A 54,986-nucleotide genomic window follows, 5' to 3' on the forward strand; every position below is an offset into this window, starting at 1 on the left:
AGCCCGTGATGGCGCCGTTCTGGGCATAGATACTTTCCTGCAGCGTCACGAACAGCGGATTTCCCGAGAAGGAGGTCAACGCCATGACCTGCGACAGAAATGTTTCCGAAAGCCCGGTCGGCGCGAAGGAATCGAAGGCCTCATCCATCGCCCACATGACATTCTCGAAGCCCGGCGCCATGCCGAAATCCAACCCAAGCAACTGAAAACGCCGTACAGATAGCCGGTCGCCGTCGGGCAGCTGCGGTTCATGCGTGGCAATCAAGTCTGCAATCCGCCCTGCCCGCTCGACGGCGTCAGGATAGCGGCGGCTGAACCGCTCGTTCTTGGCCAGGACACGCGGATAGGTTCGGCGATAGACATCGTCCGCCGTGGCCTCGATCCCGGCAAGTCCTCCGGTGACGAAGCACTCCGTCAGCGCGTCCGGCGCGACAGACAGGTAATGCAGGGTCAGGAATCCACCGTAACTCTGTCCAAGCGTCGACCATCGCCGACCACCGTAGATGTCTTTCCGGATCTGCTCACAGTCGCGTACGATCGAGTCGGTCGAGAAGCTGGCGAGGTAGTCCGCTCCCTCAGGGCCTGACATGGCGCCCATTCGAGCACCCGTCACAGGACTGGAGCGCCCGGTGCCCCGCTGATCGAGAAGCAGCACGCGATAGTGTTTCATCGCCTCGTATAACCAGGGCGGGTCGCCAATACCGGGCCGCGGAGCCTTGCCCCCTGGCCCCCCCTGCAGAAACAGCAGCAGCGGCAGATCTTCGGAGACCCGCTCCGGATCGCAGGCTTCGCGCAAGAATACCTGAATCGTTTCGCCCTCGGGGTCCGACCAGTCGCGCGGCAGATCAATCTCGACTTCGGTCAGCGCGACGCCCGGGCCACGGCGGGTGGGACCACGACGGATGCTCATGCTGCTTTTCCTCTCCAGATTGAGCCGGCCCTCATCCCAGCGCTCGAGTGCTCTTGGCGTCGAAAAGCATGGCGCGGTTCATATCCAGATGAAGTGTCGCCTCGCTACCGCTGGCAGGAAACTGGTCGGCTCCGAGCCGCGCACAGAGCAGTGTCTCGCCCAAGCTACCATACGCGAGGGTCTCGATGCCGAGCGGCTCGACCTCGTCGAGCACGACCGAGAGCGGCACTGAGTGATCGCCGTTCGGAGAAAGCGAGATGGCTTCGGGCCGAATGCCCAGCACCACCTCGGCCGTCGGCGCAGCGGCAAGCCCCGCCTTAACCGCACCAGAAAGGGGCAGCGTCTGCCCCGTCTCCAGTTCAATTCCGACCCGGTCGCCTGAGCCACTGAGCCGCCCCGGCAACAGGTTCATCGGTGGCGAACCGATGAAGCCCGCGACAAACGTCGTTTGCGGGCGCTCGTAGAGATCGAGAGGCCGTCCCACCTGTTCGATATGCCCCCCATTCATCACGACGACACGGTCAGCCATGGTCATCGCCTCGGTCTGATCGTGAGTCACATATACTGTCGTCGTGGGCAGGATCCGCTGGAGGCGTTTGATTTCCGAGCGCATCTGGACGCGCAGCTTGGCATCGAGGTTCGACAGCGGCTCATCGAAAAGGAACACCTTGGGCTCGCGCACGATGGCACGGCCCATGGCCACCCGCTGTCGCTGTCCCCCCGACAGCTGGCTGGGGCGGCGGTCTAGCAAGTTGGTGATGCGCAGGGTTTCAGCTGCTTGAGAGACTTTCTCAGAGACCTCGCCCTTCGGGGTCCCACGCTGCTGCAAACAGAATGCAAGATTTTCTCCCACGGACATATGCGGGTAAAGCGCGTAGTTCTGGAACACCATGGCGATGTCGCGGCGGCCCGGAGCGACCCGATTGACCACCTTGTCGTCAATCCGGATGCGGCCGCCGGAGATATGCTCAAGCCCCGCCACCATCCGCAGCGTCGTGGACTTGCCACAGCCCGATGGCCCAACGAAAACAACGAACTCCTTGTCCTCGATCTCCAGGTTGATGCCATGCACGACCCGAGTCGAGCCGTACATCTTGATCAGGTTCTCCAACTGAAGTGTCGCCATGGCTTCAGCGCTCCATCATCCAGACCAGCATGCCGCCGGCCTCGCGGTTGGCCCACAAGTGGTAGGGCACCGCCGTGAAAGTCGCAGGCACCTCACGTGGGGGCGTGCGGGAATAGAGCTGGCCGTCCCAGCCTCCGCTGTCGATTGACCGGGCCGGTCCATGTAGCACCGTGGCGCCGCCCAGAAGATCAGACCGGAAGTCGGCTTCGATTGCGTCTTCGGAGGAAAGCACGAGCCGCTGAGGGGCGATGCCGTTGTCGACCTCTTCCACGCAGTAGACGACGGGACCTCGCTTCAGCGCGACCCGGCCGGCATTCTCCGTCGCATCGGGATGGGCGTAGAGACGTTCGACCGGCATCGGAAGTTGCAGTTTAACGGTGTCGCCCGGCGACCAGGTGCGGGCGATGCGCGCGTAGCCGTTCGTCGTCACAGGGCCGAGCGCGACCTCTTCCCCGTTGACCGTCACGCTCGGGGTGCGGCACCAGCCGGGAATGCGCAGACAAAGGCCAAACTCGACAGGCTCTTCGGGATCGACTTGAAGCGTGATCTCCGCGTCCCACGGATAGTTGGTCGTCTGGCGCAACTGCACGTCGCGCGCGCCGACAGTAACCGTTGCCGCATTCTCCGAATACAGATGCACCGCGATTTCGGTCTCGGTCGTGCTGTAGTGGTAGGAGCCGATCGAGGCGATGAAGCGCGCGATGTTCGTGGGGCAGCACGGGCAATAGTGCCATTTCCAGCGGCGGTGCTGGCCGTGGCTCTCCAACGGGTTCTCGTAGAAGTAATGTTCGCCGTCGCGGGCGATACCCGACAGCGCGCCATTGTAGGCAACCAACTCGAGGATGTCGGTATAGCGCGCATCCAGCCGCGTCTGGGCCATGCGATAGGTCCAGAAACCCAGCGCGACAGAGGCACAGGTCTCTGCATAGGCCGTCTCGTTCGGGAGATCGAATTCCCGGGTGAAGCCCTCGTTGTCCTTCGAAGAACCGATGCCACCTGTCACATACAGCAACTTGGACGTCAGGTGATCGAAGAGCTTTTCGAGTGCGTCGCGGAGGCTGTCGTCGGCAGTCTCGTGCGCAAGGTCGGTCATCGCGGCAAAGAGATAGGTGGCACGAACGGCGTGGCCTTCGACCTCTTCCTGTTCTCGTACCGGCTTGTGGGCCTGGCTGTAGGCGTAAGTCTCAAAGATATAGTCGTCTGGTTCCTCGCCCCGCGCCCGCGCCTCTGCGTCGTAATATGAGGGTGTTTGCCCGCGCTCATCGACGAAGTAGGAGGCCTGCTTGAGGTACTTCTCTTCCCCCGTCAGCCGATAGAGCTTGATCAGGGCGATCTCGATCTCTTCGTGGGCGTCATAGCCGCGCAGCTTGCCTTCCTCGGTGCCGAAGGTGTCGATGATATGCTCGACGCAGCGGATCATCACCTCCAGGAAACGGCGCTTGCCAGTGGCCTCGAAGTAGGCGATCGCGCCTTCCAGCAAGTGCCCCATCGAGTACATCTCGTGCAGGTCGCGCAGGTTCGTCCAACGGTTCTCGGGCTCGCGCCGGATGAACCACGAATTCAGATAGCCGTCGGGCAGTTGCCCCTCTTCGAGACGAGCGACGATACCGTCGATCTTTTCTTCGATGTCCGGGTCGCGGCGGTACTTCAGCATGTAGGACGCCGCTTCGATCCACTTGCCGAAATCGCTGTCGAAGAAGTGCTGCATCGACAGGCCGGACGGCTGGATCGGCCGGGCCAGCGGACCGGGCGGCGACTTGAAGTCCAGCACTTCGAGGAATTTCTCTTCGTCCAGCCGCTTGTACTGCGTGGGCACGGTCACGTCGCGTACCGTGTCGTGCCAGCTCTTCCAGAAGCCACTCTCAAAGCTGACCTTGGCGTGGTCGACCGGCACGTGACGGGAGTCGGCCCGCTGGGGCCTGACATGATTATTCATCTGGTTCACCTATTTGACGGCGCCGGCGACAAGGCCGCGCACATAGTAGCGTTGAAGGGCGAGGAAGAGCAGGATGCAGGGCACCATGGTCAGCGTGATGCCGGCCTGCAGTGCGCCCCAATCGATCAGACCTCGGATGCCCGTTGTGACGTTTACCAGCATGACTGGCAGTGAGAATTTCTCTTCCTGGCTAAGGAAGATCAGCGCTGCGAGAAACTCGTTCCAAGAATTGAGGAACGCGAACATCGCAACGGTTGCCACGCCCGGCAGCGCCAGCGGCAGTGTGATCCGCCGCATCAGCGACCACTGGCTGGCACCGTCGATTCTGGCGCTTTCGATCAGGGCCTTCGGCACCGCGTCGAAGGCGTTGCGCATCATGAAGATCGAGAAGGGCAACTGAAAAGTTACGTAGACCAGCACCAGACCGTTGAGCGTGTTGGCCAGCCTCAGCTTCACGAGGATCAGGAAGAGCGGCGTCAGGATCGACTGGAACGGGATCATCATCGTCGCCAGGATCGCGATGAAGAGGACATTCTGCCCCGGGAAGCGGAACTTGGAGAAGCCATAGCCCGCCGGCACCGAAATCAGCAGCGTCACGACCACCGTCCCGACCGCAAGGTAGAGCGAGTTGCCAACGAAGCTGAGCACCCCGTCCCCCACCGTATCGAGGTTCCGGTAGTTCTGGAGGGAGAAGTTCTCCGGGATCAGCCGGGCGGGGTTGGACAGCGTCTCGGCCGGAAGCTTGAAGGAGTTCGAGATCGACCAGACGATCGGCATCAGGAAGATGGCCGCGATGAAGAAGCCGGCTATGATGTAGATAGCCCGCCACAGGTAGTCCGTCGCCGGCACCGGGTTCAACTCGCCTGCATCGTCGTTGAGGGTTGCGTCAGTCATGGCGTCATTCCTGCGTGTTGCGGAAGTTGAGGATCGCCATCTGCGTCGCGCTGATCGCCACCAGGATTATCAGCAACACCATCGACATCGCAGACCCGTAGCCGAGCCTGTAGGACGAGAAGCTCTCCAGATAGATCGAGAATACCGCCGTCACCGTCGAGTTGCGCGGCCCACCCTGAGTGATCACGAAGAACTGGTCGAAGGCCAGCATCGACCAGGTCACATTCAACACCAGGGCAAGGATGATTGCGTTGCGCATCAGCGGCAGTGTCACCCGGAAAAACCGGGAGATCGGCCCTGCCCCGTCGATCTTCGCCGCCTCGATCACGTCGTCGGAAACGGATTGCAGGCCGGTCAGCAGTATCACCATGGTGAACCCCGCCTGCTTCCAGACGACCATCAGGATCACGACCAGCAGCGCCGGCCAGAAGCTCTCGGTCGGCCGAGGTGCGGAGTCCACGATGCCCGCGCGAAGCAGCAACTCGGCGAAGACGCCGTTGTCGGGGTTGAGTAGCCACGTCCAGAGCGTTGCCGCTGCGCCGAAGCCAATGACGACGGGCATGAAGTAGATCGTCCGGAATAGCCCGGCGATGCGGAGTGGCTTGTCGACCAGAAGGGCCAGCGGGAAGGCGACGAGAAACAGCGCCGAAGTCACCAGTACAGTATAGAGCACGGTGAAGCGGATCGAGCGCCAGAAACGGCCGTCACCGAACAGCTCGACAAAGTTCTCGCCCCCGATGAAGCGGGGCGTTCCAAGCAGCGGCCAGCTGTGAAGGCTCATCCAGACGGTCATGCCAAGCGGCAGCAGGAACAGCAGGCTAATGAAGAGCAGGCTGGGCGTAATGAGCGTCAGACCGAGCCACTGGTATGGCTCGCGGCTGATCGGCTCATCCTCGGCGGAGGGCCGGTGCTCTGGCAGGTCCGTCATGTCTCGTTTCCTCGGGTACCGTTCGCACTCGGCACTCTGACAGTGGGCAGTCGCTGGAGAGACGCAGGCAACCGGGGCCGCCTGCGTCGGTCGTCATCAGCGTCGGGTCAGGGGTTGGTCCGCTCGAGGATCTGCTCGAACCGGCCTTCAGCCATCTCGATCGCGCCGTCGACGTCACCATCAAAGATCGCGGTCTCGAGCAGTTCGAGCCACGGCCCGGTCAGCGAGATGAAGAGCGCATCGTTGGCGTAGGTGTAGGGCGTGAAGCCCGATTGCAGCATGTCGTAGGCAATCAGGTTGCGCTCATCGAAATCGGCGTAGGCCTCTTCTGCGAGGTCGGTCCGCGATGGCATTCCGGCCAGTTCGGTGATCGTCACCTGCTGTTCCGGCTGCATGTAATATTCGATGAAATCTTCGACCAGCGCGCGCTTCTCGTCCGAGATTCCCTCGATCATGACGACATCGTCACCACCTGCGAAGGTCGCGGTGCCCCCGGTCGGTCCGGGGATCGGCGCAATACCGAAATTCACGTCCGGATAGTTCGCCGTCATCAGGTTCACGATGTAAGAGCCCGACATCAGGATGCCGACCTGGCCCGAGGCGAACGCCTCGACAGCGGAGTTGCCGTTTCCGGACCGGGTCGTGGGGTGAATGGCACCCGCCTCCCACATGTCGTTGTAGAGCTGAAGCGTGGCGCGCATGGACGGGGTATCGACTGTCTGGCTGCGGCCGTCCTCGCTCAGGATGTCGTCGCCACCCGCCCAGATGTGAGGCAGGAAGTCGTAAGCCATCCAGGAGCCGGAATTGCCGACGAACATGAAGCCGTAGGTTTCGTCGTCCAGTTCGCTGATCGAGACCGCCGCCTCTGCGAGGCTTTCCAGCGATTCCAAGGCCGACGGATCGACGCCGGCAGCGTCCAGCAGGTCGGTGTTGTACACGATGACCGATGCGTCCGGGGTCAGCGGTACGCCGTATTTCTTGCCTTCATAGGTCGCCAGCCGCACGTGGGAGGGGGACAGCGCGTCGGAATACGGGAGGCTGTCGATGAAGTCGGTCATATCCTCCAGCATGCCCGCGGCGGCGAAGGTGGGCATGTAGATCAGGTCCATTGCAACGGCGGACGGCGCCGCGCCGCCGGCAAGGGCTGCACCAAGCTTCGGGACCATTTGCTCAGCCACGACCGGAACGATCGAGATCTGATCTTCATGGGACGCGTTGTAGCTCTCGGCCATCGCCTCGAGGATCGGCGCGGTCGAGGTCCTCACCCAGATGTCGACTTCTTCTGCGAATGCGGGCGTCGCCGCAGTAACGCCGGCAAGAACTGTTAAAGCTTTGTATTTGAACATTTTGTTTCTCTCCTGTTGGCCTCCCCTCTACTCGCGCGGGAGTCCTCGCACCGAGAACGCTAGTTTTGCGAATATTGGATGTCTACTGTCTGTCCACAAATAAAATACAAAATAGATACGGTTGCCTAAAGTTTGCCCAAGACGCTTGCTGCGCTTGCAAGATGAGTTGTAAAGCCGCTCAGATGACTTGGCCGCATGAGCGCATCCGCGGCGAAATGCCGGAAGTGACCTACAAGGGCCGGTTCGCCGACGCGGCCTCCTTCACCCCGTTCGGCATCCCTGCGATCTGCTAAGGCCGGGCGGTCCAACTTCGAAGGCGGTGCGCGCCACGATCCGCGCTCGGGCGAGACGGTCAGCACCAAGGACCCGCACGAGGTGGCGAAGGCGTTCATTCAGCTTGCGGCGGACGCGTGCAGCATGGATCGCATGTTCGCTTGTCGCGATCCCGCTGATGCTGGTTTCTTTAGGATTGATCGTTTTCTAACGCGGCCCGCGCACACGTGGGGGATGAAACCCTCATACCTCACTGTCGGACCGCTCGTCGGCTCCAATCCCAACACATTTGGGGACGAGCTGCCTTCGTGGGTCTTCTGGGGGTGATAAATGAGGCGTTTTCGCACGCGCCCGGATTCGTCGACCCGCTCGATGCACTTAGGCCCTTTCACCGAGACCGTCGCACCCCTTGGCAAACCTTACGAAAGGCGTCGTCGTGCGTGAAACCGAAGCACACGCCTGAACCAAAAATAATCTGGTAAAGATGGTGCCCGGGGGCGGAATCGAACCACCGACACGAGGATTTTCAATCCACTGCTCTACCCCTGAGCTACCCGGGCACGCCACGCCAGCGGCGCGTCGTGGCTGATTATGATAGAGCCCGAATGCCGTCAACCCGATTTGAGCATCGCCGTGTTGTGATCGTGCGCTGACGTACCGGAACAGGAACCCTGGGCCGCCCCCACCGTTGGCGGATCGAACAATGAAGGAGACATCCAATGCCCGGTATCACCGACGCAAAGATCCTGATCCTCGCCACCAACGGCTTCGAGCGCAGCGAGCTCGTCACGCCGCGTGACAGCCTCCGCGACGCGGGTGCCACCGTCCACGTCGCCTCCCCCGGCGGCGAAGCCATCAAGAGCTGGGACGAAAAAGACTGGAGCGACACGCATCCCGTCGACGCCGACCTCGAAAACGTCAAGGTCGACGACTACGACGCAGTCGTTCTGCCCGGCGGGCAGATCAACCCCGACATCCTCCGTACCAACGCGACGGCGGTCAAGCTGGTGAAAGACTTCACCACGTCAGGCAAGGTAGTGGCCGCGATCTGTCACGGTCCGTGGATGCTGGTGGAAGCCGACGTCGTGCGCGATCGCGAAGTGACGTCCTACCCGTCGATTCGGACTGATCTCAAGAACGCCGGCGCCAATGTCGTGGACAAGGAAGTTGCCTGCGACAAGGGTATCGTGACCAGCCGCAACCCCGGCGATCTGACGGCTTTCGTCAACAAGATCATAGAGGAAGTGGAAGAAGGGCTTCACCGGCGTAACGCCGCCTGAGACGTCATGTGACGTCCACAGCCTTGCTTTTGCGGAACCATCATGCCACCTGCTTGGTTGATGTCTGATGACTGCGCCCGCGCGGCGCGGTCATCGGACCGTTACAAGAACGTGGTGTCTGGTGACCATGAAAGAGCGAATTGACCCGCTGATCGCCGAGCGCGCGCCCTGGCTGTTTAGCGACAGACCCGGTGTGCGGGTCGCGCGTCAACTTCTGAACCGTGCCCTGTCCTACGACAAGACGATCTCGATCGCCCATCGCTATCGCGACATGTCGAGTGTCGAACTTATGTACGATCTCGGACAGATGCTCGCGCAGGATTTCGAGGGTCACGGCCTCACCAACATTCCTCGTCACGGACCGGCGCTGATCGTCGCGAACCATCCCACGGGCATCGCCGACGGGATCATGATGCAGCATATGCTGAAAAAAGTCCGCGACGACGCCTACTTCTATGCCAACCGCGACATCCTTCGCGTGCTCCCGCAGATGGAGAATTTCATCGCGCCCGTCGAGTGGCGGCAGGAGAAGCGCAGCCACGGCAAGACCCGTGAGACGATGGCCTTCACCCGCCAGGCGGTAAGCGAAGGCCGGCTCGGTGTGATCTTCCCGTCCGGCCGGCTGGCCAAGCGGCGCGGATTGCGCCTGCACGAGCGGCCCTGGATGGCCTCGGCGGCGATGCTGGCGCGCAAGTTCGAGCTGCCGGTGATTCCGGTCCATATCCGGGCACGCAACTCGATCCTGTTCTACATGTTCGACCTGCTGCACCCGACGCTGCGGGACATCACTCTGTTCCACGAGACGCTGAACAAGGCGCGGCAGCCCTACCGGATCACGGTGGGCGAGCCGATTTCGCCCAAGGCGCTGCCGGCGAATTCCGAAGACGGGATCGAGATGCTGCGCAAGGCGACGCTGGCGCTTGGCGGGGAAGACGCGCCGACGGTCAGCCTCGTGCGGGCGACGCGCCGGCCTCTCGTCCGGTTCTAGGCACCCGTCCGGTAGCGGACAGCCGTCCTAAAACGGACCGGCGTCCCGGTCCGGACAGACTGAACGACAAACGCCCGTTTCCGGTCATATCTCCGGAAACGGGCGTTCTTGTTTCATGGGACCCTGTCCGGCACCGGACAGATGTCCGCCTCACTCGTAGTAGGCGGGAGCGCTCATGGTCGAGAAGGTCGGAACACTGACCTGCTCGGGCCGCATCTCGGGACGCAGGCTGACCATCACGGCAGCGTTGGAGGTGCAGTAATCCTGCTCCCGCGTCCAGGCCGTCATCTCGTCGATGACCCAGCCGTGGGTCATGGGGCCCCAGTCGGCGGCAACGCCACGGCGACCGCCGGCGATCGCGTTATCGCGCTCCACGGTGTAGGCCATGATGCGCACTGCGCAGGACAGGTTGTCGACCGGGTCTTTCAGGGCCTCGCCGGTGCTGGCGTAGCAATCGTAGTGACGTGCGGTCGTCGGGTAGATCTGGAGGAGGCCGAACCACTGGCCACCACCGCCGACGACGTGGGGCACGTAGCGGCTTTCGTAGTAGGCGAGCGCGGACATCATGCCGACCCAGAAGGCACGACGCTCCTCGTCGGACTTGTTGGCGTAGCCGGGGCACCAGGCTTCGATGTCGCTCGGGATGATGTCCTCGAGCCCGTCGCCGTGGGCCTCGATCGCGGCCATCGCGGTACGGGTCCAGAGTTCGCCTTCCTCCGTCTCGTCCCACTTCGCGGCGGGCTGGTAGGTGGAGCGGACAGGCGGCAGGACCGGCGGCTCACCGAAGGTGACGGATACGCCGTTATATACGATCTGGCGCGGCTCTTCCTCGGCGCGCTCGGTCGCGGGACGCGACAGCGGGCGGACACCGGCGGGATAGGACGCGCCGATGACCTCGCTCAGCGGGTCGGCGGCCAGTGTCTCTGTGACGGACGAATCGATGTCGGCCATGGCCTGGAGCGGAAGGCTCGCGGCGATGATCCCGGCTAGCAGGGAACGCATTTCCATGTCTCTCCTTTTCGATGCCGGCGCCCCGCCCCGCCGGCAATCCTTGTCTTCATCGGGCGCTCAGGCCCGGATAATCATTGAATTTCAGAACCTTGCGACGGTGCGCAATAGGCTTGCTGGCTCACCCAGTCGCGCATCTCGGCACGCTTGCTGGACGAGTGGAACGGGCCCCAGTCCCGCATGCCGCGGCTGACGGTGCCGTAGCGGGCGACCTGGCGGGTCGCGATGCGCACCGCGCAGGACAGGTTGGCCGCGCCATCGCGCAACGCCGACCCGCTGGTCGCCTGGCAGCCGTAGCCGCGCGCCGTGGTTGGGTCGATCTGCACGAGGCCGTACCAGCGGCCGCCACCACCGACAGCGTCGGGGTTCCACGTGCTCTCATGCTCGGCGAGGGCCGACAGCAGGCCTGTCCAGAACGCCGCCCGCTCATCGCGGGAGGCCGTGGCGTATCCCGGGCACCAGCCCTCGATGTCGCCGGGCATCATGTCCGCCAGCGACGTTTCGTGACGATCCATCGCCGCGAAGGATGCGGCGGTCCACGTGGCCGCTTCGGGCCGGTGGTCCCAACGCATGGCGGGAACGTAGGGTTCGGGTTCGGGAGTTGGTTGCACGGTGGCACAGGCGGTCAGCGCGGAAAGCGCGAGAGCAAGCAGCGGCAAACGCATGAATTCGTCCATAGGCAGCACCGGGGCCCCTCGCCCGGCACAGAGCGTTTGCCCTCTCGGGCTCCATGAATCGAGTCGAACGAGTCCAGATCGGCGAATCTTTGCCGCCGTCAAGATGGGAACGCCAAGATACGGACCGATTGATGCCAGATTTTGTGTCCATGCATCACCTGAACGCAACGAAGTCGTGACACGCTCATGCGCCAGGACAAAACGACCCCGAATCCCGGCCATATCCTCAAGACGGGGACGGCCCTCCTGCGTTCGGCGGGCCGTCATTCCGCGCGGATCGCCGGGGATGCGCTCGACAAGTCGGGGCTCGTCGATCGGCTGAAGGCGACACCGATCTGGACGATGAACAGCAACCGCGTGAGACGGCGGCGGCTGGAGCGGTTGGAACTCACCTTCATCGACCTGCCCGCGACACGCCGCGAAGTGGCCGAGATCGAGACGGAGGCGGCCGCCCTCGCCCGATCCGCCGCGTGGAGCGACCTTGCCGACATGCTGCAGGACTTCGAGGATATCCGCAGCGACGCACCCGGCCTGCTGCGCCTGTACGACAGCTGCGCGACCGCTGCGCGAATGGCGCTGGCCGACGATATCGCACCGCCCGACGACCTGACGCTCGCGCCGGTCGCCGGTATCGCGGACCCGACCCTGGACGAGCTCGAGGGCGCGCATGTCCGCGACCGATCAAACCACATCCTCGCGGCGCTGGCCGCCCGCGCCCATATCGACGCCGCCTGGTATCACCGGTCCGGCTCCGCAGACGCCGAGATCCCCGACGAGCGGTGGGAGGCGATGCGCCTGCACTACGACCGTGCGGCGCAGATTTTGGCCGAATTCGACCCACACACCCACAATTCGCCGCTCCTGGCCGAGGCTTTCTATTTCCTGGCGCTCGATGCCGAAGACCCGGCGTCGGCGCTGCATCGGGCGTTCGAGACCTGGACCGACCTCGATCCGGCGAACGTCACACCGTACCTGACGCACGGCTTCCACCTGCTGCCCCGCTGGGGCGGCAGTTACGAACATCTGCACGGCGAAGCGGCCTGCAGCGCGCGAAACACGAAGGAACTGCTTGGCGGGGGCGCCTACACGGCGTTCCACGTGATCGCCCTGCTGCGCGACGACGAGGCGATTGCCGGGCTCGACGTCGACCGTTTCGTCGACGGGCTGCACGACCTGCTCGACTACGACCTGAACGATCCGGACACGGCCAACAACTTCGCCGGGATGCTCTACGCGGTGTCAAAGCCGCGGCTGCCGGGGCCGGAGACGCCAGCCGACTCGCCCGCGCCCCGGCGCCGCGAAGAGATGCGCGAGGCATTGCGAGAGTTCATCGACCTCCGACTCGGGGGCCTCCGCGCCGATGCCTGGGGGGAGCCCGGCGATGCCGAAGCCGCGCTGGCCGATCTGTTCGCAGAACAGCTCGACGCCGGGAACCGGCTGATCCTCGACAAGCACGGCCTCCGGTTCGAGCCGTTGAAGCCGCCGCCCGAACAGGCCTGACGCGCCACTCCGCTTGCCCCGCGCGCGCCCTCGGCCTAGAACGCGCGCTGAAGCTTTCGCGAACGGAGTCCGACGATGCTCGACCTCACCTATGAACCCCCGAAGCCCAAGGTGATCCAGGGCGCCACCGGCGACTGGGAGCTGGTCATCGGACTGGAGGTTCATGCGCAGGTCGCCTCGAAGGCCAAGCTGTTCTCCGGCGCCTCGACCCGGTTCGGGGCAGAGCCGAACTCCAACGTCGCCTTCGTGGATGCCGGGATGCCCGGTATGCTGCCGGTCATCAACGAGGGCTGCGTCGCCCTGGCGGTGAAGACCGGTCTCGGCCTCAAGGCGCAGATCAACCTGATGAGCGCCTTCGACCGCAAGAACTACTTCTACCCGGACCTGCCGCAGGGCTACCAGATCAGCCAGCTCTACCACCCGATCGTGGGCGAGGGCGAAGTGCTGGTGGACATGGAGCCCGGAGTCGCCCGGCTGGTGCGGATCGAGCGCATCCACCTCGAGCAGGACGCCGGCAAGTCGATCCACGACATGGACCCGAACATGTCCTTCGTGGATCTCAACCGCACCGGTGTGGCGCTGATGGAGATCGTCTCCCGCCCCGACATCCGTGGGCCCGAGGAAGCCGCTGCCTACGTCGGCAAGCTGCGCCAGATCCTGCGCTACCTCGGCACCTGCGACGGCAACATGCAGAACGGCAACCTGCGGGCGGACGTCAACGTCTCCGTCTGCCGGCCGGGCGATTACGAGAAATACCAGGAGAGCCAGGATTTCTCGCACCTCGGCACGCGCTGCGAGATCAAGAACATGAACTCCATGCGCTTCATCCAGGCCGCCATCGACTTCGAGGCGCGCCGCCAGATCGCCATCCTCGAGGACGGCGGCAAGGTGGAGCAGGAAACCCGCCTCTACGATCCCGACAAGAACGAGACGCGCTCGATGCGGTCCAAGGAAGAGGCGCACGACTATCGCTACTTCCCATGCCCCGACCTTCTGCCGCTCGAGATCGAGCAGGGATGGGTGGACGAGATCGGCGCCGACATGCCCGAGCTTCCCGACGAGAAGCGCGCGCGGTTCGTCACGCAGTACGGCATGACCGAATATGACGCCTCCGTGCTGACCGCCGAGATCGACCTCGCCAACTATTTCGAGGCAAGCGTCGGCGGCGGCGATGGCAAGAAGGCCGCGAACTGGGTCATCAACGAGGTCCTGGGCCGCGCCAACAAGGCCGAGGTCGCGCCCGCCGAGCTGGTGAAGCCGGAAGCGAACGCCGAGATCCTCGCGCTCGTCGCGTCCGACGCGATCTCCACCAAGATCGCCAAGGACGTTCTGGAAAAGCATATCGAGACCGGCAAGAGCCCGAACCAGATCGTCGAGGAAGAGGGTCTGAAACAAGTCACCGACACCGGCGCGATCGAGGCCGCGGTGGACGAGGTCATCGCCAACAACCCCGACCAGGTCGAGAAGGCGAAAGCCAATCCGAAGCTGGCCGGCTGGTTCGTCGGTCAGGTGATGAAGGCCACTGGCGGCAAGGCGAATCCGAAGGCCGTCAATGAACTAGTGAGCGCGAAACTCGGCCTCTGAAGGCCGGGTGACGGCCGGAAACAATCGGTTTCCGGCCCGCGATTCCATCCGATTTACCCAAGGAAAGCTCCGCCCAGCCCCTCTGCTGATAAATTCAGCAGATGCCGACCCCTTGTTTTCAAGGCTTTGCGCGCCGCAGGCTACTGGAATCCGGGACATTTCCCGGCTCTTTGTGAGGATTGTGGCGGGAAGGTGTCCCAATTGTGGCGTCACGCTTCCGCGACTCGCCGGCGATTGATAATATTTCGTTGCCGACTGGGGGGTTGGGGATGACACATTACGAATACAAGGTTGTGGCCGCGCCGAAGCGTGGCACTCGTGCCAAGGGGCTGAGGACAAGCGAGGCCCGCAACGCGAACGCTCTTGAACTGCTGATGAACGAATACGGGGCCGACGGCTGGGAATTCCAGCGCTCCGACACGCTGCCTTTCGATGAGCGCACCGGTCTCACGTCGCGCGAGACGCAGTTTCAGACCTTCCTCGTTTTCCGCCGCCTCGCGGTAGCCGCCGAGGTCAGGGGCACCGGCACCGACGGCTACACGATGACCGCACCCGTGCAGGTCGCAGAGTCGTCCGGCACGATCACCAGCCTGCGCGACTATTGGAACGCCTCGGCGGAGATCGAGGAGATGACCAGCGAACCGGCCATCAGTACCGCGCTGGCGACGCGCGCCGCCATGCGTCGCCCGGCCCCTGCCCGGCTGGTCGAGTCTGAGACATCACCGGCCACAGAGCCCGCGGCACCGCAACCGACGCTGATCGCCTCCGAAGCGGAGCCCACGCTCGCTCTCGCGCCCGATCCGACGCCGGAGCCGCTGCCGGTCACCGCGCCGGTGCAGGCCCGGCCGCTGCTGGACGATCCCGCGACCGCGCTGGCCGAGGGCCGGACCTTCGACCGCCCGCCCTCGCGCATGTTGTTCCGGCTGGGCAAGCCGCAGGAGATGGTCGTCCGGCGCCCTGACCCAACCGAAGCGCCCGTGGAGTCGACGCCTGTGGTGCCCGCGCGCCCGACCGGCGAGGCGCTCGCGCGTGCCTTCCGCGAAGGGGCGGCCATGGGACGTCACGCTGCCGAGTAAGGGCGCGAAACCATTGCAAACGGCGGGGTGGCGGCTAAGTATGTCCTACTCGAAACCTGACGTCTGCAAGTCCCGCCCGCATGATCCGCTACGCCCTGAAATGCTCGGATGACCACCGCTTCGAAAGCTGGTTCCAGTCTGCCAGCGCCTTCGACCGGTTGAAGGACGCGGGGCATGTCTCCTGCGCCGTCTGCGGCTCGGCCGAGGTGCAGAAGGACCTGATGGCCCCCTCCGTCAGCGAAGGCGGTGAGAAGCCGCTCTCGCGCCCCGCTTCTCTTGCTGAACAGGCAATGGCGGACCTGCGCCGCAAGGTCGAGGAAAGCTCGAGCTACGTCGGCAAGGACTTCGTGACAGAAGCCCGCGCCATGCACGACGGCGAGAAACCGCACCGGTCTATCCACGGTGAAGCGAACCTCGCCGAGGCGAAGAAGCTGCTGGAGGATGGGGTCCCCGTCATGCCGCTTCCCTTCCGGCCGAAGCGCCAGTCGAACTGATGCGCGTGCTGGTCACAGGCGCGAGCCGCGGGATCGGAGCCGCCCTCCTCTTGGCCTACCGCGAGCGAGGGGACACCGCGCTTGGCACGTCGCGCAGCGGCGACGGCCTGATCCGGCTCGATGTGACCGACCCGGCGGCCTTCGCTGGCTTGCCCGGCGAGGTCGGCGACAGTCTCGACCTGCTGGTCTGCAACGCCGGGATCTTCCCGGACCGTCACGACGAGATCGACACCGGTTACGACGCGGCCAAGTGGGCCGACGTCTTCGCCACCAACGTCACCGGTGCGTTCCTGACCGTTCAGACGCTGCTGCCGCAGCTGCGCGCCGCGAAGGGCAAGGTCGCCATCATCTCGAGCCAGATGGGCGCCTCCACCAAGGCCGGCGGTGACGCGCTGATCTACCGGGCATCCAAGGCGGCGTCGGCGAACCTCGCCCTGAACCTTTCCAAGTCCTTGAAACCCGACGGCATCGCCGTTGGCGCCTATCACCCCGGCTGGGTCAGCACCGACATGACCAGCCACAAGGGCGCGCTGCAACCGGAGGAGGCCGCGCAAGGCCTCGTCGCACGGTTCGACGCGCTCGATCTGGAAACGACCGGCTGTTTCATGACATGGGATGGCCAGCCACACCCGTTCTGAAGGAGCGACGACAATGAAAAGCCCCCTGTTCGACGTTGACAGCTCCGGTGCCCGCAACCTCGGCGATCTGCCCGAGTGGGACCTGACAGACCTCTACGAGAGCCCCGACTCCGCCGACTTCAAGCGCGACATGGACTGGCTGGAGGCCGCCTGCGCCGATTTCGCCCGCGACTACGAAGGCAAGCTCGAGACGCTCGATGCCGCCGACATGCTCGAGGCCGTCCGCCGGTACGAGAAGATCGACGTCGTCGGCGGGCGCATCATGTCCTACGCGGGCCTGCGGTACTACCAGGTCACCACCGACTCCGACCGGGGCAAGTTCCTGACGGACGCGCAGGACCGGATGACCTCCTACACCACGCCGCTGGTCTTCTGGGGGCTGGAGTTCAACCGCCTCTCCGACGACCACGTCGAGGGCCTGCTGAACGAGAGCGACGAACTCGCCCGCTACAAGCCGATCTTCGACCGGATGCGCGCGATGCGGCCCTACCAGCTGTCCGACGAGCTCGAGAAATTCCTGCACGACCAGTCCACCGTCGGTGGTACCGCGTGGAACAAGTTGTTCGATGAGACGATCGCCGGGCTGACCTTCACGGTCGACGGTGAAGAAAACGGCATCGAGGGGACGCTCAACTACCTGACCGAGCAGGACCGCGCCAAGCGCGAGGCGGCGTTCCATGCGCTTACCGACGTCTTCGGCCAGAACATTCGTACCTTCGCGCGCGTCCACAACACGCTCGCCAAGGAGAAGGAGATCGAGGACCGCTGGCGCGGGATGCCGACACCGCAGACCGGCCGGCACCTCGCCAACCATGTCGAGCCGGAAGTCGTGCAGGCCCTGCGCGACGCCGTGGTCGACGCCTACCCCCGCCTGTCGCACCGCTACTACGGGCTGAAGGCGAAGTGGCTTGGTCTCGACAGGATGCAGGTCTGGGATCGCAACGCGCCGCTGCCGATGGAAAGCGACCGCATCGTCGACTGGGACGAGGCGAAGGGCATCGTGATGGACGCCTACGGATCGTTCGATCCGCGCATGGCCGACATCGCGCAGCCGTTCTTCGAAAAGGGCTGGATCGACGCGCCGGTGAAGCCCGGCAAGTCGCCCGGCGCCTTCGCCCACCCGACGGTGACGGACGCGCACCCCTACGTGCTGCTGAACTACCTCGGCAAGCCGCGGGACGTGATGACGCTGGCGCACGAGCTCGGCCACGGCGTGCACCAGGTCCTCGCCGCCGGACAGGGGGAGCTGCTGTCCTCCACACCGCTGACCCTGGCCGAGACGGCGTCGGTGTTCGGCGAGATGCTGACCTTCCGCAAGTTGCTCGCCGGTGCCCCGGACGAGGCGGAGAAGAAGGTCCTGCTGGCCGGCAAGGTCGAGGACATGATCAACACGGTGGTCCGCCAGATCGCCTTCTACGATTTCGAGTGCAAGTTGCATGACGCCCGTCGCGGCGGAGAGCTGACGCCCGACGACATCAACGCGCTCTGGATGTCGGTGCAGGCCGAAAGCCTCGGCCCCGTCTTCGACTTCGCACCGGGTTATGAGACCTTCTGGGCCTACATCCCGCACTTCGTCCACTCGCCCTTCTACGTCTACGCCTATGCCTTCGGCGACGGCCTCGTGAACGCGCTCTACGCCGTCTACGAAGAGAGCGGCGAGAGCTTCAACGACAAGTACTTCGCGATGCTCAAGGCGGGCGGGTCGATGCACCACAAGGAGCTTCTGGCGCCGTTCGGCCTGGACGCGTCTGACCCGGCCTTCTGGAACAAGGGCCTTTCGATGATCGAAGGGTTCATCGACGAGCTCGAGGCGATGGAATCGTGAGCGGCGTGAGCCTCCGGCCGCTGCCGCGGACGGAGGTCGCCTCCGTCCATCACCTCGAACTGCCCGAGGTGCAGATGCCCTTTGCCGGACGGATGACCGACATCACGGTCGGCGATCCCGAGGACGTCGATTATCACGCGGTCGAGGCGGAGGATGCCGTCATCGGCTTCTTCAAGATCGACACGGCCTACCGCGAGCGGCTTGGCTTTGGAGGCCCCGAAGATCTCGGCTTCCGCTTTTTCCTGATCGACCACCGCTATCAGGGGCGTGGTTACGCCAAGGCGGTGATGGCCGCCCTGCCCGACTACCTGCGTCAGCATTACCCGGGCCGGTCCGTCGTGTGGCTGACGGTGAACTTGAAGAACCACCGGGCCTACCAAATCTACCTCTCCGCCGGGTGGGAGGACACGGGCGACCAGTACGAAGGCGGCCCATCGGGCCCGCAGCACGTCATGCGGCTGTCGCTCGACTGACCGGGATCGGTCGGGAGCAGTCTCAGTCGAGGTCGGTCCAGGGCCAGGGCTTCACGTCGCTGGCGGCTGTCTGGTAGCGGGCAGCCTTGGCGATCCAGATGCCGAGGTCGGTGCCGAAATCGGCAAGCCGCTCGTTCGGCTCGTCCTTGTTGAAGATCATGATGACGAACTGGATGACTGTCGCGACGCTGAGAACCGTGTTCGCGATCGAGATCATCACGGCGATCAGCACAACATGCACCAGCCGCATCAGGAGATGTTCCTTCCCGGCGGGCTCTTCCTGCTCGCCGTGGATCCGGCCCATCACCTTGTCCTCGTCGTTCATGGCCCCTCTCCTGCCTGACCTGCGCCGGTTCCTTGTCGACCATTCGGGGTGTCCGGCGCAAGGTGCAGGCGGCGGGGCTCAGGCGAGAAGCGACTTCATGACCGCCTCGTTGCTTTCGTTCACCTCGCTCTCGGAGCGGGCGATGGCCGGAGTCGCGCGCGACCACTGACCGGTCTCGACGCAATCGAGCATCAGCGCGGCGACATCCTCGTGCCGGGCCCGGATCAGGCCCTCGGCGATCTCGTCCTCGGTGACGACGGAATCGTCGGTGCGGGGGCCTTCCATCAGCCAGCCGGGGCGCACGGCAGTCCAGTCGAGCCGGCTTTGGGCGAGGTCCGCCTCCATCTGCTCCATCTGGTCGAGCACGTTGGTCAGCGCCGGCGCGGTGCCGAGCCGGAACAGCAGCGGCCCCCGTTCGGAATTGGCGACGAAGGTCGCCGACATGACGACGATGCGCTCGATCCCCTCCGCCTTCATCGCGTCGGCGATCCGCGCCGTCCCCTTTGTGTAGAGCGGCGGTGGATCAGCAAGCGTGCCGATGTCGTTGCCGACGCCAAGCGCCGAGATCACGGCTTTCGAGCCGCGTAGCGCCGGGGCGAGATCGCCGCCCAGCACGTCGGCCTCGATCTGCGTCGCGGCATCGGGCGCGTAAGGGTCGCCGCCCACGTCGGAGGCGACGACCTTGTAGCCACGCTCCAGCGCCTGCTGCACGAGGGCGCGACCGGTGCGGCCGGAAGCGCCGAAGATGGTGATCTGGGCGGGCGGGGTGATGGGGGATGCGGTGCTCATGTCAGCTGAACGCCGACCGGCACCCGCAGGGTCCCGATCAGTCCGCCGCCGCGATCACCATGTCGATCATCTGCTGCGTTCCGCGCGAGAATTCCAACGGACAGGGATAGTCCGCCTCGCCCCGCACTGCGCGGCCGAAGTTCTCGACCTGGATGATATACTGGTTCACGCCGGGAAAGCGTTCGGTCGTGCGGCTGCCGGTGTCCGTCTCGAGATGCAGCTCCGCCTGATCGAAACCGCCGGCGTTGAACGGACAGGACAGCGTGATGACGCCCTTTTCGCCGTGAAAGGTGATCTGCTGGCGCGGAAAGGCCCGCATCGAGACCATCCCGGAATAGCCGAACCCCGGAAAGCGCACCTGCGTCTGCACGAAAACATCGACGTCGTTCTCGCGCCGGATGGTCGAGGCCTCGACCGCCTCCGGCTCCTGGCCGGAGACGAACCGCACCGACCCGAAAGCATAGACCCCGATGTCGCCCAGAGCGCCGCCGCCCGTCTCCGGCCGGTTGCGGATGTTGTCGGTGTCCGACCGGTTGTCGAAGGTGAAGGCACAGTCGACATGTACGAGATCGCCGATCGTGCCGTCCGCAACGAGCTGCCGGGCGCGGATGAACTGCGGGTGATGGACGATCATGTAGGCTTCGGCGGCTACCAGCCCCGTCTCGTCCCGCTTCGCGATCACCGGGGCGAAGTCGTCCGCCGCCATGGCAAGCGGCTTCTCGACAAGCACGTGCTTGCCTGCGTCGAGCGCCTTCAGCGCCCATTCGACGTGCAGGTGGTTCGGCAGCGGGATGTAGACGACATCGACGTCCGGGTCGGCGAGCAGCGCCTCGTAGCTGTCATGCACCTTCAGCGTCGGCGCGAAGGCCTTGAACCCCTCGGCCTTCTCCGGGCTCGACGTGGCGAGCGCATAGAGCTCCGCCCCCTCGGCCGCATGAATGGCGCGGGCCATCTGGCCCTTGGCGAAGTTCGACGCACCCAGAACGCCCCAACGGATATGCTTGGTCATCACCACCTCCTCTGATCGCGCGCAGCAAACGACAGCGGGACCCGGATTGAAAGCCCCCATCCGGAGTTGACCCTGCCGACGCGCCCCCTAGGGTTCGCAGGCAAGTGGAGGATCAACTTATGGCACAACTCGACGGACAAATCGCCGTGGTCACGGGCGCGAGCGGCGGCATCGGCGCTGCCATCGCGAAGGCTCTCGCCGACGCAGGCGCGACGGTCTGGGGCGTGGCCCGCGACGAGGGCAAACTGAAAGAGGCGATCGGCGACACCTGCAAGGTGCGCAGCGTCGACCTGACCGATCAGGCGTCGGTCGAGAAGACCTTCACCGCGATCCGCGAGGAAGAAGGCCGGATCGACATCCTGTTCAACAATGCGGGTCGCTTCCACTCCCTCGCCGGTGTGCACGAATGTGACGTCGACGACTGGTGGATGGACATGACGGTCAACGTGAAGGGCATCCTGATGTCCTGCCGCACCGTCCTGCCGATGATGATGGAGGCCGGCACCGGCACGATCATCAACATGAACGGCGGCCGCCCGATCGGCGGGACGGCCTATGCATCCAGCAAGGCGGCGGTCGTGCAGATGACCGAGCTGATGGCGAAGGAGCTCGAACATCTCGGCCGCTCCGACATCCGAGTCCTGCTGGCCAACCCGGGGCTCGTGATGACGGAGATGACCGAGTACCAGCGCGACACGCCCGGCGGTCAGTTCTGGATCCCCGGCGTGGGTGAGGCGCTCAAGGCGGGCAACACCCGCAAGCCGGAGGAGATCGCCGCGATGACCGTGCGCATGCTCGGCGAAGCGACGGTGTCCGACAACGGACGCATGTTCGATCCGGACGGCTGGGTCGCCTGATGCGCCGGTCGGCCTGGGCGCGGGAGATCGAAACTCTCGACCCCGAGGTCGACTTCGAGCGTATCGGCTACCTCCTCGCCACCTGCGAGTTCGCGTGGGACACGGAAAAGGCGCTGCAATTCGCGCTGTTCCGGACCTACGCGGTGCCGTCCATTTCCGGACTGCTGTCGCGCACCGGCGAATTCTCCCGCCGACCGCTGAAGCGCTACGACGACACCGAGCTTCTGCTGGCCGAGGTTGCGGAGAACGGCCTCGGCTCCGACAGGGGCCGGGCCGCCGTCGACCGGATGAACGACATGCACGGCCGCTACCGTATCGCCAACGCGGACATGGTCTACGTCCTCAGCACCTTCGTGCTGGAGCCGGTGCGCTGGCTCCAGAGATACGGCAAACGTCCCCTGACGGAGCGCGAGAAGCGCGCCGGGCTGATCTACTACCGTGACCTTGGGGCGCGCATGGGCATCCGCGATATGCCGGAGAGCCTCGACGCGTTCGACACGTTCAACCGCGCCTACGAGGCGGAACACTTCCGCTATGCCGACAGCAACGCCGAGATCGGGTGCGCGACCCGGGACCTGCTGATGTCCTTCTACCTGCCCCGACGGCTGGCCCGTATCGGACACCCGTTCATTTACGCATTGATGGACGATCCATTGCGGGAGGCGATGGGTTTTCCCCGTCCGCCCCGCTGGATCGTAGGGCTGGTGAAGGGTGGGCTGCGCCTGCGCGCGCAGGCCCTGCGCGTGCTCCCCGCGCGGCGCAAGCCGCGGCTCGTGACGCGGAAACGGCGGGTCGGCTATCCCGGTGGCTACGACATCGCGTCGCTCGGCACCTTCAAGACCCCGGCGAGCCGGTAGCCCGGACAGCGAAAGGGCCCGCCGATTGGCAGGCCCTGTCCGTTTTCCGATACGTGTCGTCTATCGGGCACGTGTCGCTCAGACGGCGGCGAGCATGCCCTTTTCCTTGGCGAGCTCCTGCATCCGTTTCTGCAGCTTCTCGAACGCGCGCACCTCGATCTGGCGGATCCGTTCGCGGCTGACGTCGTACTGGCCCGACAGCTCCTCGAGCGTCACGACCTCGTCCTGCAGACGGCGCTGCACGAGGATGTCCTTCTCGCGGTCGTTCAGAACATCCATCGCCTCGGCCAGAAGTTCACGACGGGCGGTCAGCTCATCCTGCTCTTCGTAGTCGGAGGCGGTGTTGGCACTGTCGTCTTCGAGCCAGTCCTGCCACTGCGTCGCGCTGTCGCCTTCGCTGCCGATCATGGCGTTCAGGGAGGCATCGCCACCGGACAGGCGGCGGTTCATCGAGACCACCTCGTCCTCGGTCACGCCGAGGTCGGTCGCGATGCGCTGCACGTTCTCGGGCCGCAGGTCGCCATCTTCCAGCGCGCCGATGCGGGCCTTGGCCTTGCGCAGGTTGAAGAAAAGTTTCTTCTGCGCCGACGTCGTGCCAAGCTTTACGAGCGACCATGACCGCAGGATGTATTCCTGGATCGAGGCGCGGATCCACCACATGGCATAGGTGGCGAGGCGGAAGCCCTTCTCGGGATCAAAGCGTTTCACGGCCTGCATGAGGCCGACGTTCGCTTCCGAGATGACCTCGGCCTGGGGGAGGCCGTAGCCGCGATAGCCCATCGCGATCTTCGCCGCGAGGCGCAGGTGGCTCGTCACCATCTTGTGGGCCGCCTCGGTGTCCTCATGGTCCACCCAGCGCTTGGCCAGCATGTATTCCTCTTCCGGTTCCAGCATCGGGAACTTCCGGATTTCCTGAAGGTAACGGTTCAGGCCCTGTTCCGGCGAGGGAGCCGGAAGATTTGCATATGTCGACATGTCTGTCCCCTTCCCCATGTATATGGGCTTAACATGAATGTGGTCGCGGGAACGGCCGGATTCAAGACTCAGTAGTTCAGTTTTCCTAACGAAAGATGAACGCACCTAGCGCAAGGATAAAGAGGCGTTTCAGTGCATTCACGCACAAGTGCCCCTATCTTACGGGCTTAACCTCGCAGAGTTGTGCAGAGTTCCTGCATGTCCTGCGGCATTTCGGTTCACCAGCTGTAGCCGAGCCGTTCCACGGCGTTTGGAAACGCCTCCTTGAACGCGGCGGTCAACTCATCGTCGTAGGTCTTGCGCCATACCTCTGTTCGCCCCGATGTGACGTGAGCTTTCGAGACATGCGCATCCGGATTGAAGAGCGACCGCTTATAAGCTGCGGTAAGTGCAAGCGGCATCCACGCCGGACGAACTCCTAGGTGCCTGAAGATGCGGTCGAACGGGCTTAGCGTCCGATCCGCCATCAGGTCTTCCAGTTTGACGAACAGTGTATTGGCGTGCGCCGGAGAATCCACGCACGCCAACATCTTGGAGGTGACCCGGCCACCAGAATGTTTGAACTCCCAAATAAGCCGTGTCCGATCATCCGGCAGAGAGTTGATCTTCTCTTGGTAAGTCATGCCGTCGAGATCGTCGTAGATCGACTCTTTCCGGTGCAACCAGGCCTCACTCGATTTCTTGTGGTACTTCATCGCCGAGATGATGACGTCCCGCGGATCGCGCAGGATCACGACGGTCGGATGCTTCGCCGGGTCGAGGCCGAGACTTTCGAAGTCGCTATGGTTGTGGCGACAGATGTGCCACTGCTCCGCGGGCTCACTTGCGCCATCTCGCCACATCCCGAGACCTGCCGCCGACGAAAAGTCGCTGAGTACGGTCGACATCAGGACCGTGCCGACCTTGTGAAAGGTCCCCACCAGACACTTTTCCGAAAGCGCGGCTTCGCCGGATGTTCGGCCGATCTCCGCAAGCGCTGCAAGCTCCCGCCGGTTGGCAGTCCGCCGCGAAAGGTCATTGATCCGACTGAATTTGGCACCCCGGACCTTCGTCAGAACGCGAGAGAGCCTGCTATTGAAGTCTGGTGAATCCGCCCGAGCCGACAAAGGAACTCCCAACATGAAGAGGACACTGAAAACTTTAGATCGAAATCCGGACCACCATACATCCTTTAACAGCCTAAGGAAGAGAGCTGACCACGATAGTGCAGACTTTGTCGCCGACGAGCAGGATGAACGGCGGTACGCCCAAACACTAAGCGCCGACGGGACAAAAGTTCGCTAGTCTCCCAGCGGCACGGTGGCTCGCAGAGTTGTGCAGAGTTCCTGCATGTCCTGCGGCATTTCGGCTGCGAAACGCATGTGTTCGCCCGTCACCGGGTGCTGGAAGCCCAGGGTCGCGGCGTGGAGCGCCTGTCGGGGGAAGGTGCCGACAGCCATCATCGCGGCCTCGCTCAGGGCGCCCTTGGGCAGTTTGCGTTTACCTCCGTAAACGGGATCACCGATGAGGCCGTGGCCGGCGTGGGCCATGTGGACACGGATCTGGTGGGTGCGCCCGGTCTCCAGCCAGCATTCGAGCAGGGACAGCACGGGCGGCGTGCCGAACGACTCGATCGCGCGGACGCGGGTCACGGCGTGGCGGCCGTTGTGCCAGAAGACCGCCTGCCGCTGCCGGTCGGTCTTGTGCCGCGCGAGGCGGGTCTGGATCTTCAACACGTTGCCCGGCTCGAAACTGGTGCCGCGGATGCCGCGCAGGCGCGGGTCGCCGGCATCGGGCGTGCCGAAGCAGAGCGCGTGGTAATGGCGTTCGACGTCGTGCGCCTCGAACTGGGCGGCGAGGCCGTGGTGCGCGCGGTCGGTCTTGGCCGCGACGAGCAGGCCGGAGGTGTCCTTGTCGATCCGGTGCACGATGCCCGGCCGCCGCGCGCCGCCGACGCCGGACAGGCTGTCGCCGCAATGGTGCAGCAGCGCGTTGACCAGCGTGCCGTCGGGGGAGCCCGGCGCGGGGTGGACAACCATGCCGGCGGGCTTGTTCACCACGATCAGTTCGGCATCCTCGTAGACGACGTCGAGCGCGATCGGCTCCGCCCCCATGTCGGTGTCCTCGGGAATGTCGAGCGCGATCTCGACCGCGTCGCCCTCACCAAGGCGGGCCCGGACATCCGTCACCACCACACCGTTGATCCGCACCGCACCGTCGGGCACGAGGCGGGCGAGGCGGGAGCGGGACAGCGCCGCCTCCTCTGGCACATCCCGGGCCAGCGCCTTATCAAGGCGCGGCGGCGGATCTGCGGTGATCCGGAACGTGACAACGGAGGGCGGCATGTCGGAAACTCCCGAGGACTCTGGCTGGCCGCCTGAACTGAAATGGCTCAAGCGGCTGGTTTCTGGACTGACGATCGTCATGATCTGCGGGTTTCTAGTGCTCATCGGGGCCCTTGTCATCCGTCTGAACGCCGATCCCCTGCCCTTGCCGGACCGGATCGAGCTTCCAAGCGATGTTGACCCCTACGCGTTCACTCAAGGTGTAGATTGGTTCGCCGTCGTGACCAGTGACGATCACATCCTCGTTTACGACCGCGCGACCGGCGCTTTGCGCCAGACGATCGAGATCGAGTAACATTTCCCGCTACTTGCGCCGCCAGAGCCACGCGTGACCGGCAAGGGCCCCCTGCGTCTTGGCGAGCAGGCGGTTGGCGGGACCGGGCTTCGGGATCGTCCCGGTCGCGAGCCGGTCCACCGCGACTTCCGGGGGACAGGGCCGACGGGTGACCGGGTCGACGTAGCGCGGGTAGTCGATCAGCACCGCGTGGGCGAGCGTGACGAGGTCAGGCCGCGCGGTCCGGCGCGGCACCGGGCAGCGGTCGTCGGTGAGGCCCCAGCCGCTGTAGAACGGCTGTCCGAAACAGGTCACCTGTTTCCCACGCAGCAGCGCCTCGAACCCCATGGTCGAGGTCATGGTCCAGACCGCGTCGACGGCTGCGAGAGCGGCCATTGCGTCCGTCCGGTTCAGCACGGCGTCGGCGAAGCTCTCGGCATCCTCGACCGCACCGTCGCGCAGGCCGGCTTCCACGTCGGGGTGCGGCTTGTAGAGGATCACGGCGGCGGGGTTCTCCGCCCGCGTCGCTTCCAGCAAGGCGCGGTTCGTCATGATCTCCCGCGTGCCGAGGCGGATCGAGGCGTCGTCCTCCACCTGTCCGGGAACGAGGATGCGCTTGCCGGCGGGAAGTCCCGACGGCAGCGCAGCGCCGCCTAGGTTGTATTTCGACAGACCATCGGCGGTAAGGCGGCGGATGAGCCGCTCCGCCCGGTGACGCGCGGTATCGGACAGGGCACCACTATCCTCCACCAGTCGTTCGAGCCGGCTCTCGCGTGTCGGGTCGTAGTAGATGCCGAGGTCGTCGAGCACGAGCGACAGTGGCGGGATCAGGTCGGCGCCGAGGCCGCGGGACCGGAGGAAGCCGTCCTCGACGCGAACGGCGCCGGCTTCTTCCAAGGCAGCGTCGGTGCGGCCGGCCCAGACCATCAGGCGACTGTCGTCCGACATCGCCTTCGCGATCGCTCGGGCCGGGTTGGCGACGAAGCGGATGCCGGACGTCTGTCCGAAGAAGTCCTGCAGCGGCTTGCGCTTCCAGAGCCGCATACCGGTCGCGACCCAGCCGCGATGGTCGTCGCGCCACGCCCGCGCCTCGGCGGAGAGGATCGCGATCACGTCCTCGATCTCGCACAATCGGTCGCGGAACGGATCGTACCAGCGAGGGTAGAGCATCATCGCGGCGGCGAAGAGTTGCGCGCGGGTCAGGCGGCGTTGCCGCCGGTCGAGCGGGTTTCGGTCGTCGGTGAGGCCCCAGCCGATGTAGAACGGCTGTCCGAAAACGGACGGGCGATGGCCGGCAAGGATCGCTTCGAAGCCGAGCTGGCTGGACAGGACATAGACCGCGACGGCCCCCTCCAGCAGCGGCCAGGGAGAGACCGGATCGGTCAGGAGCGTCTCACCCGGGGACAGGTCCTCCGGCCCGAGATGGCCGGGGCGATGGCCGCCGGTCGTCTCGGGGTGAGATTTCACGACGATGCGGGCGCCGGGGTTCTCCTCCCGCGCGAGGAAGAGCATCTCGAGGAAGTTGTTCCGCCCGGCATGGGAGGCCCGCACGCTGGCGTCGTCCTTCGTCTGGTCGATGACGAGGACATAGCCGGGCTCTGGCACCGGGGTGTCGGGGTCGAAGGCATTGTACTTGGACAGGTGCAGGCGCCTGAGGTCCGCCATCGCGCCCCGCGCCCGGTCGAGCAGCGCGGTGTCGTCGAGCGGCGCCTCGGCGCACAGCCGTTCGAGGTCGGAGATCGTGGAGGGGTCGAAATGCACTCCGGACCGGTCGAGGTGGAGGCCGAGGCCCGGCCCCCCGCCCGCGCGGCCGGGCAGTACGGAGCGCAGGAAGGCGTCCTCCACCCGCAGGATCGGGGCATTCCGGCGGGCGGCCACGGCCTCTCCGCGCGGGGCGGTCGGGGACAGGCCCCAGACGCCGACCATGTCGCCTTCGCCCGGTGCGCCGAGCCGGATGTCGTATCCCGAAAGCTGGAGGATGCGGCGGACCCTGCCCTGTGTCAGGAACCCGCCGTTATAGACGTAGAGCCGCGTCGGCACGCTGTCCGACGCGGCCTCCACGATTTCACTCGCCGGCGACGGTGCTCGCCGCGTTGGCGACGGTGCCGACGTTGCCGAGCGAGCCGGTCACGGCCGCGATCACCTTGTTGAACTGTACGAAGGGCGCCTCGGTCACGTAGACCGTGTCCTGATCGCGGATCGCGAAGTCGCGGGCGAAGAACAGGCCGTTGGGCCGGGTGAGGTCGAGCACGTAGACCACGCGCTGCGTGCCGGTGACGTCCTGACCGATCAGCTGCTCGGTGATTTCCTCGGGTTCGTTGCGGAACACGAAGACGCCGGTGGGGTCCGCCTGCGACGGGTTCAGGCCGCCGACCTGTGCGATGGCCTCGATCGCGCTGATCTTCTGGCTGGCGAAGGGCACGCGGCTTTGCGCGCCGGTCGCACCGAGCGCGGTGAAGGAGCGGGTGTCGGCCTCCACGATGACCCGGTCGCCGTTGCGCAGCGCGATGTCGGCGCCGGGGCTGTCGTAGAGATCCTGGAACCAGACTGAGCCGGTGTGGGCCCCGCGCGTGACGGTGACGCGGGCGATCTCGGGCTCGACGGCGACGCCGCCGGCCTGCGCGAGCATCTGGCTCAGCGTGCGGGTGGGCCGCTCGATCGGGTAGACGCCCTGCGCGCCGACGGAGCCGACTACGGACACGGTCGAGCCGTCCCCGGCAAGGCGGCGGACCTGCACCTGCGGGTCGGGGGTCTGGTCGCCGAGCCGCTCGGTGATGATCTGGCGGATGCGCTCGGGCGTGTTGCCGGCGGCGAGGATGCGGCCCGCGTAGGGGACGAAGATGTATCCCGCACCATCGACCTGCACCTCGTCGAGGATCGTTGCGTTCTGGCCGGTCGGCACGAGAAGACCGTCGGAAACGTTCTCCCACACCGTCAGGCCGAGCACGTCGCCCGGGTTGATCGTGTCGGAGCCGACGACGCCGGCGTTAAGGAAGCCCGATCCGAAGCCGAGCGCCGGAGCGACGCTGGCGATGTAGTTCACCCGGTCATCGACGACGAGGATGAAGGAGTCCCCCTCGCGCATGACGGAGCCGTCGAAGATCTCGCCCCGTGTGGGGCCGGAACGGGGGAGACCGCACGAGGCCACGAGGGCCAGTGCGGCAAGGAGGGTCGCGCCTTTCGCAAGGCGCAGGCTGTCCATGATCACTGCTCGGTCCTCCGGACCTGATTATTGTCTGCCTCGGTCTTTTTTTTTGCACCGTAGCGCCTTTGGATTCAGTTGCCTAGAGCCCGGTATCGACATCGAATCACCCCTGTTGCGCTTGCGCCGCTGACCGCGAGGTGTTGGGTCGCGCGCGGCCCGCAGCCGCTAGATGATCCGCGCGGCTTCCCGGCCGGGCCGGTCGCCGCTATGACGGGCAAGGTCCGATTGCTCCGGGAGGCCGCCCTGCCCCGCCCCAAGTCCGTCAGTGACGACAGCGTGCTCGACGCCGCAAATGCCCTTCTGGCGGACGGCGGTTTGTCGAGCTTCACGCTCGCCGATGTCGCGCGGCAGGTCGGCCTGTCCCGCGCCGCGCTGATCCAGCGCTTCGGCGACCGGGACCGGTTGGTCCTGCGCATGGCGGAGCGGGAAGTCGCAGCGACGCGCGCCTATATCGGCAGCCTGCCGGTCGAGCCGGGGCGCGACGGGCTCTGGCGGTTCCTTGAAACCATCGTGACGAGCATGGGTGACGGCGACGGCTTCTCTCTGCGGGTGGCAATCGCGGCGCTGGAGGCGCGGGACCCCGCCCTGCGCGCGCTGGCGGACGAACGCTACAGGATCGTGCAGGACGCCATTGCCGCGCGCCTGACCGGCCCGGACGCGGCGCAGACGGCGATTCTGCTTCATGCGGTGATCGCCGGCGCGACGATGCAGTGGGTCGCCAACCGCGCGGGACGGCTGGATCGCTACACGATCGATCGTTTGCGCCCGGTGTTCGATTGTCTGGTGGCCGAGGATTGACGGCTCGCCTTCCCGTTTATAACTTACCCGTAGGTTATAAATGGACGGAATGTCATGCCCGCCACTTTTCGCTGGATCGAGACCACGGGCGCCCGCCTCGCCGCAGAGAGCTTCGGCGATCCCGATGATCCGGCGGTTCTGCTGGTCATGGGCGCCACCGCGTCCCTGCTGACCTGGCCCGAGGCGCTGTGCGAGGAGCTCGCCGCGGCGGGGCATTTCGTGATCCGATACGATCACCGCGACACGGGGCTGTCGACGCTCTGCCCCGCCGGCGCGCCCGACTACCGGGTCGACGACCTCGCGACAGACATCGTCGACGTGCTGGACGGGTTCGGGGTCGCACGGGCCACTCTGGTGGGCATGTCTCTGGGCGGATACCTGTCGCAGATCGTGGCGCTCGACGCGCCGGAGCGCGTGGCGTCGCTCGTGCTGATCGCCAGCGAACCGCTTGGCTGGGAGGGGGACCCGCTTCCGTCGATGAGCGCGGCGTTCCTCGACCAGTTCGCCGGTCTGCAGACACTGGACTGGTCCGATCGCACTCAAGTGGCCACCGTCCTGCTCGGCATCGAACGGTCGAGCGCGGGGACACTCTTCGACGAGGCCGCGGCGCGTGCCCGTATCGAGGCCGTGCTCGCGCGCTCGCCCGACATCGCGGCGGCCTTCAATCATGCGGTGATGCAGCAGACCCGCGACTGGACGGGCGGCGCGGCTCGCCTGACCTGCCCGACGCTGTTGCTGCACGGCACCCTCGATCCGGTTCTGCCGGTCGCCAATGGCGAAGCGCTCTCCGAGACCATCCCCGGTTCGCGGCTCGTCCTGTTCGACGGGGTCGGCCACGAATTGCCCGACCGCATCCTGCCCCGGATCGTCGAGGAGATCGGTCGGCACGTGGAGACCGCCTGAGGCTTCTTCGGGCGCCGAATATTCCGGTGTGGTCCGGGGAGGTAGCGCCTCCCTAACGGTCAGGTCACGATGCGAAGCGGCTGGCGCGGGGCGGCCTTGCCCGACTTCAGCGCGTCATAGGGATCCTCGTCGTCGAGCATCATGTCGACGACCTGCCGCATCAGCTGTCGCCGGCCACGGGCCGAATAGAAGCCACCAGGGATCTGCGAGGTCTCCAGCAGGAAGCGGCGGTAGTCCTTGTAGGCACGGTTGTCGGGTCGCGCGGGCTGGGCGAAGAACTCGCCGAGCGGCTGGGTCGAGACGAACTCCGGCTTGTTGTAGACCGCCGCGCCGAACACCTTGAGCGGGATGCCCCGCCAGAGGACCTGCTGACCTGCGGTCGAGTTCACCGTGACGGCAGTGCGGGCGTGGTCGAGCAGCCGGGCGAGCTTGCCGCCGCGCACGTAATGGATACGGCCCTCGAGCCCGTATTCCTTGGCCATCGCCCGCAGGATTCGCCGAAGCGGCACGCGGCCGTTCTCCAGCGGGTGGGCCTTGATGACGAGGTGATGATGCCGGGGCGCGCCCTTGGCGAAGCCTTCGACCACGACGCGGACGAACTCCTCCATCCGGGTGAAGGGCGAGTGCATCTGGAAGCTCGCGTCATGCTCGAGTTGCATCAGCACGAGATGATAGGGAAAGCCGCCGTACTTGATCCGCTGCGTCGCCAGCATCCGGTCGAGCGCGATGAAGGGCATCAGCACGAGCCGGCGCGTGTAGAGGAAGCCCTCCGTCGTGACCGGCAGCTCCCGGTGGCGGCGGAAGTTGCGATAGTCGCGGTTCCGGAAGACGATGAACCAATGATAGAGCGCCCCGTAGAAGACATGGTGGCGCATGTCACCCCAGTGTGCGGGCGGCTCGGGCACGTCGAGATCGCTCATCTCCAGTGCACGCTTCATCTCGGGAATCGACACGTCCATCAGGCGGGAATGGCCGTTGGAGCCGCCGCGCTCATAGGTGACCCAGTAGGGCCGCATGTAGCCCTCTTCGAAGACGTGCACGGTGAGGCCGAGGTCGTGCGCGGCCTCCACCGCCTGCGCATGGACAGGTCGGGTGTCGCCGTAGAGCACGATATCGGTGATGTCCTTCTCCGCGACGATGGCGCGGAAGGCCTCGGGCCAGTCCTCGGGCGTGCCACGGTAGGGGATGTAGCTTTTCGGAGAGAACCAGAAGGCCCGGTCGCCGGCGTTGAACCCGACGCGCCACGTCTCTGCCCCCGCGCGGCCGAGCATCTTGCCAAGCCGGTGAAAAAAGGGCCCGTGCGGCCCTTGCAGGAACAGGAATCTGCGATGTTCGGGCATCGACATGGGTTAGCCGTTCTCCTTCGCGCTGCATAGGGCTACAGCGGCATGGCGGCAGAAATTGGGATTGAACACGGCAACTTGCGTGCCCACTTGCCGCATTCGGCGCGGCGGGCTAGCCAGAGGAAACAGGAGGCGCTCATGTTCACGGGTATCGTCACGGACGTCGGAGCAGTTCTGCAGGTCGAGCAGCGCGGCGATCTGCGCGCGCGGATCGGCACGACCTACCTTGTCGAGGATATCGACATCGGCGCTTCGATCGCCTGCGACGGGGTCTGCCTGACCGTCGTCGCGCGGGGCACCGAGCCGCGCAACTGGTTCGACGTCGATATCTCCGCCGAGACGGTCGACAAGACGAGCATCGGCCGCAACCGCTGGTCCGTCGGCAAGCGGCTGAACCTCGAACGCGCGCTGAAGGTCGGCGACGAGCTGGGCGGGCACATCGTGTCGGGCCATGTCGACGGGGTGGCCGAAGTCCTGTCGATCACCGACGAGGGCGACAGCGCACGGATCCTGTTCGAAGCGCCCGAGGCTCTGGCCCGTTTCATCGCGCCGAAGGGCTCGATCGCGCTGAACGGCACGTCGCTGACGGTAAACGAAGTCGACGGCCGCCGCTTCGGCGTGAACCTGATCCCGCACACCCGCGAGGTCACGACATGGGGCGAGGTCGTCGCGGGCGATGTGGTCAACCTCGAGATCGACACGCTGGCCCGCTACGTCGCCCGCCTGCAGGACTGGCCGTGACCGCCGGGCTCGGCCACAACAACGGCCCCTCGATGGAGCCGGGCGTCGCATGGCGCCGTCATGCCTGGAAGAAGGCGCGGGCCGACCTGCTGCCGACCCTGCCGATCGAGGTGCTGCGCCTGCGGGTCGCGCGGGCCAAGGCGCTCGGCCTGCCCTACCGGACCTACGCCTCGGTGCGGGCCTCCACCGGGCGCGATGTGATCGGGTTCCTGTTCTCGACCAATGCGCTCGGCCTGTTGAAGCAGGACCGCGAGATGCCTGCGGATCGCGCCACGCGGCTCGACCAGCTGTCGAAGGTCGACCGGACGGCACTGGTGCAGGCGGGCCTCGATGCCGATCTCGTCGCGGCGCTTCCGGGGCTCGACGCGGCCCATCCCGCGCCGCTTTTTACCGAGAGCTGGTCAGGCACCCGGGCCATCCTGCTGGACGCGCTGCGCGCCCGCGCGGTGCCGGCGGACGGTGTGCTGATCGTGGGCGAGACGGCGATCGAGCGGAGCTGGGCGGAGACCGCCCGAACCGCAGGATTCCTGACGGGAGAAAGCTACTTCGGCTGAACCGCCTCAGATGGCGTCGCCGAAATAGTGGCCCAGCGCTTCCTGAAGCTCCGTCTCCTCGTAGCCGAAGTGCGAGCGCACCACACGGCCAAGCGCCTCGAAACTCTCGCGCGCCCGCTTCAGCGCTTCGGCGGACGGATCGCGGCGCAGCGTCTCGGCGTCGGCGGCGAGCAGGTCGATCAGCTCGTGCACGACCAGATGCTCTGCCTTCAGCTTCGCGACGACGGCGCTCAGGCCCGCGTTGCCGACGGAGTCGAGGCCCGGAAACATCTGCGCCTCCTCGATGTCGTGGTGGAAAGTCAGCATCTGGCATTCGCGACCGCAGAGCGTGCCGACGGCCTGCATGTTGCGCACCATTTCCATCGCCGGGACGGCATCGGCCAGTTGATCCGCCGCGCCGGGAACGCCTGCGGCAACCTGGTCGAGGATCTGGGCGAGGCGATGCATCTCCATCAGGTGACCCCGGTGGATCGCGGCAAGGTGCAGACCGCGGCGCCGGTCGTGGTCCGTGGCGCCCGGCACGGGGGGCGCCTTCGGGCGGCCGGCCTCGTCGAGGTCGGCGAGGTCCGGAATGCGGCGGGCGGTCGTCTCGGTCACGTGGCGGGCTCCTTTCGGTCTGGTTTCCGGAGGTAACTGCCCGGGCGTCGAGCGACAAGGCGGCACTGACCGGGGACCAGGTTACCAAGTGGTGACCATTGGTGACGTGAAGAGTGTGACGTGATCGTCTTGCACTGCGGCCATGATGAATGCGGGAAGCTGTGTCCACCTTATGGCTGGTGTCGCTTGCCCCGCCTGTCGACATCGCCGGGGCCTAGCCCGACTGACGGCCCGACGATCCCGTTCGCAGCAAACACGCCTGCACTGCTGCTGACCCCGAATTTTCGCCGAGAATTCGCAAGTAGGATGGGTTTCGATGGCGTTAAATTCGGACGGTCGAAGTGCTGTCCGGACCGTGACCGCGGCAACGGGCCGCTGACGCCGCGGCGGGGTTCGACCTCACCGCGCACAGCTCCTGCGCCCGGCCCTCGGGATGGCTACCCTTCCCTTCCCGCGCGCCATGACTTATCTGCGCCCCGGAAACTGACGGCGAGCGCGCATGACTTACGATTCTTCAGGCCCCGTTGAGCGTGACTGGTCCGATGCGATCTCCTCGATCGAGGAAATCATCGAGGACGCGCGCAACGGCCGGATGTTCATCCTCGTCGACCACGAGGACCGCGAGAACGAGGGCGACCTCGTCATCCCGGCCCAGATGGCGACGCCGGACGCGATCAATTTCATGGCGACCCACGGCCGCGGGCTTATCTGCCTGTCGATGCCGGGCGAGCGGATCGACCAGCTCGGCCTCTCGCTGATGTCGACGAACAACTCCTCGCGCCACGAGACTGCCTTCACCATCTCGATCGAGGCCCGCGAGGGCGTGACCACCGGTATCTCCGCGCACGACCGCGCGCGCACCATCGCGGTCGCCATCGACCCGACCAAGGGCGCCGCCGAGATCGCGACGCCGGGCCACGTCTTCCCGCTGCGCGCCCGCGACGGCGGCGTGCTGGTCCGCGCCGGCCATACCGAGGCCGCGGTCGACATCTCGCGGCTTGCCGGGCTGAACGCCGCCGGCGTGATCTGCGAGATCATGAAGGAGGACGGGTCAATGGCCCGTCTGCCCGACCTCGTGTCCTTCGCGCAGCTGCACGGGTTGAAGATCGGCACGATCTCCGACCTGATCGCCTACCGCCGCCGCAATGACAACCTTGTCCGCCTGCGCACCGAGCGCACGGTCGAGAGCGAGTTCGGCGGCGACTGGAAGATGCGGATCTTCACCGACACCGCCCACGGCGACGAGCACATCGTTCTGAGCCAGGGCGATCTCGAAACGGATGAGCCTGTGCTCGTGCGGATGCATGCGCTCGACCCGCTGCAGGACGTGCTGGGCCTCGGGCCGGCCGGCACCTCGACCGAGTTCGGGCGCGCGATGGAAGTCGTCGCCCGCGAGGGCCGGGGCGCGGTCGTGCTGATCCGCGACACCTCGATGAAACTGCGCCTGCAGGACGATCCGTCGCCGCAGACGCTCCGCCAGTATGGTCTCGGTGCGCAGATCCTGTCGTCGCTCGGCCTGTCCAAGATCACCCTGCTGACGGATTCCCCCCTTCCCCGGGTCGTCGGGCTCGACGCCTACGGGCTCGAGATCGTCGGCACCCGCCGCATCACGGAGACCGCCTGATGGCCGGAGCCAGCCACAAGTTACTCGATCGCCCGACCTTCGATGCGCCGGTGAAGATCCTGTTCGTCGTCGCCCCCTACTATGAAGACATCGCCGACCAGCTGGTCGCGGGCGCCAAGGCCGAGATCGAGGCCGCCGGCGCGACGTGGGAGCTGATCGAGGTGCCCGGTGCACTCGAAGTGCCGACCGCCATCGGCATCGCTGGACGAATGTCCGACTTCGACGGGTACGTCGCGCTCGGCTGCGTGATCCGGGGCGAGACGACGCATTACGAGACGGTCTGCAACGACAGCTCGCGCGGGATCACGATGCTCGGCCTCGCGGGTCACTGCATCGGCAACGGCATCCTGACGGTCGAAACGTACGAGCAGGCCGCCGTCCGGGCCGAGGCCGCCGGCCAGAACAAGGGTGGCGGGGCCGCCGCCGCCGCGCTCCACCTCGTCGCGCTCGCCCGTCGCTGGGGCAAGCCCTCGCGCGGGGTCGGTTTCAGCCGGGATGGCCTGATGGCCGGCGGTGAGGACCAGGCATGAGCGATATGCCTCAGATATCCGGCAACCAGCGGCGCAAGATGCGCTCCGCAGCGCGGTTCTACGCGGTGCAGGCGTTGTTCCAGATGGAAGCCGCGCAGACCTCCGTCGACAAGGTCATGCACGAGTTCGAGGATCACCGCTTCGGCGAAGTCTTCGAAGAAGGCGAGATGCAGGAGGGCGACTCCGACACGTTCCGCAAGCTCTGCGAGGGCGCCGTCGACAACCAGGCGAAGATCGACCAGATGACCGACCGCGCGCTCGTGGCGAAATGGCCCATCGCCCGGATCGACCCGACCCTGCGCGCCCTGTTCCGCGTCGCCGGGGCCGAGCTGATCGGCCCGGACACGCCGCCGCGCGTCGTCATCGTCGAGTTCGTGGACATCGCCCGCGCCTTCTTCCCCGAAGGCAAGGAGCCGTCCTTCGTGAACGCCGTCCTCGACCACATGGCGCGGGAAGCGAAGCCGGAGGCCTTCTAGGCCCGGCACTGGACGCTCCCGCTCACCGCCCCTATCCTTTGAGGCAACACCCCGGAGAATGGGAAACCTGCCGATGATCGCCCGGTCCCGACTTTGCCGTCTCTACCTGCGCAGCGTGGCCATCGGCTTTGCCGCGGCCGCGGTCTTCGTGGCGTTGCTGCTCGGCTTCGACGTTGGCCGGCTTGGCCAGCTCGTCGCGCGCGACCCTGCGGGGATGCTGGCGGTGCTCATGCTGTGGATTTTCAACGGGATCGTCTTCAGCGGCGTGCAGTTCGGAATCGCCGTGATGGCCGTGGCCGAGCGTCCGGACGGCTCCGGCGGGCCGGGACACCGGGCGTTCAGCGCAACCCCGGTTCCCGTCACCGTAGAGGCACGGACCCGCAGCCCCCGTCCTGTCGTTGAGCGTTAAAAACGGAGTTCCAGACATGCCCGATCAGACCCCCTATTCCGACGACCTGATGGCGCATGTGCGCGAGCACAAGGGCCGGTTTCGCTGGCTCGGCATCGCGCTGATCGTTGCCGGGGCGCTCGCGGTCATCTTTCCGCTCGTCGCGTCGATCACGGCCAAGATCATGGTCGGGTGGTTCCTGCTGATCGTCGGGGCCGTCACGCTTTGGCACGCGTTCCAGTCGCGCAGCTGGCGCGAAGCGATCCTGTCGGGCCTCGTCGGCGTGCTGCAGATCGCGGCGGGCGTCTACCTCGCCTTCTTCCCGCTCACCGGGCTGATCGGGCTGACGTTGCTCCTCGGCGTGCTCTTCGCGTTTCAGGGCGGGATCGAGATCGCGATGGCCATGCGGGCGCGGCCGACGCAGGGCTGGGTCTGGATGCTGGTGTCGGGCATCGCCTCGGCGCTCCTGGCGATCTTCCTGATCGCCGGGCTTCCGGGGACGGCGCTGTGGGCGATCGGGCTGCTGCTCGGCGTCAACTTCCTGACGTCGGGGTTTGCCTTCCTCGCCCTGTCGCGGATCGCCTGAGGGTCAAAGGTGGCGGGAACCGCTGCAGCCGTGGGGGTAAGAATTCCCGAGGACCTGTATATACAGGTGGGCGCCAGATAACCGGACCAGGGCCCGGACAGAGCCAGCTCCCTCGGAGTTGCTTAAGGCCACTGGAATTATCCCGTTCACGTACAGAGCAGAAGCCCGCCGAGGCCAGAGCTAGTTCCCACCCCGGCTTCCCGCAAGGGTGACGTGGCAAAATTGTAGAACCGGAGCCGCTTGCAGGCGGACAATGCTCCGCCCCTCGCGGGTCTTTACGGATGTTTCCCTTTTGTTCATACTCTCACCATGCCTGACGATTTCGACCCCACGATCTTCAAACCCGGCCAGCTCCTCGCCCGAGGGGTGTGCCGGCACCTGCTGACGCATGATTTCGTCTCGGTGGAGGAACTGACGCCGGAGCGTGGCCTCCGGGTCGATGTGATGGCGCTCGGCCGCAAGCAGGAGGTCTGGGTGGTCGAGTGCAAATCGTCCCGCGCCGACTTCCAGTCAGATCACAAATGGCAGAACTACCTGCCCTACTGCGACCGGTTCTTCTGGGCCGTCGACGAGGATTTCCCGGTCGAGCTGCTGCCCGAGGAAACCGGCCTCATCATCGCGGATGCCTACGACGCGGAGATCGTGCGGATGTCGCCGGAAACGAAGCTCGCCGCGCCCCGGCGAAAGGTGATGGTCGCGAAGTTCGCCCGGCACGCGGCGCTACGCGCGCACGCCGCCCGGGACCCCGGGATCACTTCTTTTTCTTTGTGAGCTGGCGCGCGGACTTGGCGGCGGCCATGATCTCTTCGGCGATGTCCTCGGCCTCTTCGGGGTCGAAGTCCATCGGGATCTCGGCCCCGCCGCCTTCCACGTAGATGCGTACCATGCCCTTGTCGGTCGGACCGATCTGCAGGTTGGCCTCGATGTCGCGTTCGGTGTCGATACCCATGTTCGCCGTCCTTTGCCTATCGGGGGCATATCGCGCCGCCGAGCTTGATTGACAAGGGGTGCGGGTCAAGGATGGGCCATGTCAGAGATCATCCTGCGCCCCTATACCCCAGACGATGCCGCGTGGCTGGTGGAGCGGCACGCCGACCTCTACGCCCGTGACGAGGGGTTCGACGGCACCTTCGGCCCGCTCGTCGCCGGACTCCTCGCCGACTTCTCCGCCCATGCCGACCCGGAGCGCGAGGCCGGCTGGATCGCGATGCAGGACGGCGCGCCGATCGGCTCCATCTTCTGCGTCTCGGGCTCCCCCGGCTCGGCCAAGCTGCGGCTGTTCCTGATCGTGCCGGAGGCACGGGGACAGGGGCTCGGCCACATGCTGCTCGACCAGTGTATGTCCTTCGCCGGAGATGCGGGCTACCGGCGGATGGAGCTCTGGACTCACGAGAGCCACCGGGCCGCCTGCGCGCTCTACGCCAAGTTCGGCTGGCGGCTCGTCGACAGCCATCCTGTTACCTCCTTCGGGGTCGATCTGATCGAGCAAAGCTGGGAAATCGACCTTTGAAGGCCTTGCATTCACGGCACGTGGCCGCTAATTCCCCCGCCAGTGCCGCCTTAGCTCAGTAGGTTAGAGCGCTTGATTGTGGATCAAGAGGTCTCCCGTTCGAACCGGGAAGGCGGTACCACCTTTCCCCAGACCAGCAGACGATCCGCGCTTGCCCCCGGCGGCGGCGCGCTAGGTTGCTGCACGACATGACATGAGGGAGGACGGCATGACACATCCGGCAATCGAAGCGGGCAAGGTCGCGATCATCACCGGCGGGGCGAGTGGCATCGGGCTGGCCGCGGCAAAGCGGCTTGGCGGCGCCGGCATGAAGATCGTGCTGGTCGACCTCGCCGGCGAACGGCTGGAGCAGGCCGTGGCCGAATTGCGCAACGACGGCATAGAAGCCGTCGCGGTCGGCGGCGACGTCAGCGAACGTGCGACGCACGAGGCGGCGAAGGCCGCGGCAGACGGGCTGGGCGCGACGTCGATCCTGATGTCGAACGCAGGAATCGGCGGAGAGGGCCAGATCCTCGGCTCCGAGGCCGCGTGGCAGCGGACGCTCGGCACGAATATCTGGGGCTCGGTCCATGCGGTGCAGGTGAACCTGCCCGACATGATCGCCTCGGTCGGGCCGGCGGCGGTGATCTGCACCGGCTCCAAGCAGGGCATCACCCTGCCGCCGGGCGACACGGCCTACAACGTGAGCAAGGCGGCGCTGCGGGCCTTCACCGAATCCCTGTCGCATGACCTCGTGACGGACACGGGCGGGCGCGTGACGGCGCATCTGCTGATTCCGGGCTGGACCTTCACCGGTCTCACCGCCGCCGATCCAGGCGCGGAGAAGCCGGCCGGAGCCTGGACGGCCGACCAGGTGGCGGACTACATGATCGAGGGGATGGATCGAGGCGATTTCTACCTTCTTTGCCCCGACAACGACGTCGACCGGCCGACGGACGAAAAGCGGATGCTCTGGCACGCCGGAGACATCGTCGAGAATCGCCCTGCCCTGTCGCGCTGGCACCCAGACCATGCCGCGGCGTTCGACGCCTTCATGAAAGGCTAGAGGTCGCGGGCCATTCGGATGATCGGAAAGTCGATGCCGGGGGCGAGCTGGATGGTCGCCTCCGCCTCCTCGCCGAATCCCAACGCGCGGTAGAATGGCACCGCCGTCCGGGTCGCCTCGCAGTTCATCCGGTGGTGGCCGGCGGCGCGGGCGGTGGCGAAGATCGTGCCGAATATCGCGCGACCGATGCCCTGCCGGGCGAGCCGGTGGTCGGCGACCACGTGGCGGACGCGCGACACCTGGCCGGACCGGGCGGACCAGCCGCCAGCGCCGACGATGCTGCCCTGACGCTCTGCGATGAAATAAGTCGGACTCGACAGCAGCGAGGGCTGGGCGCGGGCCATCACGGGAATCGCTGTGACCAGCACCGACGGCGGATAATCCTCCTTCAGCAGCGCCGGATAGGTGCGCCCGAAGAGTGCGTCGAGCTCCGCAAGGTCGGCGGGGCTGGCGCGTCGGACGCGGATGTCATGGCGCGTTTCGGTCATGTCGGAAATCTACGCCTAGGACATCGACGCGGATAGTCGCGACAGCGCAGACGGCTGGCGGGCGGTTTGCACCGATGGCAGGAGCGGTCCGGCAACAAAAGAAAGGGGCCATGCCTCGCGGCACAGCCCCATTGTCCCTCGTCGGGAAGGCGATCTTACTTGATCTTGCCTTCCTTGTATTCGACGTGCTTGCGCGCAACGGGGTCGTATTTCTTGACCGCCATCTTTTCAGTCATGGTGCGCGCGTTCTTCTTGGTGACGTAGAAGTGCCCGGTCCCCGCGGTGGAGTTCAGGCGGATCTTGATGGTGGTAGGCTTCGCCATGGGTCGCTCCTGATCGCGGGCGCAAGCCGCCCACGTGAAATCCGTTGAAGCCCGCCTTCTACTCGTCCCGGCGTTCCTGTCAACCGGATTCCCGGTCTGTTGAGGTGGGAAAAGCTGGCTATTCAATTTTGAAGGGCGTTCGGACGCCGTTTCGCGCCTCAAGAAGTGCGCGGACGGCCTCATAAGATGTCTTGGGCCGTGATCGCGCGGATGGCCTGTAAGCCGGATTCTGTCCGGGACCGAAGTCCCTGGATGACCATTCCTCTGGACGCGCCGTTGCCGACACGCCTCCAGCTGCCAACCCGGACCTCTCGGGACCAGGTGTCCCTGCCGCAAGCGGCGCGAGGTCCCTATTCGGCATTGCTCCCGGTGGGGCTTGCCATGCGGGCCCGGTTACCCGGCCCCCGGTGGGCTCTTACCCCACCGTTTCACCCTTACCCTGCAAGCAGGGCGGTCTGTTCTCTGTGGCGCTGTCCCTGGGGTTGCCCCCGCCGGGCGTTACCCGGCACCGTTCCTGGTGGAGTCCGGACTTTCCTCGAGGCCGAGGCCCCGCGGTCATCCGGCCATCCGCGCGCGCCGAGCGATAGGGCCCGGCGCGGCGGCGGTCAATGGCTCAGGCAGCGGCGCTCTGCGACTCGGCCCGGCCTTCCTTCAGGACGTTCGCCCACCAGACGAGGTCGTCGAACATCGCGGCGGCGGACGGGGCAAGCACCTCGTGCACGTCCGACATCGGGCCGTCGGCGCCGAGCGGGTGGACCTTCATCAGCTCGCCGCCACCGAGGTGGACGGCCGGGCGGATCGGCGCCATCTGGAGTTCGACACCGATGCCGCGCAGGTGCTCGACCGCGCGGGCCGCGCCGACGCCACCGTAGCCCATCGCCGAGAAGGGCTTGCGAACCCACTGCGTGTAGGCCTGATCGAGCGCGTTCTTCAGCGCGCCGGTGATGGAGTGGTTGTACTCGGCCACCATGAAGACGAAGCCGTCGAAGGTGGCGATCTTTTCCTGCCACTTCAGCGCCTCGGGGCTTTCGCTCGGCATCCATAGATCGGACGCAGGCTCATCGAAGAGCGGAAGGTCGAAATCGCGCAGGTCGACAAGTTCGACCTCGATATCCGTGCGGGCCTGCGCCTGCTCGAGAAGCCAGGCGGCGGGTTTGTCCGCGAAGCGCGTGGCCCGGGTGGAGCCGATCACGATCGCGATGCGGGGTTTGCTGGTCATAGGTTTCTCCGGTAAACTGGTGTCTGTTCGATACCTGCTTCAGAGTGGAGACCGGCGCGACCGACTCCAAGAGGGCACGTTCGGCACATCAGGTAACCGGAAAGTAACCCATGGACGATAATAAGGAATTTCGCGACATCCGTGCGGTTGAGCACAGCAATTGCGCGGTCATCTCGGACCTGCTTGCCCGCACTGCGGACAAGTGGACCATCCTTGTCATCCGGGAACTGGGGGACGGGCCGATCCGCTTCAACGAACTGCGTCGGCGAGTCGCGCCGATCAGTCAGAAGATGCTGTCGAGCACGCTCAAAGGGCTGGAGCGGGACGGCTTCATCACCCGGACAGTGACCCCGTCGGTGCCGCCGGCCGTGACCTACGCGCTGACCGAGCTCGGCTGCGGCTTCCTGAGGCCGGTTCAGGCGATGGCGAACTGGACGATGGAGAATGCCGACACGATCACTGCCGCACGGGAGGCTTATGACGAGCGGCAGACATGAGGCCCCCTTGCCAAACGGGGCGATCCGGTAGATCTCTCTGCCATGGCCGGTCCGACAGACAACCCCGCTGATCCGTTCAAGAAGGCGCTCTCCGAGGCGACCAAGGTGCTTGCCGACGATTCAGAGCTGGCGGTCACCTTCTCGGTCGACCCGCCGGGCGCCACCAACGATTCCGTGCGCCTGCCGCAGATCAGCCGGCGGATGACGCAGGAAGAGGTGCTGCTCGCCCGCGGTACGGCGGATGCCTACGCGCTGCGCCACCGCTACCACGACGCCGCGATTTCCAACCGCTACATGCCCGAAGGGCAAATGGCGCGCGATCTCTATGACGCGATGGAAAGCGCGCGGGTCGAGGCGGTCGGCGCCAGGCACATGCCCGGCACCGCGGGCAACATCGACGCCAAGATCGCCAACGAGGCGCACCGCAAGGGCTACGGCCAGATCCGCGAGGCCGCCGAGGCGCCGCTCGCCGTCGCCGCCGGCTACATGGTGCGCAACCTTGCCACGGGGCGCGACCTGCCGCCCGCCGCCGCCAACGTCATGGAGCTGTGGCGTGGTTTCATCGAGGAGAATTGCGGCTCGCTCGACCGGGTCGGGGATGCGCTTGAGGATCAGCAGCAATTCGCCCGGCTGGCGCGGCAGCTGATCGCGGAGCTCGGCTATGCCGACCAGCTCGGCGACGATCCCGACCAGCCCGACGAGGACGAGGGTGACGACAGCGCCGAGGCCGACGACGATGCCGAGGAGCAGCCCGACGAATCCGGTGACGAGGACGACGGCGACGAGAACGAGGACATGGACGGCTCGCCCGAGTCGAGCCAGGAGGAACAGCAGGACGCCAGCCAGGCGCAGGTTAACCTCGACGAGCTCGCCGATGCCGAGTTCGCCGAAGAGACCGAAATGCCCGAGGGCGACGCGCCGCTCGAGCCCCCTGCCCCGCCACCGGTGTCGGAGGCCGACCCGAACTACGAGGTCTTCTCCACCAACGCCGACGAGGAGATCGGGGCCGAGGAGCTGGCAGAACCCGCCGAGCTGGAGCGCCTGCGCGCCTATCTCGACCAGCAGCTCGAGCCGCTGAAAGGCGCGGTCGGGCGACTGGCGAACAAGCTGCAGCGCCGCCTGCAGGCCCAGCAGAACCGAAGCTGGGAGTTCGACCGCGAGGAAGGCATCCTCGATGCCGGCCGGCTGGCCCGCGTGGTCGCCAACCCGACCACACCGCTGTCCTTCAAGGTCGAGAAGGACATGGAATTCCGCGACACGATCGTGACGCTGCTGCTCGACAATTCCGGCTCGATGCGGGGGCGGCCGATCTCCATCGCCGCCATCTGCGCCGACGTTCTCGCCCGCACGCTGGAGCGCTGCGACGTGAAGGTAGAAATTCTCGGCTTTACGACGCGGGCCTGGAAGGGCGGCAAGGCGCGGGAGGACTGGCTCGCCGCCGGTCGCCCGGCGAACCCGGGCCGTCTGAACGACCTGCGCCACATCATTTATAAGTCCGCCGACGCGCCCTGGCGGCGCACGCGCGAGAACCTCGGGCTGATGATGAAGGAAGGCCTGCTGAAGGAGAACATCGACGGCGAGGCGCTCGAGTGGGCGCACCGGCGAATGGCTGGCCGTCCCGAGCAGCGCCGCATCCTGATGGTGATTTCCGACGGTGCGCCGGTCGACGACAGCACGTTGAGCGTAAACCCGGCGAACTACCTCGAGAAGCACCTGCGCGACGTCATCGCGATGGTCGAACGGCGCAAGCTGGTCGAGCTGATCGCGATCGGCATCGGCCACGACGTGACCCGCTATTACCAGCGGGCGGTGACGATCACGGACGTCGAGCAGCTGGCCGGTGCGATGACCGAACAGCTCGCGTCGCTGTTCGACAAGGACCCACGCAAGCGGGCCCGTGTGCTTGGCATGAAGAACGTCGCCTGAGGCGCCCCCCGAATTTTCGCCGAAAATTCGATATCGGATATTCCTGAATATCCGATGAACGATTGACGAAAGTGGTGAATGGTCCCGGGCGACGGGGCGGCAGAGGAGTGACGGTATGTTCCAGACTTTCGAAGTGACGAGTTCTCCCGAGCAGGGCCCGCCCCGCCTTTCCGCGCTGCGCGAGGTGATGAAGACCGCCGGCGTCGACGCCTTCATCGTTCCCCGCGCCGATGCGCACCAGGGCGAGAATGTCGCCCCTTGCGATGAGCGGCTGGCGTGGCTCACCGGCTTCACCGGCTCCGCCGGGTTCGCCGCGGTCCTGTCGGACAAGGCGGGCCTGTTCGTCGATGGCCGCTACAGATTGCAGGTCCGCGCGCAGGCGGATCCGGTCTTCACGCCGGTCGACTGGCCCGAGATGTCGCTGTCGGGCTGGCTGACCGACCACCTCTCTCGTGGTGCCGTCGTCGGCTTCGACCCCTGGCTGCACACGGTGGACGAGGTGAAGACGCTGCGGAAGGCGCTCGATGCCGCGCAGATCGAGCTACGCGCCGTCGACAACCTCGTCGACCGGGTGTGGGAGGACCGCCCTGCTCCGCCGGACCAGCCCATCGTGGCCCATGACGAGTCCGTCGCGGGTGAGACCGCCGCCTCCAAACGCGCCCGGCTGGCCGAGGGACTTCGCGAGGATGGCCACCGGGCCGCCCTGCTGACCCTGCCGGATTCGATCGCGTGGCTGCTGAACATCCGCGGCAAGGACATCGACCGGACTCCGGTGCCGCTGACCTTCGCCATCCTGCGCGATGACGGTTCGGTCGAGCTGTTCTGTGGACCGGGACAGGCGGACGGCGTGACGGATCACCTCGGCCCCGACGTCGCGGTCCTGCCACGCGAGGGGTTGCAGGCCGCGCTTGCCGAGCTCGACGGTCCGGTCCTGCTCGACCCGCGCAGCGCGCCGCAGCTTCTGGCCGACGCGCTCGAAAGCTCGGGCGTCAAGATCGCCGAGGGCGACGATCCCTGCCGCTTCCCGAAAGCGCGCAAGAACGCGGCCGAGATCGAGGGCATGCGCGCCGCCCACCTGCGGGACGGCGCGGCGATGGTCCGGTTCCTCGCCTGGATCGACGAAGAGGCGCCGAAGGGCGGGCTGACAGAGATCGCCGTGGTCTCCGCGCTCGAGGGATTTCGGCGCGACACCAACGCGCTGCGCGACGTCAGCTTCGAGACGATCGCCGGTGCCGGGCCGAACGGCGCCATCGTCCATTACCGCGTGAACGAGCAGACCGACCGCGCCGTGAAGCCGGGTGAGCTGCTGCTCGTCGACAGCGGCGGGCAGTACGAGGACGGCACGACGGACATCACCCGCACCGTGATCGTCGGGCAGCCGACCGAGGAGCACCGCACCTGCTTCACTCGCGTGCTGCAGGGGATGATCGCCGTCTCGCGTGTACGTTTCCCGAAAGGTGTCGGCGGGCAGCACCTCGACGCGCTCGCGCGCTACCCGCTCTGGACCGCGGGGATGGATTACGACCACGGGACCGGGCATGGCGTGGGGGCCTACCTTGGCGTTCACGAGGGGCCGCAGGGCATTTCCCGCCGCTCCTCGGTGGCGCTGGAACCGGGGATGATCGTCTCCAACGAACCCGGCTACTACCGCGAGGGAGCCTTCGGCATCCGGATCGAGAACCTGCTCGTCGTGCGCGAGGCGGCTGCGATGCCCGGCGGGGACGACCGGGCGATGCACGACTTCGAGACGCTGACCTTCGTGCCCATCGACCGCAGGCTGATCGATGTGGCCATGTTGTCTGCCGCCGAGAGGGACTGGATCAACGGCTATCATGCCGATACGCTCGAGCATCTGACGCCCCGGCTCGACGGCGCGGCGCTCGACTGGCTTCGGGCGGCCTGCGCGCCGCTGTAACGTGGCGCCCGGCCTGTCGTGACACTGTCATGTCACGTCGCACATCCTGTTTTCCGGGGCCGCCGTGGCCCCGCCTTCTTTCATGACGGAGCTCACATGGCCGACCATATCAAGATCACTCCTGCCGAAGGCACGTGGGTCGTGCGCGCCGGCGGTGCCGTGCTCGGCGAAAGCGAACGCGCCCTCGAACTGGCCGAGGGCGACTACGCCCCTGTCATCTACTTCCCCCGCGACGACATCGCGATGGCGTTCCTCGACAAGACGGACTCGACCTCGACCTGCCCTTGGAAGGGCGACGCGACCTACTATTCGATCGTGGTGAAGAGCGGCACGATCGCAGACGCCGCATGGTCCTACGAGTCGCCGATCGACGAGGTGGGCGAGATCGCAGGCTATATCGCCTTCTATCCGGACAAGGCGGCGGTCGAGCAGGTCTGAGCCCGCCTCACGGGGCGAGGAAGCCGAGATCCTGCAGGATGACGAGCTGCTGAAGCATGCTGAAGCCGAAGGCGGCGTCAAAGCCCCTCCGTTCGGCATCGACGCTCGGTCCCTCCAGCGACAGGGCGAGCACCGCCGGGGCATCGCCCACGACCGCGACGCCGAGCGCCGACCTGGCAAAGTCCGCATAACTCAGCTCGGGCCGTGTTTCGGTCATTGTCTCCCATCCGGCGGGCAATCGGTCGGCCACGTCGGCGGCTACTGCGGCGTCCTCGAACGGGATCAGCATCAGCGCCCTGTCGATGCGGCCGTCGGTGGCTTCGGCCAGCAGGAACGGCGTGTCCCCTTCGATGGCGCCGGGCACGGTGATCCCTTGCGCGTACAGTTCCGCCCTGACGAGCGTGCCGGCCGGGAGGGCTGGATCTTCGAGCGCATCCAGCGTGGCCGCCGCGCGGGGATCGCTGGCGAGTGTCGGCGTGTCCGGGGACAGCAGCAGATCCATGGCGTCCCACCCGCGCGCATGCAGCAGGCGGTCCCCGGTCACCGCGACCCGTGAGGACATGCCGAGACCGAAATCGAAGGGATGTCCAGGATTACGCTCGGTGATGGAGATCTGGAAGTCGTCGAACCGCCAGTAGACCGGCTGGCCGTCCCGCATCTCTTCATCGTAGCCATAGCTCAGCAACGCCGGGCCGACCGCGTCCGACACGCCGGGGTCGAGGTCGATCAGGCTGAGCGTCATCGGCGCGTTGGCGACGTGCGAGATTGCGACAATATCCTCGAACGCGAAGCCGCTCGTCGGACTCCATTGGTCCGCGCCGGCGATCAGGAAGTCCCAATATGGCAACGGCAACATGCGCGCGGCCGGCCACCAGGTGTCGCCGAGGGGCGCCAGCAGGTTTTCACGCCGGGCGAGGACAGCAAGCGTCGCCCCGTCCCGGTTCCCGTATTCCGTCAAGGCGCCGGGGGCGAGGGCAAGCGCCGCCGGGATACTGTCGAAATGCGCACGAAGCGATCCGGTGTCGATGTCGGCAACAGCGGGCGACGCGGACAGGGCCAGCGCAAGCGCGCTGGCGAGGCTAGTATTCATTCATCAAATCTCCGGACTCAAATGTCAGCCCGGATCAGAGCAAAGCTTCCGAGTCGGCACAAGCATCGCGCGGCTTTCAGGAATGCTCCTCTGCCGCTTTCGCGGCGAGCGCGCGGTTGAAGGCGCGGAGTGCGTCGACCTGGAACAGCGCGCCCCAGAGCTCGGGCGGCTCGTCGGCGGCCTTGATGTGCACAACCGGGATGAACAGAGGATTGCCCTGCTCGAACAGCGGCATCGCCTGTTCCAGCGTGGAGGTGTCGGTGAGGTAAGTCCCGTCCTCTATCATCTCGCGGCAGGCCTCCTCCGGCGCGGCGCGGGGGGCGTCCTTGGCCCGCATCACGCTGGAGACGCGGAAGGTCGACAACAGATAGGATTGCGGTCCGGCCGCCACCCGGACGCCCCGGCGCTCCAGCTGGGTGAGGAAGAAGGACCGCGACACCAGCCGACTCGCCACCGCCGTCGAGATGGAGACGGAGACCATCACGGCGAGCCCGGTCTGCCAGTCGCCGGTCAGCTCGAACACGATCAGCGTGGTCGAGATCGGCGCGCCCAGAACGGCGGCCGCGACGGCGCCCATGCCGGCCAGCGCATAGAGCGTCCGCTCGCCCGAGACATCCGGGAAGATCCCGGTCGACACCAGCCCGAAGGCCAGCCCGGTCAGTGCCCCGACCATGAGGGAGGGAGAGAAGACCCCACCGCCCATGCGCCCACCCATGGTGATCGCCACGGCGATGACCTTCACGATCACGAAGAGCACGGCCTCGAGGAAGACGAGCTCTCCGGTCAGGGCGAGCGACGTCGTCTCGTAGCCGACGCCGATGATGTGGGGAAAGCGCGTCGCGATGATGCCGAGCAGCAGCCCGGCAAGCGCGGGCCGCGCCCAGTTCGGAAAGCCCGTGCGGATCTGGACCGCGGTGCCAATGTCCTCGGCGATGAAGATCGCGCGCATCAGGATCACCGCCACGATCCCGCAGAGCAGGCCGAGGAGCAGGAACGCCGGGAGCTCCACGTAGAAGCCGAGGACGGTCTGGTCCGGCAACGTGAATTCCGTCACGCCGCCATAGGCCAGCCGGTTGATGACGGTGCCGGCGGCGCTTGCGATCACGATCGGCGCGAAGGCGTGGACCGCGAAGTGGCGCAGCACCACTTCCAGCGCGAAGAGCGCGCCGGCGATCGGTGCGTTGAAGCTTGCGGACACGGCCCCGGCCACGGCGCAGCCGAGCAGGTCGCGCCCGGTGATGCCATCGGCGCGGATTGCCTGGGCGATCCACGTCGAGATGACTGAGGCGAGGTGGACGACCGGCCCCTCCCGCCCGGTCGAGCCGCCGGTCGACAACGTGATGAAGGACGCCGCGGCAGAGGCGAGACCCGGCTTCACCTCCACCCGCCCGTCCTGCAGCGCGGAGCCCGCGATCACATCGGCGACCGAGCGGACGCGCCCGTCCCCGCCCCACCGCTGCAGGATCAGGCCGACGATACAGCCGCCGATCACGGGGATCACGACGATCCAGTACCAGTTCAGACCGGCGGCGAAGCTGTGCAGGTGCGTGATGTCGTCAGTGCCGTACAGGGTGGCCTGCAGCCATTCGATCCCGAAGCGGAAGAGCAGCGCGGCGAACCCCGCGCCGATCCCGACGAGCAGGCCGATGAACCAGAACTGCGCCCGGCTCGGCCCGCGTTCCCGCGTGACAGTCCAGGCGTCCACGCAGACCGTCCGGACGTCGCTGGCCGCCTGGCCGAGGATGGAGGGCCGTTTGTCCTTCATTCGCGCGTCATTCGTCCGCTTTCCGTCACCCGCGCTCTGCGGTATCGAGTGGCCGACGAAGGAGACCCCATGACCATCGACATCCCCGCCGCGCTCGACGCTCTCTCTACTCTCCTAGGGGATCGCCTGAGCCGCTCCAAGGCCGATCTGGAGGCGCACGGCGCTTCCGAAAGCCATTACCCCCTCACCCCGCCCGATGCCGTGGCCTATCCACAGGACACCGCCGAGGTCGCGGGCATCCTGAAGATTTGCAACCAGCACGGTTGCCCCGTGATCGGCTGGGGCGCGGGTACGTCGCTCGAAGGCGGAGCGCTCGCGACGACTGGCGGGGTGGCGGTCGATTTCTCACGCATGGCTTCGGTGCTGGAGGTCCGGGCAGAGGACATGGTCGCCCGCGTCCAGCCCGGCATCACCCGCGAGGCGCTGAACACGGAGCTGCGCGCAACGGGGCTGTTCTTTCCGGTCGACCCGGGGGCGAATGCCTCGATCGGGGGGATGGTCGCGACGCGGGCTTCGGGGACCACGGCTGTGCGCTACGGAACGATGCGCGACAACGTCGCCGCGCTGGAAGTCGTGACGGCATCGGGCGAGGTGATCCGCACGGGCTCCGCGGCGCCGAAATCCTCGTCGGGCTATGACCTGACCTCGCTGTTCGTTGGTTCGGAAGGGACGCTCGGCCTCATCACCGAGGTGACGCTGCGCCTGCAGGGCCAGCCGGAGGCCGTCTCCGCCGGGGTCTGCGCCTTCGGCGATATCGGCTCGGCAGTCGATGCGGTGACCGAAGTGATCCTTACCGGCATCCCAATGGCCCGGATCGAGTTCCTCGACGCCGCGACGGTGGCGGCGGTTAACGGATATTCGAAGGCCGACTTCCCGGAGACACCGCACCTGTTCGTCGAATTCCACGGCACGCCTGCCGCCGTCGCCGAGCAGGCCGAACGGTTCGGCGAGATCGTGACCGAGCACGGCTGTTCCGGCTTCGACTGGTCGACGAAGACCGAAGACCGGACGCGGCTTTGGGAGATGCGCCACCATGCCTACTGGGCGATCCTCGCCTCGCGCCCCGGCTCGCGGGCGATCGTTACGGATGTCTGCGTGCCGGTCTCGCGACTGGCCGAAGCCGTCGCCGCGACGCAGGCCGACATCGAGGCCGCCGGCCTTCAGGCCCCGATCCTCGGTCACGTGGGCGACGGCAACTACCACGCGATCCTCTTGCTCGACGGGTCCGAGGAAGAGCGGATCGCGGCCGAAAAGGTCTCCTCGGCCATGGTCGAGCGGGCGCTCGAGATGGGCGGCACGGCGACCGGCGAACATGGCGTCGGCATCGGCAAGCAGAAATACATGGCGACGGAGCACGGCCCCGCCTGGGACATGATGTCGACGATCAAGCGGGCGCTCGATCCGAACGGCATCCTCAATCCCGGCAAGGTCGTACCGGCAACGGGATGAGCCTGCCTGCCTCCCCCGGGGACTTGCCGGTCGCCTTTGCGACGGCATGGGCGGCGCGGGACGCGTCTGCACTTGCCGCGCTGTTCGCAGAGGATGCGGACTTCGTGAACGTGGTCGGCATCTGGTGGGAGGATCGCGCCGCGATCGAGAAGGCTCACGCCTACGGGCTGAGAACGATCTTCGCCGACAGTCGCTTGCAGGTCGGCCGCGTCAAAGTGCGAATGCTGGGCAAGGATCACGCGGTCGTACAGGCGCGGCTGATCCTCACCGGCCAGACCGCGCCGGACGGTGGACCTGCCGGGACGCGGCGCACGATCCTGGCGTTCGTCGCCAAACGGACCGCCGATGGCTGGCAGGCGGTTGCCGCGCAGAACACAGACATCGTGCCGGGGGCAGAGACGCACCTTGCACCAGCGGACTATCGAGGATGACCGTTTTAAGGTTTCGGCAACACCCCGCGGGTAGACTTACCCTGCGATAAGGGCACGGGCGGCGTCGCGGGCCGCGTCGGTCAGCGTATCGCCAGACAACATGCGGGCGATCTCGTCCACCCGCTCGTCCCGGTCGAGCGGCACAACGGTTGAGGTCGTCTCGTCCTTGCCCTGCCGTTTCTCGACGCGCCAGTGGTGGCCGCCGAGCGCGGCAACTTGGGGAGAGTGGGTGACGACAAGGACCTGCCCACCCTCGGCCAGCTGGGCGAGGCGACGACCGACGGCGGCGGCGGTCGCGCCACCAACTCCGCGGTCGATCTCGTCGAAGATCATGGTCAGCCCGGCGCTGTCTCGCGTCAGGCAGACCTTGAGCGCGAGAAGGAAGCGTGACAGCTCACCGCCCGAGGCGATCTTGTTCAACGCGCCCGCCCGCGCGCCCGGGTTGGTCGCCACGAGGAACGTGACCGCGTCGCGTCCCTCCGGGCCCGGGTCGGCATCGGCAAGGTCGACCCGGAAGACGGCACGCTCCATCTTGAGCGGCGTCAGCTCGCCAGTCATGGCCTTCTCGAGCTTCACGCCGGCCTTGCGGCGCGTCTCCGACAACTTGCCGGCGGCAGCATCGTAGGCCTCAGCCGCCTTGCGTTCGTCGACTTCCAGCTGCGCGAGGTCGGAGTCGGAGGCGTCGAGCCGCTCCAGCCGCGCGCGAAGGCCTTCCGCGAAGGTGCCGAGCTCATCCGGCAGAACGTCATGTTTCCGCGCAAGGCCGCGCAGCGCGAAGAGCCGCTCTTCGACCGCTTCCAGCGCGTGAGGGTCGAAATCGAGCGCTTCGAGACAATCCGCGACCCCCTGCTCGGCCTCGCCGAGCGCGTCCATCGCGCGGGCCAGCGCCTCGAGCGGCGCATCGAGGCGACCCTCGGCCCCCTCGGCAGCCCCGTCGAGCCAGCGCGCCGCGTCCGAGATCATCCCCTCAGCGCCATCGCCGGTCAGCGCCTGATGCGCGCGGGCGATGTCGGTGCGAATGCGTTCGGCCGACTGCATCAGGCGGCGGCGGGAGTCGAGCTCCTCCTCCTCGCCCGGCTTCGGGTCCAGCAGATCGAGCTCACCGACGGCGTGGCGCAGGAACTCTTCCTCGTCCTTGAGCGCGCCCAGCGAGTCCTTCGCCTCCGCCAGCGCGGTGCGGGCCTTGCGCCATCCGGTCCAGGCCTGCCGTACGGAGGCGAGGTCGCTGCCGGCAAACTCATCGAGCAGCGCGCGGTGGCCACGCGGGTTCAGCAGGCCCCGGTCGTCGTGCTGGCCGTGCAGCTCGACCAGCCGGTCGGACAGGTTGCGCAGCAGCTCGCCCGTGGCGCGGGTGCCGTTGACCCATGCGGTCTTGCGGCCATCCTTGCTGTTGACGCGGCGCAGGATCAGCTCACCATCGTCGGTGTCGATCCCGGCCTCGTCGAGCACCGGCACGCAGGGGTGTCCGGCAGGCAGGTCGAAGACCGCCGTCACTTCACCCTGGTCGGCCCCGGCGCGGACCAGTTCCGCCCTGCCCCGCCAACCCAGCACGAAGCCGAGCGCGTCGAGCAGGATCGACTTGCCGGCCCCGGTCTCACCCGTCAACACGTTGAGGCCGGACTGGAACTCGAGCTCCAGCCGGTCGATGATCAGCATGTCCTTGATGTCGAGGGTGCGCAGCATGTTCTGTGATGTAGAGCGGAGTGTCTGCCCCGCCTTACCTCAAAGCCATTCGCCCCGCACCATCTGTCGGTAGATGGAGGCCAGCCAATTGTCGCCGGTCGCCCGCATCTCCAGCCCCTCACCCGTCAGCAGCGCGTAGCTTTCCTGATACCAGACGGTCGACTGGTAGTTGTGACCGAGGATAGCGCCGGCCGTCTGCGCCTCGTCCGTAAGGCCGAGCGACAGGTAGGCCTCCACCAGACGATGCAGCGCCTCGGGCGTGTGGCTGGTGGTCTGGAAGTCCTCGACCACGACCCGGAAGCGGTTCGTGGCGGCGGCGAAGTGGTTGCGCTTCAGGTAGTAGCGCCCGACCTCCATCTCCTTCGCGGCGAGGTGGTCGAAGGCGAGGTCGAATTTCAGGATCGCGGATCGCGCGTATTCGCTGTCGGGATAGACCTCGATCACGGTGCGCAGCGATTGCAGCGCCTGGAAGGTCAGGCCCTGATCGCGGCCGATCTCGTCGATCTGGTCGTAGTAGGACAGCGCCAGCAGATAGCTGGCATAGGCGGCATCTTCGTCCGCCGGGAAGAAGTCGATGAATCGCTGCGCGGCAGCGCGCGCGTTCGGGTAGTCGCGGTCCTGGTGATAGGCCGCGGCCTGCATGATGAGCGCCCGCTTCGCATATTGCGAATAGGGATAGAGCCGCTCGATCTCACCGAAGTAATAGGCCGCGTCGTCGGCCCGGTTGCGGTTCAGTTCGAACTCGCCCCGCTGAAAGATTTCCTGCGCGCTGTACCCATCCAGAGGTCCCGGATTGCGGGCGTTGAAGCCCCCGCATGCGGTCACCCCGGTGATGGCCGCCAGCAGGACCATCGTCCGGATCCGGCGCGATGCCACTTGAATTCGGCCTGCCATCCCCCGTCCTCGTCCTGCTCTTCTCTAGGTCCCTGCCTGTTGGCAGCTGCAGGGTATCAGTTCCCTAGCACAGAAGAAAACGGGGCAAAACGGACTTTTGACCGGAATGGTCACGGTCACGCGACAGCGTGCAGATCGGCGCGATCGAGGCCGGAGCCCGGCAGCCGTGCCGCCATGGAGCTGTCGCAAGCCACGTGGGCAT

At 66.1% G+C, this 54,986-nt stretch carries 57 protein-coding genes, 2 tRNA genes and 2 other RNA genes (2 of these 61 running past the window's edge); 31 read left to right on the forward strand and 30 right to left on the reverse strand.

Translation table 11 applies throughout. The features are described 5' to 3' along the window. The 7 genes from I8N54_RS13360 to I8N54_RS13390 all read right to left on the reverse strand — a co-directional run. On the reverse strand, positions 1-910 hold the 5' portion of the coding sequence (locus I8N54_RS13360; RefSeq protein ID WP_140197567.1) for an alpha/beta fold hydrolase. 386 nt of this gene lie to the left of the window's left edge; only the first 910 of its 1,296 coding nucleotides appear in the window; it begins with the start codon at positions 908-910; the stop codon falls past the left edge of the window. Between the two features lie 31 nt (positions 911-941). Then, the gene (locus I8N54_RS13365; RefSeq protein ID WP_140197566.1) at positions 942-2,036 is read right to left on the reverse strand and encodes an ABC transporter ATP-binding protein; all 1,095 of its coding nucleotides are present in this window, start codon (positions 2,034-2,036) and stop codon (positions 942-944) included. 4 nt (positions 2,037-2,040) lie between these two features. Then, complete coding sequence (locus tag I8N54_RS13370) at positions 2,041-3,972, reverse strand: glycoside hydrolase family 127 protein (protein WP_140197565.1); 1,932 nt, start codon at positions 3,970-3,972, stop codon at positions 2,041-2,043. A gap of 9 nt (positions 3,973-3,981) precedes the next feature. Then, the gene (locus I8N54_RS13375; RefSeq protein WP_140197564.1) at positions 3,982-4,866 is read right to left on the reverse strand and encodes a carbohydrate ABC transporter permease; all 885 of its coding nucleotides are present in this window, start codon (positions 4,864-4,866) and stop codon (positions 3,982-3,984) included. A 4-nt stretch (positions 4,867-4,870) separates the two neighbouring features. Beyond that, entirely contained in the window at positions 4,871-5,794 is a 924-nt protein-coding gene (locus I8N54_RS13380) for a carbohydrate ABC transporter permease (protein WP_140197563.1), read from the reverse strand. A gap of 107 nt (positions 5,795-5,901) precedes the next feature. Further along, entirely contained in the window at positions 5,902-7,140 is a 1,239-nt protein-coding gene (locus I8N54_RS13385; protein ID WP_140197562.1) for an ABC transporter substrate-binding protein, read from the reverse strand. A gap of 758 nt (positions 7,141-7,898) precedes the next feature. Continuing rightward, positions 7,899-7,973: transfer RNA gene (locus tag I8N54_RS13390), tRNA-Phe, on the reverse strand. Between the two features lie 159 nt (positions 7,974-8,132). Here I8N54_RS13390 and I8N54_RS13395 point away from each other — a divergent pair. Both I8N54_RS13395 and I8N54_RS13400 read left to right on the forward strand, forming a co-directional pair. Continuing rightward, positions 8,133-8,693, forward strand: a complete 561-nt coding sequence (locus I8N54_RS13395) for a type 1 glutamine amidotransferase domain-containing protein (RefSeq protein ID WP_140197561.1) — start codon at positions 8,133-8,135, stop codon at positions 8,691-8,693. A 127-nt stretch (positions 8,694-8,820) separates the two neighbouring features. Beyond that, positions 8,821-9,681 carry a lysophospholipid acyltransferase family protein gene (locus I8N54_RS13400; RefSeq protein ID WP_140197560.1) on the forward strand — a complete coding sequence of 287 codons (861 nt, stop codon included), beginning with the start codon at positions 8,821-8,823 and terminating at the stop codon, positions 9,679-9,681. Between the two features lie 150 nt (positions 9,682-9,831). On the opposite strand, the gene I8N54_RS13405 is transcribed toward I8N54_RS13400, so the two are convergent. Both I8N54_RS13405 and I8N54_RS13410 read right to left on the reverse strand, forming a co-directional pair. Then, on the reverse strand, positions 9,832-10,689 hold the full coding sequence (locus I8N54_RS13405; RefSeq protein WP_232790397.1) for a transglycosylase SLT domain-containing protein: 858 nt from the start codon (positions 10,687-10,689) through the stop codon (positions 9,832-9,834). A 74-nt stretch (positions 10,690-10,763) separates the two neighbouring features. Next, on the reverse strand, positions 10,764-11,354 hold the full coding sequence (locus I8N54_RS13410) for a transglycosylase SLT domain-containing protein (protein WP_140197559.1): 591 nt from the start codon (positions 11,352-11,354) through the stop codon (positions 10,764-10,766). Positions 11,355-11,552: 198 nt separating this feature from the next. Here I8N54_RS13410 and I8N54_RS13415 point away from each other — a divergent pair, with 198 nt between their 5' ends. The 7 genes from I8N54_RS13415 to I8N54_RS13445 all read left to right on the forward strand — a co-directional run bounded on the left by I8N54_RS13415 (position 11,553) and on the right by I8N54_RS13445 (position 18,956). Beyond that, on the forward strand, positions 11,553-12,866 hold the full coding sequence (locus I8N54_RS13415; RefSeq protein ID WP_140197558.1) for a hypothetical protein: 1,314 nt from the start codon (positions 11,553-11,555) through the stop codon (positions 12,864-12,866). A 75-nt stretch (positions 12,867-12,941) separates the two neighbouring features. Beyond that, positions 12,942-14,450, forward strand: a complete 1,509-nt coding sequence (gene gatB, locus I8N54_RS13420) for an Asp-tRNA(Asn)/Glu-tRNA(Gln) amidotransferase subunit GatB (protein WP_140197557.1) — start codon at positions 12,942-12,944, stop codon at positions 14,448-14,450. 269 nt (positions 14,451-14,719) lie between these two features. Beyond that, the gene (locus tag I8N54_RS13425) at positions 14,720-15,526 is read left to right on the forward strand and encodes a DUF4177 domain-containing protein (RefSeq protein WP_140197556.1); all 807 of its coding nucleotides are present in this window, start codon (positions 14,720-14,722) and stop codon (positions 15,524-15,526) included. 80 nt (positions 15,527-15,606) lie between these two features. Next, complete coding sequence (locus tag I8N54_RS13430) at positions 15,607-16,020, forward strand: DUF1178 family protein (protein WP_140197555.1); 414 nt, start codon at positions 15,607-15,609, stop codon at positions 16,018-16,020. Next, on the forward strand, positions 16,020-16,658 hold the full coding sequence (locus I8N54_RS13435; protein ID WP_140197554.1) for an SDR family NAD(P)-dependent oxidoreductase: 639 nt from the start codon (positions 16,020-16,022) through the stop codon (positions 16,656-16,658). Before I8N54_RS13430 ends, I8N54_RS13435 begins: the two co-directional genes overlap by 1 nt. Before the next feature lie 13 nt (positions 16,659-16,671). Continuing rightward, a complete protein-coding gene (locus I8N54_RS13440) occupies positions 16,672-18,483 on the forward strand; it encodes a M3 family oligoendopeptidase (RefSeq protein ID WP_140197553.1) in 1,812 nt (603 codons plus the stop codon). Continuing rightward, the gene (locus tag I8N54_RS13445; RefSeq protein WP_140197552.1) at positions 18,480-18,956 is read left to right on the forward strand and encodes a GNAT family N-acetyltransferase; all 477 of its coding nucleotides are present in this window, start codon (positions 18,480-18,482) and stop codon (positions 18,954-18,956) included. Before I8N54_RS13440 ends, I8N54_RS13445 begins: the two co-directional genes overlap by 4 nt. 22 nt (positions 18,957-18,978) lie before the next feature. Here the strand turns inward: I8N54_RS13445 and I8N54_RS13450 are convergent, their stop codons facing one another. From I8N54_RS13450 to I8N54_RS13460, 3 genes are all read right to left on the reverse strand, one after another. Continuing rightward, entirely contained in the window at positions 18,979-19,281 is a 303-nt protein-coding gene (locus I8N54_RS13450) for a DUF4389 domain-containing protein (RefSeq protein WP_140197551.1), read from the reverse strand. 78 nt (positions 19,282-19,359) lie between these two features. Beyond that, a complete protein-coding gene (locus I8N54_RS13455) occupies positions 19,360-20,070 on the reverse strand; it encodes an NAD(P)-dependent oxidoreductase (RefSeq protein ID WP_231592782.1) in 711 nt (236 codons plus the stop codon). A gap of 37 nt (positions 20,071-20,107) precedes the next feature. Beyond that, positions 20,108-21,079 (reverse strand): Gfo/Idh/MocA family protein, encoded by a 972-nt coding sequence (locus I8N54_RS13460; RefSeq protein ID WP_140197550.1) that lies wholly within the window; start codon positions 21,077-21,079, stop codon positions 20,108-20,110. Positions 21,080-21,198: 119 nt separating this feature from the next. Here I8N54_RS13460 and I8N54_RS13465 point away from each other — a divergent pair, with 119 nt between their 5' ends. Both I8N54_RS13465 and I8N54_RS13470 read left to right on the forward strand, forming a co-directional pair. After that, positions 21,199-21,936: an SDR family NAD(P)-dependent oxidoreductase gene (locus tag I8N54_RS13465; RefSeq protein ID WP_140197549.1), complete on the forward strand. Its 738-nt coding sequence runs from the start codon at positions 21,199-21,201 to the stop codon at positions 21,934-21,936. Next, positions 21,936-22,793, forward strand: coding sequence for an oxygenase MpaB family protein (locus I8N54_RS13470; RefSeq protein WP_140197548.1), 858 nt, complete (start codon positions 21,936-21,938; stop codon positions 22,791-22,793). Before I8N54_RS13465 ends, I8N54_RS13470 begins: the two co-directional genes overlap by 1 nt. Before the next feature lie 78 nt (positions 22,794-22,871). Here the strand turns inward: I8N54_RS13470 and rpoH are convergent, their stop codons facing one another. The 3 genes from rpoH to I8N54_RS13485 form a co-directional block, all read right to left on the reverse strand. After that, positions 22,872-23,768 carry an RNA polymerase sigma factor RpoH gene (rpoH, locus tag I8N54_RS13475; protein WP_140197547.1) on the reverse strand — a complete coding sequence of 299 codons (897 nt, stop codon included), beginning with the start codon at positions 23,766-23,768 and terminating at the stop codon, positions 22,872-22,874. A 218-nt stretch (positions 23,769-23,986) separates the two neighbouring features. After that, positions 23,987-24,889, reverse strand: coding sequence for a hypothetical protein (locus tag I8N54_RS13480; protein ID WP_140197546.1), 903 nt, complete (start codon positions 24,887-24,889; stop codon positions 23,987-23,989). A gap of 159 nt (positions 24,890-25,048) precedes the next feature. Beyond that, positions 25,049-26,092, reverse strand: a complete 1,044-nt coding sequence (locus tag I8N54_RS13485; RefSeq protein WP_140197545.1) for an RluA family pseudouridine synthase — start codon at positions 26,090-26,092, stop codon at positions 25,049-25,051. On the opposite strand from I8N54_RS13485, the gene I8N54_RS13490 reads away from it, so the two are divergent. Then, entirely contained in the window at positions 26,091-26,387 is a 297-nt protein-coding gene (locus tag I8N54_RS13490) for a DUF6476 family protein (protein WP_140197544.1), read from the forward strand. The two genes, I8N54_RS13485 and I8N54_RS13490, sit on opposite strands and share 2 nt — an antisense overlap. A gap of 9 nt (positions 26,388-26,396) precedes the next feature. Here the strand turns inward: I8N54_RS13490 and I8N54_RS13495 are convergent, their stop codons facing one another. Together I8N54_RS13495 and I8N54_RS13500 are read right to left on the reverse strand one after the other, a co-directional pair. After that, complete coding sequence (locus I8N54_RS13495; RefSeq protein ID WP_231592781.1) at positions 26,397-28,427, reverse strand: capsular polysaccharide biosynthesis protein; 2,031 nt, start codon at positions 28,425-28,427, stop codon at positions 26,397-26,399. Positions 28,428-28,431: 4 nt separating this feature from the next. After that, positions 28,432-29,568, reverse strand: a complete 1,137-nt coding sequence (locus I8N54_RS13500; protein ID WP_140197542.1) for a polysaccharide biosynthesis/export family protein — start codon at positions 29,566-29,568, stop codon at positions 28,432-28,434. A 210-nt stretch (positions 29,569-29,778) separates the two neighbouring features. On the opposite strand from I8N54_RS13500, the gene I8N54_RS13505 reads away from it, so the two are divergent. Further along, positions 29,779-30,369, forward strand: coding sequence for a TetR/AcrR family transcriptional regulator (locus I8N54_RS13505; protein ID WP_140197541.1), 591 nt, complete (start codon positions 29,779-29,781; stop codon positions 30,367-30,369). Positions 30,370-30,423: 54 nt separating this feature from the next. Continuing rightward, entirely contained in the window at positions 30,424-31,272 is an 849-nt protein-coding gene (locus tag I8N54_RS13510) for an alpha/beta fold hydrolase (RefSeq protein WP_140197540.1), read from the forward strand. 59 nt (positions 31,273-31,331) lie between these two features. On the opposite strand, the gene I8N54_RS13515 is transcribed toward I8N54_RS13510, so the two are convergent. Continuing rightward, on the reverse strand, positions 31,332-32,612 hold the full coding sequence (locus I8N54_RS13515) for a capsule biosynthesis protein (RefSeq protein WP_140197578.1): 1,281 nt from the start codon (positions 32,610-32,612) through the stop codon (positions 31,332-31,334). Positions 32,613-32,753: 141 nt separating this feature from the next. Between I8N54_RS13515 and I8N54_RS13520 the strand changes: the two genes are divergently transcribed. Further along, a complete protein-coding gene (locus I8N54_RS13520; protein ID WP_140197539.1) occupies positions 32,754-33,356 on the forward strand; it encodes a riboflavin synthase in 603 nt (200 codons plus the stop codon). After that, the gene (locus I8N54_RS13525) at positions 33,353-33,910 is read left to right on the forward strand and encodes a hypothetical protein (protein WP_231592779.1); all 558 of its coding nucleotides are present in this window, start codon (positions 33,353-33,355) and stop codon (positions 33,908-33,910) included. The genes I8N54_RS13520 and I8N54_RS13525 overlap by 4 nt, the downstream gene beginning before the upstream one ends. A 6-nt stretch (positions 33,911-33,916) precedes the next feature. Here the strand turns inward: I8N54_RS13525 and I8N54_RS13530 are convergent, their stop codons facing one another. After that, positions 33,917-34,507: a hemerythrin domain-containing protein gene (locus tag I8N54_RS13530; RefSeq protein WP_140197538.1), complete on the reverse strand. Its 591-nt coding sequence runs from the start codon at positions 34,505-34,507 to the stop codon at positions 33,917-33,919. Between the two features lie 499 nt (positions 34,508-35,006). Between I8N54_RS13530 and ribB the strand changes: the two genes are divergently transcribed. From ribB to I8N54_RS13555, 5 genes are all read left to right on the forward strand, one after another. Continuing rightward, positions 35,007-36,131, forward strand: coding sequence for a 3,4-dihydroxy-2-butanone-4-phosphate synthase (gene ribB / locus I8N54_RS13535; RefSeq protein WP_140197537.1), 1,125 nt, complete (start codon positions 35,007-35,009; stop codon positions 36,129-36,131). Beyond that, complete coding sequence (locus I8N54_RS13540; protein WP_140197536.1) at positions 36,131-36,661, forward strand: 6,7-dimethyl-8-ribityllumazine synthase; 531 nt, start codon at positions 36,131-36,133, stop codon at positions 36,659-36,661. Before ribB ends, I8N54_RS13540 begins: the two co-directional genes overlap by 1 nt. Beyond that, on the forward strand, positions 36,658-37,137 hold the full coding sequence (gene nusB / locus I8N54_RS13545; RefSeq protein ID WP_140197535.1) for a transcription antitermination factor NusB: 480 nt from the start codon (positions 36,658-36,660) through the stop codon (positions 37,135-37,137). The genes I8N54_RS13540 and nusB overlap by 4 nt, the downstream gene beginning before the upstream one ends. 73 nt (positions 37,138-37,210) lie before the next feature. After that, entirely contained in the window at positions 37,211-37,546 is a 336-nt protein-coding gene (locus I8N54_RS13550) for a hypothetical protein (RefSeq protein WP_140197534.1), read from the forward strand. A gap of 16 nt (positions 37,547-37,562) precedes the next feature. Continuing rightward, positions 37,563-38,111: an HdeD family acid-resistance protein gene (locus I8N54_RS13555; protein ID WP_140197533.1), complete on the forward strand. Its 549-nt coding sequence runs from the start codon at positions 37,563-37,565 to the stop codon at positions 38,109-38,111. Between the two features lie 12 nt (positions 38,112-38,123). Here the strand turns inward: I8N54_RS13555 and ssrS are convergent. After that, positions 38,124-38,278: non-coding RNA, 6S RNA (ssrS, locus tag I8N54_RS13560), on the reverse strand. Between the two features lie 142 nt (positions 38,279-38,420). Here ssrS and I8N54_RS13565 point away from each other — a divergent pair. Beyond that, entirely contained in the window at positions 38,421-38,882 is a 462-nt protein-coding gene (locus I8N54_RS13565; protein ID WP_140197532.1) for an MmcB family DNA repair protein, read from the forward strand. On the opposite strand, the gene I8N54_RS13570 is transcribed toward I8N54_RS13565, so the two are convergent. Beyond that, a complete protein-coding gene (locus I8N54_RS13570; RefSeq protein WP_140197531.1) occupies positions 38,863-39,060 on the reverse strand; it encodes a DUF6324 family protein in 198 nt (65 codons plus the stop codon). The genes I8N54_RS13565 and I8N54_RS13570 overlap by 20 nt on opposite strands. Before the next feature lie 78 nt (positions 39,061-39,138). On the opposite strand from I8N54_RS13570, the gene I8N54_RS13575 reads away from it, so the two are divergent. The 3 genes from I8N54_RS13575 to I8N54_RS13585 all read left to right on the forward strand — a co-directional run bounded on the left by I8N54_RS13575 (position 39,139) and on the right by I8N54_RS13585 (position 40,666). Further along, positions 39,139-39,621: a GNAT family N-acetyltransferase gene (locus I8N54_RS13575; RefSeq protein ID WP_140197530.1), complete on the forward strand. Its 483-nt coding sequence runs from the start codon at positions 39,139-39,141 to the stop codon at positions 39,619-39,621. A 44-nt stretch (positions 39,622-39,665) separates the two neighbouring features. Next, positions 39,666-39,742 (forward strand) — tRNA-His (locus I8N54_RS13580). A gap of 87 nt (positions 39,743-39,829) precedes the next feature. Next, the gene (locus I8N54_RS13585; RefSeq protein WP_140197529.1) at positions 39,830-40,666 is read left to right on the forward strand and encodes an SDR family NAD(P)-dependent oxidoreductase; all 837 of its coding nucleotides are present in this window, start codon (positions 39,830-39,832) and stop codon (positions 40,664-40,666) included. On the opposite strand, the gene I8N54_RS13590 is transcribed toward I8N54_RS13585, so the two are convergent. The 4 genes from I8N54_RS13590 to I8N54_RS13605 all read right to left on the reverse strand — a co-directional run bounded on the left by I8N54_RS13590 (position 40,663) and on the right by I8N54_RS13605 (position 42,696). Then, positions 40,663-41,154 carry a GNAT family N-acetyltransferase gene (locus tag I8N54_RS13590; RefSeq protein ID WP_140197528.1) on the reverse strand — a complete coding sequence of 164 codons (492 nt, stop codon included), beginning with the start codon at positions 41,152-41,154 and terminating at the stop codon, positions 40,663-40,665. The two genes, I8N54_RS13585 and I8N54_RS13590, sit on opposite strands and share 4 nt — an antisense overlap. Before the next feature lie 155 nt (positions 41,155-41,309). Then, on the reverse strand, positions 41,310-41,477 hold the full coding sequence (gene rpmG, locus I8N54_RS13595; RefSeq protein ID WP_007256617.1) for a 50S ribosomal protein L33: 168 nt from the start codon (positions 41,475-41,477) through the stop codon (positions 41,310-41,312). A gap of 202 nt (positions 41,478-41,679) precedes the next feature. After that, an RNA gene (gene rnpB, locus I8N54_RS13600) (RNase P RNA component class A) lies at positions 41,680-42,048 on the reverse strand. A 42-nt stretch (positions 42,049-42,090) separates the two neighbouring features. Further along, a complete protein-coding gene (locus tag I8N54_RS13605; RefSeq protein WP_140197527.1) occupies positions 42,091-42,696 on the reverse strand; it encodes an NADPH-dependent FMN reductase in 606 nt (201 codons plus the stop codon). A 110-nt stretch (positions 42,697-42,806) separates the two neighbouring features. Between I8N54_RS13605 and I8N54_RS13610 the strand changes: the two genes are divergently transcribed. From I8N54_RS13610 to I8N54_RS13625, 4 genes are all read left to right on the forward strand, one after another. After that, positions 42,807-43,193, forward strand: a complete 387-nt coding sequence (locus tag I8N54_RS13610; protein ID WP_140197526.1) for a winged helix-turn-helix transcriptional regulator — start codon at positions 42,807-42,809, stop codon at positions 43,191-43,193. 42 nt (positions 43,194-43,235) lie between these two features. Continuing rightward, entirely contained in the window at positions 43,236-45,119 is a 1,884-nt protein-coding gene (gene cobT / locus I8N54_RS13615; RefSeq protein ID WP_140197525.1) for a cobaltochelatase subunit CobT, read from the forward strand. 115 nt (positions 45,120-45,234) lie between these two features. Further along, positions 45,235-47,034: an aminopeptidase P family protein gene (locus I8N54_RS13620; protein ID WP_140197524.1), complete on the forward strand. Its 1,800-nt coding sequence runs from the start codon at positions 45,235-45,237 to the stop codon at positions 47,032-47,034. 96 nt (positions 47,035-47,130) lie between these two features. Further along, positions 47,131-47,472 carry a DUF427 domain-containing protein gene (locus I8N54_RS13625; protein WP_140197523.1) on the forward strand — a complete coding sequence of 114 codons (342 nt, stop codon included), beginning with the start codon at positions 47,131-47,133 and terminating at the stop codon, positions 47,470-47,472. Positions 47,473-47,479: 7 nt separating this feature from the next. On the opposite strand, the gene I8N54_RS13630 is transcribed toward I8N54_RS13625, so the two are convergent. Together I8N54_RS13630 and I8N54_RS13635 are read right to left on the reverse strand one after the other, a co-directional pair. Beyond that, complete coding sequence (locus I8N54_RS13630; protein ID WP_140197522.1) at positions 47,480-48,562, reverse strand: hypothetical protein; 1,083 nt, start codon at positions 48,560-48,562, stop codon at positions 47,480-47,482. Between the two features lie 76 nt (positions 48,563-48,638). Continuing rightward, the gene (locus I8N54_RS13635) at positions 48,639-50,327 is read right to left on the reverse strand and encodes a chloride channel protein (protein WP_140197521.1); all 1,689 of its coding nucleotides are present in this window, start codon (positions 50,325-50,327) and stop codon (positions 48,639-48,641) included. 75 nt (positions 50,328-50,402) lie between these two features. Between I8N54_RS13635 and I8N54_RS13640 the strand changes: the two genes are divergently transcribed. Together I8N54_RS13640 and I8N54_RS13645 are read left to right on the forward strand one after the other, a co-directional pair. Next, entirely contained in the window at positions 50,403-51,776 is a 1,374-nt protein-coding gene (locus I8N54_RS13640; protein WP_140197576.1) for an FAD-binding oxidoreductase, read from the forward strand. Beyond that, positions 51,773-52,207: an SgcJ/EcaC family oxidoreductase gene (locus I8N54_RS13645; RefSeq protein WP_140197520.1), complete on the forward strand. Its 435-nt coding sequence runs from the start codon at positions 51,773-51,775 to the stop codon at positions 52,205-52,207. Before I8N54_RS13640 ends, I8N54_RS13645 begins: the two co-directional genes overlap by 4 nt. Before the next feature lie 36 nt (positions 52,208-52,243). Here I8N54_RS13645 and recN read toward each other — a convergent pair whose 3' ends face one another. The 3 genes from recN to lpxC all read right to left on the reverse strand — a co-directional run. After that, positions 52,244-53,890 (reverse strand): DNA repair protein RecN, encoded by a 1,647-nt coding sequence (gene recN, locus I8N54_RS13650; protein WP_140197519.1) that lies wholly within the window; start codon positions 53,888-53,890, stop codon positions 52,244-52,246. Between the two features lie 39 nt (positions 53,891-53,929). Continuing rightward, a complete protein-coding gene (locus tag I8N54_RS13655) occupies positions 53,930-54,742 on the reverse strand; it encodes an outer membrane protein assembly factor BamD (RefSeq protein WP_408635374.1) in 813 nt (270 codons plus the stop codon). Between the two features lie 158 nt (positions 54,743-54,900). Continuing rightward, positions 54,901-54,986, reverse strand: partial view of a UDP-3-O-acyl-N-acetylglucosamine deacetylase gene (lpxC, locus tag I8N54_RS13660; RefSeq protein WP_140197517.1) — the 3' portion only. The gene runs 829 nt beyond the window's last position; only the last 86 of its 915 coding nucleotides appear in the window; the start codon falls outside the window, past its right edge; it ends in the stop codon at positions 54,901-54,903.

Source organism: Pelagovum pacificum, assembly GCF_016134045.1.
Taxonomy (GTDB): Bacteria; Pseudomonadota; Alphaproteobacteria; order Rhodobacterales; family Rhodobacteraceae; genus Oceanicola; species Oceanicola pacificus_A.

Coding starts and splice junctions, on each gene's coding strand:
- rpmG (WP_007256617.1), bottom strand. CDS start 41,477: ATGGCGAAGCCTACCACCATCAAGATCCGCCTGAACTCCACCGCGGGG.
- I8N54_RS13455 (WP_231592782.1), bottom strand. CDS start 20,070: ATGAGCACCGCATCCCCCATCACCCCGCCCGCCCAGATCACCATCTTC.
- I8N54_RS13500 (WP_140197542.1), bottom strand. CDS start 29,568: ATGGACAGCCTGCGCCTTGCGAAAGGCGCGACCCTCCTTGCCGCACTG.
- I8N54_RS13510 (WP_140197540.1), top strand. CDS start 30,424: ATGCCCGCCACTTTTCGCTGGATCGAGACCACGGGCGCCCGCCTCGCC.
- I8N54_RS13620 (WP_140197524.1), top strand. CDS start 45,235: ATGTTCCAGACTTTCGAAGTGACGAGTTCTCCCGAGCAGGGCCCGCCC.
- I8N54_RS13540 (WP_140197536.1), top strand. CDS start 36,131: ATGGCCGGAGCCAGCCACAAGTTACTCGATCGCCCGACCTTCGATGCG.
- I8N54_RS13610 (WP_140197526.1), top strand. CDS start 42,807: ATGGACGATAATAAGGAATTTCGCGACATCCGTGCGGTTGAGCACAGC.
- I8N54_RS13490 (WP_140197544.1), top strand. CDS start 26,091: ATGTCGGAAACTCCCGAGGACTCTGGCTGGCCGCCTGAACTGAAATGG.
- I8N54_RS13515 (WP_140197578.1), bottom strand. CDS start 32,612: ATGCCCGAACATCGCAGATTCCTGTTCCTGCAAGGGCCGCACGGGCCC.
- I8N54_RS13605 (WP_140197527.1), bottom strand. CDS start 42,696: ATGACCAGCAAACCCCGCATCGCGATCGTGATCGGCTCCACCCGGGCC.
- I8N54_RS13655 (WP_408635374.1), bottom strand. CDS start 54,742: ATGGTCCTGCTGGCGGCCATCACCGGGGTGACCGCATGCGGGGGCTTC.
- I8N54_RS13505 (WP_140197541.1), top strand. CDS start 29,779: ATGACGGGCAAGGTCCGATTGCTCCGGGAGGCCGCCCTGCCCCGCCCC.
- I8N54_RS13405 (WP_232790397.1), bottom strand. CDS start 10,689: ATGGAAATGCGTTCCCTGCTAGCCGGGATCATCGCCGCGAGCCTTCCG.
- rpoH (WP_140197547.1), bottom strand. CDS start 23,768: ATGTCGACATATGCAAATCTTCCGGCTCCCTCGCCGGAACAGGGCCTG.
- I8N54_RS13480 (WP_140197546.1), bottom strand. CDS start 24,889: ATGTTGGGAGTTCCTTTGTCGGCTCGGGCGGATTCACCAGACTTCAAT.
- I8N54_RS13365 (WP_140197566.1), bottom strand. CDS start 2,036: ATGGCGACACTTCAGTTGGAGAACCTGATCAAGATGTACGGCTCGACT.
- I8N54_RS13645 (WP_140197520.1), top strand. CDS start 51,773: ATGAGCCTGCCTGCCTCCCCCGGGGACTTGCCGGTCGCCTTTGCGACG.
- I8N54_RS13450 (WP_140197551.1), bottom strand. CDS start 19,281: ATGAACGACGAGGACAAGGTGATGGGCCGGATCCACGGCGAGCAGGAA.
- I8N54_RS13570 (WP_140197531.1), bottom strand. CDS start 39,060: ATGGGTATCGACACCGAACGCGACATCGAGGCCAACCTGCAGATCGGT.
- I8N54_RS13400 (WP_140197560.1), top strand. CDS start 8,821: ATGAAAGAGCGAATTGACCCGCTGATCGCCGAGCGCGCGCCCTGGCTG.
- ribB (WP_140197537.1), top strand. CDS start 35,007: ATGACTTACGATTCTTCAGGCCCCGTTGAGCGTGACTGGTCCGATGCG.
- I8N54_RS13380 (WP_140197563.1), bottom strand. CDS start 5,794: ATGACGGACCTGCCAGAGCACCGGCCCTCCGCCGAGGATGAGCCGATC.
- I8N54_RS13395 (WP_140197561.1), top strand. CDS start 8,133: ATGCCCGGTATCACCGACGCAAAGATCCTGATCCTCGCCACCAACGGC.
- I8N54_RS13465 (WP_140197549.1), top strand. CDS start 21,199: ATGGCACAACTCGACGGACAAATCGCCGTGGTCACGGGCGCGAGCGGC.
- I8N54_RS13630 (WP_140197522.1), bottom strand. CDS start 48,562: ATGAATACTAGCCTCGCCAGCGCGCTTGCGCTGGCCCTGTCCGCGTCG.
- I8N54_RS13410 (WP_140197559.1), bottom strand. CDS start 11,354: ATGCGTTTGCCGCTGCTTGCTCTCGCGCTTTCCGCGCTGACCGCCTGT.
- I8N54_RS13415 (WP_140197558.1), top strand. CDS start 11,553: ATGCGCCAGGACAAAACGACCCCGAATCCCGGCCATATCCTCAAGACG.
- I8N54_RS13550 (WP_140197534.1), top strand. CDS start 37,211: ATGATCGCCCGGTCCCGACTTTGCCGTCTCTACCTGCGCAGCGTGGCC.
- I8N54_RS13575 (WP_140197530.1), top strand. CDS start 39,139: ATGTCAGAGATCATCCTGCGCCCCTATACCCCAGACGATGCCGCGTGG.
- I8N54_RS13520 (WP_140197539.1), top strand. CDS start 32,754: ATGTTCACGGGTATCGTCACGGACGTCGGAGCAGTTCTGCAGGTCGAG.
- I8N54_RS13460 (WP_140197550.1), bottom strand. CDS start 21,079: ATGACCAAGCATATCCGTTGGGGCGTTCTGGGTGCGTCGAACTTCGCC.
- I8N54_RS13375 (WP_140197564.1), bottom strand. CDS start 4,866: ATGACTGACGCAACCCTCAACGACGATGCAGGCGAGTTGAACCCGGTG.
- I8N54_RS13385 (WP_140197562.1), bottom strand. CDS start 7,140: ATGTTCAAATACAAAGCTTTAACAGTTCTTGCCGGCGTTACTGCGGCG.
- gatB (WP_140197557.1), top strand. CDS start 12,942: ATGCTCGACCTCACCTATGAACCCCCGAAGCCCAAGGTGATCCAGGGC.
- I8N54_RS13485 (WP_140197545.1), bottom strand. CDS start 26,092: ATGCCGCCCTCCGTTGTCACGTTCCGGATCACCGCAGATCCGCCGCCG.
- I8N54_RS13370 (WP_140197565.1), bottom strand. CDS start 3,972: ATGAATAATCATGTCAGGCCCCAGCGGGCCGACTCCCGTCACGTGCCG.
- I8N54_RS13590 (WP_140197528.1), bottom strand. CDS start 41,154: ATGACCGAAACGCGCCATGACATCCGCGTCCGACGCGCCAGCCCCGCC.
- I8N54_RS13565 (WP_140197532.1), top strand. CDS start 38,421: ATGCCTGACGATTTCGACCCCACGATCTTCAAACCCGGCCAGCTCCTC.
- nusB (WP_140197535.1), top strand. CDS start 36,658: ATGAGCGATATGCCTCAGATATCCGGCAACCAGCGGCGCAAGATGCGC.
- I8N54_RS13435 (WP_140197554.1), top strand. CDS start 16,020: ATGCGCGTGCTGGTCACAGGCGCGAGCCGCGGGATCGGAGCCGCCCTC.
- I8N54_RS13635 (WP_140197521.1), bottom strand. CDS start 50,327: ATGAAGGACAAACGGCCCTCCATCCTCGGCCAGGCGGCCAGCGACGTC.
- I8N54_RS13425 (WP_140197556.1), top strand. CDS start 14,720: ATGACACATTACGAATACAAGGTTGTGGCCGCGCCGAAGCGTGGCACT.
- cobT (WP_140197525.1), top strand. CDS start 43,236: ATGGCCGGTCCGACAGACAACCCCGCTGATCCGTTCAAGAAGGCGCTC.
- I8N54_RS13585 (WP_140197529.1), top strand. CDS start 39,830: ATGACACATCCGGCAATCGAAGCGGGCAAGGTCGCGATCATCACCGGC.
- recN (WP_140197519.1), bottom strand. CDS start 53,890: ATGCTGCGCACCCTCGACATCAAGGACATGCTGATCATCGACCGGCTG.
- I8N54_RS13555 (WP_140197533.1), top strand. CDS start 37,563: ATGCCCGATCAGACCCCCTATTCCGACGACCTGATGGCGCATGTGCGC.
- I8N54_RS13430 (WP_140197555.1), top strand. CDS start 15,607: ATGATCCGCTACGCCCTGAAATGCTCGGATGACCACCGCTTCGAAAGC.
- I8N54_RS13470 (WP_140197548.1), top strand. CDS start 21,936: ATGCGCCGGTCGGCCTGGGCGCGGGAGATCGAAACTCTCGACCCCGAG.
- I8N54_RS13625 (WP_140197523.1), top strand. CDS start 47,131: ATGGCCGACCATATCAAGATCACTCCTGCCGAAGGCACGTGGGTCGTG.
- I8N54_RS13440 (WP_140197553.1), top strand. CDS start 16,672: ATGAAAAGCCCCCTGTTCGACGTTGACAGCTCCGGTGCCCGCAACCTC.